At 34.3% G+C, this 57,671-nt stretch carries 55 protein-coding genes (1 of these 55 running past the window's edge); 5 read left to right on the forward strand and 50 right to left on the reverse strand.

The window, feature by feature from the left end; all coding sequences use genetic code 11:
- Window positions 1-125: 125 nt before the first annotated feature.
- The 5 genes from ACFHWD_RS07010 to ACFHWD_RS07030 all read right to left on the reverse strand — a co-directional run bounded on the left by ACFHWD_RS07010 (window position 126) and on the right by ACFHWD_RS07030 (window position 5,936).
- Window positions 126-1,820: a hypothetical protein gene (locus tag ACFHWD_RS07010; RefSeq protein WP_229981245.1), complete on the reverse strand. Its 1,695-nt coding sequence runs from the start codon at window positions 1,818-1,820 to the stop codon at window positions 126-128.
- 2 nt (window positions 1,821-1,822) lie between these two features.
- A complete protein-coding gene (locus ACFHWD_RS07015) occupies window positions 1,823-2,737 on the reverse strand; it encodes an AAA family ATPase (RefSeq protein ID WP_150355519.1) in 915 nt (304 codons plus the stop codon).
- Window positions 2,738-2,801: 64 nt separating this feature from the next.
- A complete protein-coding gene (locus ACFHWD_RS07020; RefSeq protein ID WP_378061175.1) occupies window positions 2,802-3,398 on the reverse strand; it encodes a TraR/DksA C4-type zinc finger protein in 597 nt (198 codons plus the stop codon).
- 207 nt (window positions 3,399-3,605) lie between these two features.
- The gene (locus ACFHWD_RS07025; RefSeq protein ID WP_378061177.1) at window positions 3,606-4,439 is read right to left on the reverse strand and encodes a 4Fe-4S binding protein; all 834 of its coding nucleotides are present in this window, start codon (window positions 4,437-4,439) and stop codon (window positions 3,606-3,608) included.
- 42 nt (window positions 4,440-4,481) lie between these two features.
- On the reverse strand, window positions 4,482-5,936 hold the full coding sequence (locus tag ACFHWD_RS07030) for a class I SAM-dependent DNA methyltransferase (RefSeq protein ID WP_150355466.1): 1,455 nt from the start codon (window positions 5,934-5,936) through the stop codon (window positions 4,482-4,484).
- 286 nt (window positions 5,937-6,222) lie between these two features.
- Here ACFHWD_RS07030 and ACFHWD_RS07035 point away from each other — a divergent pair, with 286 nt between their 5' ends.
- The gene (locus tag ACFHWD_RS07035) at window positions 6,223-6,429 is read left to right on the forward strand and encodes a molybdopterin-binding protein (protein ID WP_150355465.1); all 207 of its coding nucleotides are present in this window, start codon (window positions 6,223-6,225) and stop codon (window positions 6,427-6,429) included.
- Window positions 6,430-6,510: 81 nt separating this feature from the next.
- Here ACFHWD_RS07035 and ACFHWD_RS07040 read toward each other — a convergent pair whose 3' ends face one another.
- From ACFHWD_RS07040 to nifH, 9 genes are all read right to left on the reverse strand, one after another.
- The gene (locus ACFHWD_RS07040) at window positions 6,511-7,260 is read right to left on the reverse strand and encodes a homocitrate synthase (protein WP_150355464.1); all 750 of its coding nucleotides are present in this window, start codon (window positions 7,258-7,260) and stop codon (window positions 6,511-6,513) included.
- 30 nt (window positions 7,261-7,290) lie between these two features.
- On the reverse strand, window positions 7,291-8,325 hold the full coding sequence (locus ACFHWD_RS07045) for a homocitrate synthase (protein ID WP_106010185.1): 1,035 nt from the start codon (window positions 8,323-8,325) through the stop codon (window positions 7,291-7,293).
- 45 nt (window positions 8,326-8,370) lie between these two features.
- A complete protein-coding gene (nifB, locus tag ACFHWD_RS07050; protein WP_378061181.1) occupies window positions 8,371-11,064 on the reverse strand; it encodes a nitrogenase cofactor biosynthesis protein NifB in 2,694 nt (897 codons plus the stop codon).
- 22 nt (window positions 11,065-11,086) lie between these two features.
- Window positions 11,087-12,445, reverse strand: a complete 1,359-nt coding sequence (gene nifE / locus ACFHWD_RS07055) for a nitrogenase iron-molybdenum cofactor biosynthesis protein NifE (RefSeq protein ID WP_378061183.1) — start codon at window positions 12,443-12,445, stop codon at window positions 11,087-11,089.
- Between the two features lie 93 nt (window positions 12,446-12,538).
- Window positions 12,539-13,900: a nitrogenase component 1 gene (locus ACFHWD_RS07060; RefSeq protein ID WP_106010183.1), complete on the reverse strand. Its 1,362-nt coding sequence runs from the start codon at window positions 13,898-13,900 to the stop codon at window positions 12,539-12,541.
- Window positions 13,900-15,528, reverse strand: a complete 1,629-nt coding sequence (gene nifD / locus ACFHWD_RS07065; RefSeq protein WP_378061185.1) for a nitrogenase molybdenum-iron protein alpha chain — start codon at window positions 15,526-15,528, stop codon at window positions 13,900-13,902. The genes ACFHWD_RS07060 and nifD overlap by 1 nt, the downstream gene beginning before the upstream one ends.
- Window positions 15,529-15,551: 23 nt before the next feature.
- The gene (locus ACFHWD_RS07070; RefSeq protein WP_106010181.1) at window positions 15,552-15,944 is read right to left on the reverse strand and encodes a P-II family nitrogen regulator; all 393 of its coding nucleotides are present in this window, start codon (window positions 15,942-15,944) and stop codon (window positions 15,552-15,554) included.
- A 12-nt stretch (window positions 15,945-15,956) separates the two neighbouring features.
- Window positions 15,957-16,283, reverse strand: coding sequence for a P-II family nitrogen regulator (locus tag ACFHWD_RS07075; RefSeq protein WP_106010180.1), 327 nt, complete (start codon window positions 16,281-16,283; stop codon window positions 15,957-15,959).
- A 154-nt stretch (window positions 16,284-16,437) separates the two neighbouring features.
- Window positions 16,438-17,256 carry a nitrogenase iron protein gene (gene nifH / locus ACFHWD_RS07080; RefSeq protein WP_106010179.1) on the reverse strand — a complete coding sequence of 273 codons (819 nt, stop codon included), beginning with the start codon at window positions 17,254-17,256 and terminating at the stop codon, window positions 16,438-16,440.
- A 297-nt stretch (window positions 17,257-17,553) separates the two neighbouring features.
- Here nifH and ACFHWD_RS07085 point away from each other — a divergent pair, with 297 nt between their 5' ends.
- A complete protein-coding gene (locus ACFHWD_RS07085) occupies window positions 17,554-17,763 on the forward strand; it encodes a winged helix-turn-helix transcriptional regulator (protein WP_378061264.1) in 210 nt (69 codons plus the stop codon).
- A gap of 168 nt (window positions 17,764-17,931) precedes the next feature.
- On the opposite strand, the gene ACFHWD_RS07090 is transcribed toward ACFHWD_RS07085, so the two are convergent.
- The 13 genes from ACFHWD_RS07090 to ACFHWD_RS07150 all read right to left on the reverse strand — a co-directional run bounded on the left by ACFHWD_RS07090 (window position 17,932) and on the right by ACFHWD_RS07150 (window position 28,754).
- On the reverse strand, window positions 17,932-18,126 hold the full coding sequence (locus ACFHWD_RS07090) for a hypothetical protein (protein ID WP_150355457.1): 195 nt from the start codon (window positions 18,124-18,126) through the stop codon (window positions 17,932-17,934).
- 347 nt (window positions 18,127-18,473) lie between these two features.
- A complete protein-coding gene (locus tag ACFHWD_RS07095) occupies window positions 18,474-19,280 on the reverse strand; it encodes an MBL fold metallo-hydrolase (RefSeq protein WP_150355456.1) in 807 nt (268 codons plus the stop codon).
- A 23-nt stretch (window positions 19,281-19,303) separates the two neighbouring features.
- Complete coding sequence (locus ACFHWD_RS07100) at window positions 19,304-20,407, reverse strand: helix-turn-helix domain-containing protein (RefSeq protein WP_179977252.1); 1,104 nt, start codon at window positions 20,405-20,407, stop codon at window positions 19,304-19,306.
- A gap of 240 nt (window positions 20,408-20,647) precedes the next feature.
- Complete coding sequence (locus ACFHWD_RS07105; RefSeq protein WP_378061189.1) at window positions 20,648-21,604, reverse strand: bile acid:sodium symporter family protein; 957 nt, start codon at window positions 21,602-21,604, stop codon at window positions 20,648-20,650.
- Between the two features lie 66 nt (window positions 21,605-21,670).
- On the reverse strand, window positions 21,671-22,525 hold the full coding sequence (gene panC / locus ACFHWD_RS07110; RefSeq protein WP_378061191.1) for a pantoate--beta-alanine ligase: 855 nt from the start codon (window positions 22,523-22,525) through the stop codon (window positions 21,671-21,673).
- Between the two features lie 76 nt (window positions 22,526-22,601).
- The gene (locus tag ACFHWD_RS07115) at window positions 22,602-22,985 is read right to left on the reverse strand and encodes a hypothetical protein (RefSeq protein WP_273335397.1); all 384 of its coding nucleotides are present in this window, start codon (window positions 22,983-22,985) and stop codon (window positions 22,602-22,604) included.
- Window positions 22,986-23,226: 241 nt separating this feature from the next.
- Window positions 23,227-23,796, reverse strand: coding sequence for a CDP-alcohol phosphatidyltransferase family protein (locus tag ACFHWD_RS07120; protein WP_378061194.1), 570 nt, complete (start codon window positions 23,794-23,796; stop codon window positions 23,227-23,229).
- Window positions 23,797-23,883: 87 nt separating this feature from the next.
- Entirely contained in the window at window positions 23,884-25,140 is a 1,257-nt protein-coding gene (locus ACFHWD_RS07125; RefSeq protein ID WP_378061196.1) for a DUF4434 domain-containing protein, read from the reverse strand.
- A 76-nt stretch (window positions 25,141-25,216) separates the two neighbouring features.
- Window positions 25,217-25,930: an SGNH/GDSL hydrolase family protein gene (locus tag ACFHWD_RS07130; protein ID WP_150355450.1), complete on the reverse strand. Its 714-nt coding sequence runs from the start codon at window positions 25,928-25,930 to the stop codon at window positions 25,217-25,219.
- A gap of 33 nt (window positions 25,931-25,963) precedes the next feature.
- Window positions 25,964-26,242, reverse strand: coding sequence for an Imm53 family immunity protein (locus tag ACFHWD_RS07135; protein ID WP_150355449.1), 279 nt, complete (start codon window positions 26,240-26,242; stop codon window positions 25,964-25,966).
- A 247-nt stretch (window positions 26,243-26,489) separates the two neighbouring features.
- Window positions 26,490-27,017, reverse strand: coding sequence for a peptide deformylase (locus tag ACFHWD_RS07140; protein WP_150355448.1), 528 nt, complete (start codon window positions 27,015-27,017; stop codon window positions 26,490-26,492).
- 44 nt (window positions 27,018-27,061) lie between these two features.
- Window positions 27,062-27,931, reverse strand: coding sequence for a pirin family protein (locus ACFHWD_RS07145; RefSeq protein ID WP_150355447.1), 870 nt, complete (start codon window positions 27,929-27,931; stop codon window positions 27,062-27,064).
- Between the two features lie 100 nt (window positions 27,932-28,031).
- Entirely contained in the window at window positions 28,032-28,754 is a 723-nt protein-coding gene (locus tag ACFHWD_RS07150) for an EcsC family protein (RefSeq protein ID WP_150355446.1), read from the reverse strand.
- Window positions 28,755-28,969: 215 nt separating this feature from the next.
- Here ACFHWD_RS07150 and ACFHWD_RS07155 point away from each other — a divergent pair, with 215 nt between their 5' ends.
- The gene (locus ACFHWD_RS07155; protein WP_378061199.1) at window positions 28,970-29,851 is read left to right on the forward strand and encodes a VIT1/CCC1 transporter family protein; all 882 of its coding nucleotides are present in this window, start codon (window positions 28,970-28,972) and stop codon (window positions 29,849-29,851) included.
- A 68-nt stretch (window positions 29,852-29,919) separates the two neighbouring features.
- On the opposite strand, the gene gap is transcribed toward ACFHWD_RS07155, so the two are convergent.
- Entirely contained in the window at window positions 29,920-30,975 is a 1,056-nt protein-coding gene (gene gap, locus ACFHWD_RS07160) for a type I glyceraldehyde-3-phosphate dehydrogenase (protein ID WP_378061201.1), read from the reverse strand.
- Between the two features lie 375 nt (window positions 30,976-31,350).
- On the opposite strand from gap, the gene gltX reads away from it, so the two are divergent.
- Window positions 31,351-32,805 (forward strand): glutamate--tRNA ligase, encoded by a 1,455-nt coding sequence (gene gltX / locus ACFHWD_RS07165; protein ID WP_378061203.1) that lies wholly within the window; start codon window positions 31,351-31,353, stop codon window positions 32,803-32,805.
- Window positions 32,806-32,865: 60 nt separating this feature from the next.
- On the opposite strand, the gene ACFHWD_RS07170 is transcribed toward gltX, so the two are convergent.
- From ACFHWD_RS07170 to purB, 3 genes are all read right to left on the reverse strand, one after another.
- The gene (locus ACFHWD_RS07170) at window positions 32,866-33,789 is read right to left on the reverse strand and encodes a hypothetical protein (protein ID WP_378061204.1); all 924 of its coding nucleotides are present in this window, start codon (window positions 33,787-33,789) and stop codon (window positions 32,866-32,868) included.
- Window positions 33,790-33,926: 137 nt separating this feature from the next.
- Window positions 33,927-35,369 carry an NAD(P)/FAD-dependent oxidoreductase gene (locus ACFHWD_RS07175; RefSeq protein ID WP_150355442.1) on the reverse strand — a complete coding sequence of 481 codons (1,443 nt, stop codon included), beginning with the start codon at window positions 35,367-35,369 and terminating at the stop codon, window positions 33,927-33,929.
- A gap of 23 nt (window positions 35,370-35,392) precedes the next feature.
- Window positions 35,393-36,823, reverse strand: a complete 1,431-nt coding sequence (gene purB, locus ACFHWD_RS07180) for an adenylosuccinate lyase (RefSeq protein WP_150355441.1) — start codon at window positions 36,821-36,823, stop codon at window positions 35,393-35,395.
- A gap of 202 nt (window positions 36,824-37,025) precedes the next feature.
- Here purB and ACFHWD_RS07185 point away from each other — a divergent pair, with 202 nt between their 5' ends.
- Window positions 37,026-37,271: a DUF378 domain-containing protein gene (locus tag ACFHWD_RS07185; RefSeq protein WP_378061205.1), complete on the forward strand. Its 246-nt coding sequence runs from the start codon at window positions 37,026-37,028 to the stop codon at window positions 37,269-37,271.
- Window positions 37,272-37,413: 142 nt separating this feature from the next.
- Here ACFHWD_RS07185 and ACFHWD_RS07190 read toward each other — a convergent pair whose 3' ends face one another.
- The 19 genes from ACFHWD_RS07190 to truB all read right to left on the reverse strand — a co-directional run.
- Window positions 37,414-37,677 carry an HPr family phosphocarrier protein gene (locus tag ACFHWD_RS07190; protein WP_150359086.1) on the reverse strand — a complete coding sequence of 88 codons (264 nt, stop codon included), beginning with the start codon at window positions 37,675-37,677 and terminating at the stop codon, window positions 37,414-37,416.
- A 123-nt stretch (window positions 37,678-37,800) separates the two neighbouring features.
- Complete coding sequence (locus ACFHWD_RS07195; protein ID WP_150356422.1) at window positions 37,801-38,994, reverse strand: pyridoxal phosphate-dependent aminotransferase; 1,194 nt, start codon at window positions 38,992-38,994, stop codon at window positions 37,801-37,803.
- Window positions 38,995-39,050: 56 nt separating this feature from the next.
- Window positions 39,051-39,407 (reverse strand): SMR family transporter, encoded by a 357-nt coding sequence (locus ACFHWD_RS07200; RefSeq protein WP_150356423.1) that lies wholly within the window; start codon window positions 39,405-39,407, stop codon window positions 39,051-39,053.
- The gene (locus ACFHWD_RS07205) at window positions 39,404-40,690 is read right to left on the reverse strand and encodes a hypothetical protein (RefSeq protein WP_378061266.1); all 1,287 of its coding nucleotides are present in this window, start codon (window positions 40,688-40,690) and stop codon (window positions 39,404-39,406) included. The genes ACFHWD_RS07200 and ACFHWD_RS07205 overlap by 4 nt, the downstream gene beginning before the upstream one ends.
- Before the next feature lie 23 nt (window positions 40,691-40,713).
- A complete protein-coding gene (locus ACFHWD_RS07210) occupies window positions 40,714-41,574 on the reverse strand; it encodes a decaprenyl-phosphate phosphoribosyltransferase (RefSeq protein ID WP_150356424.1) in 861 nt (286 codons plus the stop codon).
- Between the two features lie 164 nt (window positions 41,575-41,738).
- Complete coding sequence (locus ACFHWD_RS07215) at window positions 41,739-41,999, reverse strand: stage V sporulation protein S (protein ID WP_150356425.1); 261 nt, start codon at window positions 41,997-41,999, stop codon at window positions 41,739-41,741.
- 154 nt (window positions 42,000-42,153) lie between these two features.
- Window positions 42,154-43,698, reverse strand: coding sequence for a ribonuclease Y (rny, locus tag ACFHWD_RS07220; protein WP_179977242.1), 1,545 nt, complete (start codon window positions 43,696-43,698; stop codon window positions 42,154-42,156).
- Window positions 43,699-43,967: 269 nt separating this feature from the next.
- Complete coding sequence (gene recA / locus ACFHWD_RS07225) at window positions 43,968-45,008, reverse strand: recombinase RecA (RefSeq protein WP_378061268.1); 1,041 nt, start codon at window positions 45,006-45,008, stop codon at window positions 43,968-43,970.
- Between the two features lie 230 nt (window positions 45,009-45,238).
- Window positions 45,239-45,826 carry a CDP-diacylglycerol--glycerol-3-phosphate 3-phosphatidyltransferase gene (gene pgsA, locus ACFHWD_RS07230; protein WP_150356428.1) on the reverse strand — a complete coding sequence of 196 codons (588 nt, stop codon included), beginning with the start codon at window positions 45,824-45,826 and terminating at the stop codon, window positions 45,239-45,241.
- Window positions 45,810-47,150: a 30S ribosomal protein S12 methylthiotransferase RimO gene (gene rimO / locus ACFHWD_RS07235; RefSeq protein ID WP_378061209.1), complete on the reverse strand. Its 1,341-nt coding sequence runs from the start codon at window positions 47,148-47,150 to the stop codon at window positions 45,810-45,812. The genes pgsA and rimO overlap by 17 nt, the downstream gene beginning before the upstream one ends.
- A 223-nt stretch (window positions 47,151-47,373) precedes the next feature.
- On the reverse strand, window positions 47,374-49,635 hold the full coding sequence (locus ACFHWD_RS07240; protein ID WP_150356430.1) for a DNA translocase FtsK: 2,262 nt from the start codon (window positions 49,633-49,635) through the stop codon (window positions 47,374-47,376).
- Window positions 49,636-49,816: 181 nt separating this feature from the next.
- The gene (locus tag ACFHWD_RS07245) at window positions 49,817-50,497 is read right to left on the reverse strand and encodes a ClpP family protease (RefSeq protein ID WP_150356431.1); all 681 of its coding nucleotides are present in this window, start codon (window positions 50,495-50,497) and stop codon (window positions 49,817-49,819) included.
- Window positions 50,498-50,555: 58 nt separating this feature from the next.
- Entirely contained in the window at window positions 50,556-51,761 is a 1,206-nt protein-coding gene (gene dapG / locus ACFHWD_RS07250; RefSeq protein WP_150356432.1) for an aspartate kinase, read from the reverse strand.
- 80 nt (window positions 51,762-51,841) lie between these two features.
- Complete coding sequence (locus tag ACFHWD_RS07255) at window positions 51,842-52,114, reverse strand: YlmC/YmxH family sporulation protein (protein WP_150356433.1); 273 nt, start codon at window positions 52,112-52,114, stop codon at window positions 51,842-51,844.
- A 124-nt stretch (window positions 52,115-52,238) separates the two neighbouring features.
- Window positions 52,239-53,537 (reverse strand): pitrilysin family protein, encoded by a 1,299-nt coding sequence (locus ACFHWD_RS07260; protein ID WP_150356434.1) that lies wholly within the window; start codon window positions 53,535-53,537, stop codon window positions 52,239-52,241.
- A 110-nt stretch (window positions 53,538-53,647) separates the two neighbouring features.
- On the reverse strand, window positions 53,648-55,777 hold the full coding sequence (locus ACFHWD_RS07265) for a polyribonucleotide nucleotidyltransferase (RefSeq protein ID WP_378061213.1): 2,130 nt from the start codon (window positions 55,775-55,777) through the stop codon (window positions 53,648-53,650).
- A gap of 72 nt (window positions 55,778-55,849) precedes the next feature.
- Window positions 55,850-56,113, reverse strand: a complete 264-nt coding sequence (gene rpsO / locus ACFHWD_RS07270; protein ID WP_150356436.1) for a 30S ribosomal protein S15 — start codon at window positions 56,111-56,113, stop codon at window positions 55,850-55,852.
- A 128-nt stretch (window positions 56,114-56,241) separates the two neighbouring features.
- Window positions 56,242-57,165 carry a bifunctional riboflavin kinase/FAD synthetase gene (locus ACFHWD_RS07275; RefSeq protein ID WP_150356437.1) on the reverse strand — a complete coding sequence of 308 codons (924 nt, stop codon included), beginning with the start codon at window positions 57,163-57,165 and terminating at the stop codon, window positions 56,242-56,244.
- 2 nt (window positions 57,166-57,167) lie between these two features.
- Window positions 57,168-57,671, reverse strand: partial view of a tRNA pseudouridine(55) synthase TruB gene (truB, locus tag ACFHWD_RS07280; protein WP_150356438.1) — the 3' portion only. Its footprint extends 375 nt past the window's final position; the window shows 504 of its 879 coding nt (coding positions 376-879); its start codon lies off the right edge, out of view; the stop codon is at window positions 57,168-57,170.

The raw sequence follows: 57,671 nt of genomic DNA on the forward strand, positions 1-57,671 counted from the left end.
TGCGCTTTTACTATGTTTCCAATTCATACTTTAATTTTCAACCTTGAATTCCTCCAAAGTCCACTTATTATAAATTTTATATGTTTTCAAATTGTACATAATATCTTTGATCATTTACCTAATTTTTACTCATACATGTTATTCAATTTATTTTGCAGCACGATCCCAACTATATCAGCAAATCTTTTTGGAGATTTTATATACACTAAATTGCGGCCGTATATCTTCTTGGCAGCAGGAAGATCTTCATTACGTCCTGTGAAAACACCAAGGACGTAAACTCCATTCTGCTGCAAACCTTTCCTCACTTCCAAAGCAGTGTCATTTACACCCATATCATCTGAATAACTGTATTCAACAGGATTGGTTCCACTTGCAGGGATACACTGCATATCATTGGGTTTCCCATCAGATAGGACTATGAGCATTTTATGTCTGCAGTTTAATTTTTTCATCATATGAAGTGCAGTACGTATAGCCAAACCGTCTCTATTACATCCTGAAGCCGTATAATTGAAAATCCTATTGTTCTTGTCAACTTCATCATAATCACGAAAAAGATTGATAATTGTATAATCGTGAAAACTGCAAAAAGAGTAGACTTTTACAGGAATTTGACAGCGTGTAAGGCTTTCAGCTATGATATATCCTTCCGTTGCAATAATTTCCTGACGATTTTTTTGTGATAATGATGCATCCAGCATTATATCCACCGTTAGATCTCTGATATCATTTTTAAGATTTTTTATAAAAATTTTATTGTCATAAAGATAAAGACTTCTCCAAATCTTTCCTACTATAAGTTTTCCCCTTTCCGCTCTGCAGGAAGATTCACGGTTAATGAGCATTACATTTTTAATTTTATTCGTCAACTTTAAGATGTTATTATTATTTCTTGCAAAATTTTCATTATAATGTATATTATTTTTTTCTCTTTGTTTTAAAACATCACCTCGATGTTTAACTGTACTAATATTACTTTTAATATGAACATCAAAATCCCCTCTTGTAAAATAAACATGACAATTTTTATGGTTTCCAACACACAAAATTTTTTCTAAAGCCTTTATCCGCGGTTCTTGCAAAATGGAAACTCCATAATACCCCTGCATAAATTTTCTATCGTATTTATTGATTTGATCTACAGATTTAAGCCAACTAAAAGCTCTGCGTAATTCATTTTTAGGACGTTTAAAAAATGAATTATGCCTAGAATTCGCTCCCTTCACCTTTACTTGAAAAATACTTCTGTCCTTATGTGATGTTGGAAGTATATTTTTTGATAAAAAGCGGGGTCCATATTGAAAATAAACTTTTATAATCTCCTTCATACGAGATATAATCTGCTTTGTATTCATATGTTCATCAAACTCTAAATCATTTAAAATGGTAAGTGCTAGATTTGTTGTATTAGGTTTTTCACCCAACGCTCTTTCAAAATGAGCTATCTTGATCTGATCTATAATGTCAAAAGACAAATCTGGATTACACCCGTCAAGAAATTTTTTTGAATAATCACGCCGCAGATTTTCAAGAACTAGTCGTTCATTTTTTGCTTTTTTATAAGTACAATTTTCTAAAGCTATCCATGTCAACTCTTTCAATAATTCACAGTTAGTGTCTTTTTTTAAATAGTTAAAAAATCCCTCTAAAAGTGAATAGTCATAGTATTTATGAACAGCTCCTATAATATAATTCAAGTAAAGATCAGCTTTTCCATTTTTATCATATGCCTTTATTTTTGAATTGAAGGAGTAATCAGACGAAGCATTCCATATAATATTATTGGCTCTTTTTATCTCATCATTTTGTTCCTGCATAGTTAATCTGTAAAAATTTCACTCCTTTCCGCCCTTTCTGGTATTCTCAGGCGAATAACGTCTTCTATAATCTCTCTTTCAAAGCCATCAAAAGATTTATTTGTAATGCCCATTTTCAAAGCCTCAGATGCTTTCAAGCCCTTGTCTATAAGATGAATAGAAGAAATAAGCCCCCTTAGATCTACGGATTTCGTAGAGATCTCCGAGCTTTCACTTTTCTTTTGAAGATCCTTAAACAGACCTATAAATTGTTCAAGATATTTATCTTTCATATTAGGAAATTCTCGCTTAAGCAGCTTCATAAGATTCTTGGAAGAAATTGTTGGCATTTCAATAACCATAAAACGCGAAACCAGAGCTTCATTAAGTTCTCTAGTACCTGCATATCCATAATTCATCGTAGCAATGAATCTGGCAGCATCTTCCAGAGGGATTCTGTCATAACCTGGTATGTCAATAATTCTTCGAAAATCCAGGATAGCATGAAGAAGTGCAATGGATTCATTCCTCGCCATATTGATCTCATCAAGAACTCCGAAGCCTCCCAATGTGGCACATTCATAAATTGGACCTTTTCTAAAAATGACTTGTCCATTTTTAAATGTATCAGCTCCCACAAGAGATGAAAAATCCGTATTGACATGAAAAGAAATATCCCAGATGGGCCTCCCAAAAGCAGCTGCCAGGTTTTCTGCAAAAACATTTTTTCCACTTGCCTTAGGACCAACTAAAAGAAGATTCTCTCCACAGAGAACAGCTGTAATTGCCTCCTCCCAAATTTCTTTCCCGTAATAATTGTATTTAGGTTTGGGTATTCTGTATTTTATATCAGGATTCACCTTATAAAAATTTCGGTAACACTCTATTTCAGAAATTAATTTTTCATCAATTCCCTCTCCTCTCAAAAAATTTAATATAATTAACACCTCCAACTATTCAATATCAATATTTTAAGCATAACTTCAAGTCATTCAATATACATTAAGGAAGTTGATTTTTATATTGGTCATTGCTTATTGACTCCACTGGTTCCACATATTCCTCATCTTCATCCCTGTATTCCTCTGCTATATTTTTCCTTTTATTAAATTTTCCAACTGCCTGATAGCTGTCCTCCGCATCAAATTCAGTATGCCTATCATATCCGTCCTCCATGACATCTTCAAGTACATCTTCTTCCGGAGGTCTATTTTTTGTTTCTACAGGCTTTAAATTGTCCATATTTTTTTGACAGTGAACACAGTATTCTGCATAGGGAACATATTCCAAACGTTCCTTTTCTATCTCTTTGCCGCATTTTTTACACATTCCATAGGTACCGTCTTCCATATTCTTCAACGCACTGTCTATCTTCCCTATAATAATTTCCTCATTTTTTTGAAAAGCCAATCCTCTCTCTTTATCGTACAGGCTGCTGGCACTATCTGCAGGGTGATTGTCATAAGCAGACAATTCAGAAGAAAATTCTTCATTGGACTTTATAGTGTCATTCCTTTCCATCTGTATCAATAGATCCTCTGCTTCCCTTCTTTGTGATTTCAATTTATTCTTGAACTTTTCCAGTAAATTATTATCCATAGTTATAAAACTTCCCTTCATAATTATTTCAACATACATATATTTTAGCTAAAATGATGAAGGTTTATTCTATAAGCCAAAATTTTTCTTTAATTTTTTCAACATATTTTTATACCTAGTATTTTTCTTCAGAGCTTCGAATGAGGTTCAGATGAAAAAAAGCATTTCTCACTAGCAGACTGCATCTGAACCTAGAAATCACTTGACCTAGTAACTTCCCCTAGGTATTTTAAATTCACAGGGTACTTCAACCTGGCATTTTCCACATCCATACCTGGGCTTATATTTTTCAGATGTTTCATCTAAAAATCTGGCACAGACAATATGATCTTTTCCTCTTTCTACGGATATGGTCCTGGAGGGGCAATTCTCAGCACATTTACCGCACATTATGCAGTATTCATATATGTCCTTGTATTTTCTCTCATCAGGAGATAAATATAATTCTGTAACAATGCTTCCAATTCTTCCGGCTATGCCCTTTTGCGTTATAAGCCCCCTTGAAAGTCCAAATGATCCAAGACCGCATACAAAACCTACATGCCTCTCAGACCAGTTGCTTGTAAAGGACAATTCAGGATGTAGTGGACTACCTTCAAATTTCACTGACCAAAACCTTTCATCCAAGGAAGGTACTACACTATCATATCCTTCTTCCATTAATTTTGATTTCAAATGATTGCAAAGTTTATTTAAAAAATTTTGGCCTTCAATACGCCCATGAAGCCACTCTCTAGAAGGCCACAACATGTCCCTTTTATTTCCCTTCCTGACTGTTTCACTAAAAGGCAGAAAAAAGGATATAACAGTCTTAGAGTTTGGAAGCCATTCTTTCGGTGCCATAAAATGTTTTCCAACTGCATACGGTTTCTTCAACAGTAAAAAATACTCGTCACTGGCAGATCCAAATACCAAGATCGGTTTCTCGAAAATTTTCATCCCTATGACATCTTCTGAAATAGCTTCTTTCTTACCTATATAATTGTACTTTGAGTTCTCAACAAAATCCTCTGCGGCTTTTATTAAATCCTGTCTATTCACTATTATCCCCCCATATCACCACAATTTAAGATTATAATATAATCAATCAATCATTTTACTCAATTCATCTATACCATCTGATATCTCTTTTTCAAGTCTCTTTACTCTGTCAAGAATAACTTTAGGCTCATCGTAATGAACTTCCTTATATTCTACTTCCCTATACCTGTTTATAGAAAGATCATAATCATTTTCTCTTATTTCATATACAGGCACAAAAAAACTCTGGTCAGTTCTCTTTCTATCCGTTTCACCTTCTAAGTTGTTGAATCTTGCTATTATATCAGGTATATCGTTGTTTGCCACAGGTCTTCTCTTGTCATCCAGCGAAAATCCATCTGACTTCATATCATAAAACCATACCTTGTCTGTTCCACCGCTGCCCGTTTTTATAAATATAAGAACCGCTGTGGATACTCCTGCATAAGGTTTGAAAACTCCACTTGGCATACTTATAACAGCTTTCAGCTTGTTGTTATCTATTATTTCTTTTCTTACCTCCTTGTGACCTTTGGTAGATCCAAACAGCACCCCTTCTGGCACAATAGAAGCACACCTTCCCCCAATCTTTAATATTCTCAAAAAAAGTGCCAGAAACAAAAGCTCCGTCTTCTTAGTTTTAGTAATTTTTAAAAGATCTCCAGAAACCGCCTGATAATCGAGGCTTCCCTTGAAAGGAGGATTTGTCATAACAAGCGTATATTTTCCGATGTCTCTGTTTTTTTTAGAAAGAGAGTCCCTATATTCAATATTTGGAATGTCAACTCCATGAAGCATCATATTCATGGCACCAATTCTAAGCATAGTTCTATCAATGTCAAATCCATTGAACATCTTGTTGTCAAAGTGATCTTTTAGCCTGGATATTGAAAATAAATCACTGTAATTATTCCTCAAATATTCCTCTGCTCCAACTAGAAAACCTGCAGTACCCATTGCAGGGTCAACTATAATGTCTTCTGGCGTAGGTTTCATCAACTCAGTTATCATCTTTATTATATGCCTTGGGGTTCTGAACTGACCATTGGTACCTGAAGTGGAAACTTTAGAAAGCAGATACTCATAGAGATCTCCCTCTACATCTCCAACGCCTAAATCAAGTTTGTCTATGGCATCAACTATCTTAGACAACATAAGATCTGTAGGTATCTTGAAAATGGCATCTGACATGTACTTTGAATATGCAGAGCTTCTATTTCCATAAACGTTTTTTATAAAAGGAAAAACCCCTTCAGACACTATTTTGTACAGCTGCCCTGCTTCTTCATTCTTAAATCTACTCCACCTCAAATATTGTTTACTTTCCGGAAATGTTTTTTTTAATTTGGCTGCAGTAAGCTCAGTATTGCTCTCATTTAAAGTTTCATTATCATCTAGATCTTTTATAAACAGAAGATATGTAAACTGCTCTATTACCTCCAGCGGATTTGTAATACCTCCGGTCCAGAATATCTCCCATATTCTATCTATTTTATTCTTCAATTCACCCGTGATCATCTGCTATCTCCTATATTATATAGATGAATTTTTTCAACTCTCCTGATTTAAGTATACTATAAAGTACTGAAAATAAAAGTTTTTTACTAAATTTAGTTTATGCACATATTTCAAGCATATAATATCTTAGGCTGTATTTACAATCGAAATCCGTCAAAATACTAGCTTATTAATGGTTTCTTTGATAAAATATCTGTTATGAAATTTTTCTAAATTATAGTATAATTAGACTCTAATAAGAAAAACTTATATATAAAATAAACACAAAGGAGGAACAGATATAATCATGAAAATTAGTGCGAGAAATCAACTAAAGGGAAAAATAATTGAAATCAAGGAGGGAGCTGTAAATGGTGAGGTAATACTAGATATAGGAAATGGGAACAAGATATGCTCCATCATAACTATGGATGCAATAAAAAACTTGGGACTTAAAGTAGGATCTGAAGCCACGGCAGTGATCAAAGCATCAAATGTAATGATTATGATCTAGTATGGCTTACTTGTATAAAATTTTTTATAATGTATGATGACTGCCTTTATGAATAAAAAATATCCATAAAAAGAACGCCTTTTATAGAGGCGCTCTTGACATACCAACAATTACATTCAACACCTGCATAAATTTCAGAAAATCACAGTTCCCAGCTCTTTCACCTATTCCGGATATAGTACAGTCCACAAATTTAGCCCCCGCCTCAGCTGCTCCGAGAGAATTTGAAAGAGCCATCCCAAAATCATCATGGGCGTGTATTTCAATTTCCACAGGTACTTCCTGCATCAATTTTTTTACACTGTAGAATACCCTCCTGGGATAAGATATTCCAACTGTGTCTGAATATCTCACCCTTTTAATTCCCATTTCAGAAACAGCACTACAGAATTCAATTAAAAAATTTATATCCGATCTGCTGGCATCCTCCATCCCTATGGTGACTTCAAAGCCTCTGTCAAGGGCATAGGCAGCACACCTTTTTACTCTGTCCAAAACCCATTTCTTATCTTTTCCCAGTTTTGAACTAATCTGCAGATCAGATGTCGGAATAGATATATGAATTATATCAACATTGCAATCTATGGATGCATCTATATCCTTGATATTTGCCCTGTTCCATGAAGATATCCTGCTTTTTAATCCCAAACCTGCAATTCTTTTAATGCTTTCCTTCTCATATCCACCCATAGCCGGACAGCCCGCTTCTATTTGATAAATTCCCATGTCATCGATAAGTTTTGCAATTCTCACTTTTTCATTTACTCCAAAAGCTATACCAGCTTTTTGCTCGCCGTCTCTTAAAGTAGTATCAACTATCTTTACATCCACAATCACACCTTCTTTCAGATAAGCTCTACTTCAAGCTGATTTTTTAAAGTCGTTGAACATTTTGAGCAATTCATCATCCAAAATATTTCTCTTGAGTTCAGTACTCACTTTTCTTATTTTATCCAAAAATTTTTCAATATTCACACCCTCATAGTCCACATTGAGTTCTTTCAATTTGACCATGACAGCCTTTTTACCCGAATGTTTGCCTATATACATGGTTCTCGTTCCACCTATATCACAGGGATTGTAAGGTTCGTAATTTCGAGGATTTTTTTCTATTCCATCCACATGAATTCCCGATTCGTATTTAAAAATATCTTTTCCTATTACAGCTTTCATGGGGGATACTTTTTTATCTGTAAGTTTTTCATAAACTCCCACCGCTTTTGCCAGTAATTTTAAATTACCGTGAAGCTCTCCATTTTTTATGATTTTAAGGGCTAAAACAACTTCCTCCAGGGGTGCCATATTGTAAATTTGTCCATTAAAAGCTGTAGATACAGAGTCCGCTCCGTCGACACAGGCTTCCAGACTGACAGAAGTGGCCATATAATATTTATTGCTTGCACAAAAATCAACATAGACAGAAAATCTGTCCTTTATACCTTCTATAAATCTACTCCAGCCTGATAAATTGTATTTTACCACATCTTTTACTCTAATACACACCACATCCATGCTGTTGAATATCTTATCAGATTCCTCCATAGCAATTTTATCTAAATCCCTGATACTGACTTCAAGCATTATTTTCTTGTCTTTTAATTTTTCCAGAGAATTTTCATCCAAATATCTCAGCTTTTTATAATTTAAAATGACATATTTAAATTTTTGTGCGTCAAATGCATTTTCAAATCTGCATATATATTTGAGTCCTTCTGGCAGTTCCGTGATTTTTTCAACCACTTCCTGGTTTATTTCTATAAAATCCACTCCCAGATCTTTAATAAGCGCAAGAAATTCGGCTGTCAGTTTTAGATCAATGTTTCTATTTGCTTTCACAATTTCAGGCAATGTTCTGTCTATAATGATCTTTCTATGTTTGTCTATTACAATGGACATTTTATACACCCCCTCATTCAATTCACAATTCACAGTTGAAAATTATCAGTTATCAATCTCAGTAATAGACAAAATTTCAGGTTCGGCAGCTTTTTCAAGTTCCTTTGCAGCTTTTACCACCGCCCTGTTTATGGAATCATACATCTCCATAACCTTTATATTCTTCGCCTCCAGCTTTTCTCTGGGATCATCTCCAATTCTCAGCACGATTACTCCATCACAGTCACCTATAGTCCTCATTATTTTAGACATTTTATCTTCCTGATCCAAACAATCATAAATTCCCATACAATACTTATCTACATTTCTTTTTTCCAGAAGTCTTATGCTGCCCTGGTCATAGGAATATATATAAAATTCGTTAGCATGCCCAAAATGCTGATCTATGTTAATGCCCGATTTAGAAGAAATTGCAAACTTATATTTTCCACCCTCAGGGGCAGTTTCTTCAGTCTCATTTTTTTCTACTTTACCGGAGCACCTGCTTATGCAGCCTTCGCAGCCTATATTCCTAAAATCTATAGAGTGATCCTCCGACAGAGTTCCTATGGCATCTGCCCTGCACTGCCTGCAGTGATACATCTGCTTTATATCAACTTCACATTTTTTTCTCATTTCATTCAATTCCACATTTGAAACCAGCGGCAGATCTTCAAATCTGCTTCCCTGTACAGGTATCATTTGCATTATATTTGTCATATATGCCCCGCACTCTTTTGCCTTTTTTATAACTTCCACTATGTGATTGTCATTTATACCCTTGAGCATAACTGTATTTACTTTGCATACTATGCCTTTCGAGCAGAGATACTTGAGCCCTGCGAGCTGGTTGTTTAAAAGTATTTCAGCTCCCTCTTCCCCTGTATATTTATGTCCTAAATAATTGACTTCCCTGTATATTTTTGCCCCTATTTTCTTGTCTACAGCATTTATCGTAACTGTAACATGCGACACTCCAAGCTCTATCAGCTGATTTGCATAGAAAGGAAGCATAAGCCCGTTGGTTGAAAGACAGAAAGTTGTTTCAGTGGAATACTGTCTTATGAGTTCAAGAGATTTTTTCACTTCATCAAAGTTTGCCAGAGCATCTCCAGGTCCTGCTATTCCCACCACAGTCAGGTTTTTCATCTTGCTTTTCACCGCCTTGAATTTTTGAAGGACTTCCTCAGGACTAAGCACCCCGCTTGTAACCCCCGGTCTGCTTTCGTTTACACAGTCATATTTTCTGCTGCAGTAATTACAGCTTATATTGCATTTAGGTGCAACAGGTATGTGCATTCTGGCAAATTTATGTGCGTTGTCTCCAAAACATGGATGAGTGCAGGTTTTATCACCAGCTGATTTTTCTTCTTTCTCCATTTTTGCCATAGGTGCATAAAAATCATTATATGCCTTTTCCCTATAAGTATTTTGAGTATGCTCCAGAACTGCATTTGCCACAGAATCTATTAAAAACGAAGAACCCGTGTATCCGGTTATAACCTGTCTCTGACCGCCAACCCTGTCATGTATGGGAAATCCTATCCTTATCAATTTCAGCTTCAGTTTTCCTGCCATCCTCCTTCCATCGGAATTTCCAAGCATCAAATTGATTTTCAGCTTTTCTGCATAACTTTCCATGGTGCCAAAATCCGTATCATCCAAAACTATGGAATCTTCCTTTTGAACTTTAAGTTCCTCCTTGAGTCTGCGGCGAAGTTCAGGATTTTTAGATCCCATTGCAGCCATCTTTATAAGTATCCCATTTTCAAGACAGAGTCTGGCAACTGCATATACAAGCTCCGGCTCGCCATACAGCATCACCAGGGCTTCCCCTGTATACTTATGGTTGTCAATCATGGCATCCAGATATCTTCCTCTCTGAACTACATATTCCTCCGGAATATGAACTCCAGTCAACTTCGCTACCAGATCAATAAACTGGTTCGTATTTCTAAAGCCAATGGGAATAGGGCATTTATAAAGAGGTACATCGTACTTATTCTGCAAATACATTCCTGGAGACTTTTCATCGGATACGGTAATTCCCATTTCAATGGTGGCTGCTGCTCCAGGCATTTTTTTAATATCCTCTATTTTTGTGCCGCCCTTGGGTATCCTCCTGTATTTGTCATTATGTGCGGAATCAAGGGTATTCGATACATCTGGTAAAATGGTATATCCTATCTTGAAATCATCAAGTATTCTCTTTATATTTCTCACATCTCCCGGATTCAGGTTGGCGCATATTATATTCAATTTACCTGTACTTTCAGATTTCTCACAGACCTGTTCCACAATACTTCTCAGCGCCCTATAGTATCCCTCGGCCTGGGTTGCTCCATACCCCGGAGTTGAAGCAGTTATTATCTTTATATGCTTTATCTTTTCATTATCCTTTTCTTCCTCGTAAAATTCTTCTACAATTCTTTTGGTATCTTCTCCTATAGTCTCCGCAAGACAGGTTGTCATTACACCAATAGTAGTGGGCTCGTACATCTTAATCATATTTCTAAGACCTTTTTTAAGGTTTTTTGTACCTCCGTACACAGTGCCTTGTTCGGTAAGAGCAGATGATGCTATATCAACAGGTTCATTATAATGAGTTGCCATATGTCTTCTTATATAAGTACTACAGCCTTGAGAGCCATGTAAAATAACCATGTTGTTTTCTATTCCCTTGAAGGCCATTACTCCTCCCATGGGCATGCACATTTTACACGGATTTACATCCACATTGACCAGTTTTTTATTACCCATTCCAATCATCTCCTCAAATTTTTTATACATAGTCCCAAACAGGGCTGTTTACAGTTAAATCTATCTCTTTTGCAAAATTTACAGCACCCTGAAATCCCCCAAGTATGTGCTTTCTCTCATGATTATGATCGCAAAATGCAACTCCCAGCTTATATGCAAGAGGCCTTTCCTTGACGCCGCCCACAAGTACATCTGCTCCTTTTTCCACCATGAATTTCTCAAGTTCATAGGGATTTGCATCATCAAGTATTACTGTTCCATCTTTTGTAATCTGCCTTATTATTTCATAGTCCTCAGGTTTTCCAGTCTGTGTTCCCACCATTACAGTTTCCATTCCCAGATCCCTGAACTGCTTTATAAGAGATATGGCCTTATAACCTCCGCCTACATATATAGCTGCTTTCTTACCCTTAAGTCTGCCCCTGTAATAATCAAGCTCCGGCTGTATTTTTTCACTTTCAGCCTTTATAAGTTCCCGAGTTCTTTCTACAGTTTCCTCATCTCCCACAATATTTGCAACCTGAAGCAGTGAATTTTCAGTATCTTGAATTCCCACGAAGCTTGTTTTTATAAATGGAATACCATATAATTCCTCCATCTGCTTGGCCAGATATCCCATGGAACCGGCACATTGAACTATATTGAGCTTTGCCTCGGGTGCCCTGACTATTTCGTCAACTTTTCCATCACCTGTAAGTTTTGAAACAATATCAATGCCTATTCTCTTTAAATAATTTTCCACTACCCAGACTTCTCCTGCCAGATTGAAATCCCCAAGATAGTTTATTCCACTCACTTTCTTATCACTTTTTTTATCTCCTATGAGCTTCAATATGGCATTACAGGCAGCTCTGTAACCTGTGGATTTATTTCCTGAAAATCCTGGTGACTTTACAGGTATTACCCTTATTCCATATTTTTCTTCAGCACTTCTACAGACTGCATCTATATCATCACCTATAACTCCCACTATGCAGGTGGCATATATGAAAATAACCTTGGGATGAAATTTTTTAACAATCTCATCAACAGCTTCCCTCAGCTTTTTTTCTCCTCCAAATATAACATCCGTCTCACTTAAATCCGTTGAAAAACTGTTTCTGAACAATTCCGAACCGCTAGACAGGCTGCCCCTCAAATCCCAGGTATAAGCTGCGCACCCTATTGGTCCATGTATTAAATGGAAGGCATCTGTTATAGGATTTAGTACTACTCTTGCGCCACAGTACACACAGGCTCTCTGGCTAACTGCACCGGAAACACTGTTTTCTTCGCATCTGATCTTTGAATTCTTATTTTTGGAGTTGTAACATACAAATTCTCTTCTATCTTCTATAATTTCAGCTTTCTCGGCTTCCAATCTCAACTGAATATTTTCCATAAAGATCCCCTCCATTAAATAAAAAGTACTTATAATATCAAGTTTGGATTCAAGGTGATGCCTGAATCCAAACCAGTCTTTAATTCATATGATTTATCGTACTACTTCAAAATCCTCCTCTTTACACTCTCTGTCATCCTTGTCGAGCATTGCATCACACATTCTCCTTACCAAATCTATGGCACCGGAGTAGCCCACTTTAGGAGTGTACTGATGTCCATACCTGTCCATTACAGGAAATCCAAATCTGACAAACGGAATGTCTTCTGCTCTGGCAATAAATTTTCCATAGGTATTGGATATCAAAAGATCCACGCCTTCATTTTTTATAAGCTGATGCATCTCAAAGAAATCACTATTAGCTTTTACAATTCCCTCTATACCGGCTTCATCCATAATGGCTTTGATCTTTTTCTCAAATAATGCTCCAGGAGTACCTGTTATTACATATTTGGGGGTCATTCCCAGGGTTATTAAAAATTGAACTAGTGGAATTACAACATCTGGATCTCCAACTACAGCTGCCTTTTTACCGTTGAAGTATTGAGCACAGTCAAGGATTAAATCAAGAAGCTGACCTCTTTCTTCCTCAATTTCTTCAGACACAGGCTTTCCCGTAATTTTAGCTAATGTCATAATCAAATCATCCATTGCATCAATTCCAATGGGAACCTCTAATGTTTTGAAGGGAACTTTGCATTTAGTCTCCAATTTCTTGGCTGCATCTTCTGAAGAATAGCTCCCAAAAGCTATAGTCATATCCGAATTTCCAGCATCTATTATATCTTTAACCCTGGTACCGCCTTCAGGAAATACTTTATAGTCGCCTGTATTTGGTGCATCAAGCACTCCATTGGTATCAGGAAATATTATATATGGGATATCCATAAGTCTGAATATTCTTTTCATCTCTTTCATGTCAGCAGGTCCTACAAAGCCAGGAATTATATTAAATTTCCCATTTTTCTTTCCACTGTTTACCGAAAGATACTGCACCATACTTCTTACCATGTTTGAAAATCCGGTGACATGTGATCCCACGTAACTTGGCGTATTTGTATGAATAACCAGCTTTCCTTCCGGTATTTCCATGTCCCTTATATAAGTAGGAAGATCATCTCCTATGGTTTCAGAAAGACATGTGGTGTGGATGGCTATTATATCTGGATTGTACATTGCAAATATATTCTTAACAGCTGTCTTTACATTTGAACCACCGCCAAACACACAGGCACCTTCAGTAAATGAACTCGAGGAAGCCAATGCCGGCTCTTTGAAATGTCTTGAAAGCACCGTCCTGTGATAAGAACAGCATCCCTGGGAACCGTGGCTGTGCGGCAGGCAATTGTGAATTCCAAGGGCTGCATACATTGCTCCCACTGGCTGGCAGGTTTTGGCTGGATTTATTCTCAAAGCTTTTCTTTTTACTAATTGTTTTGGTGTTGCATCTAACATTATTTTTCACCTCCTGAAACTGCTGCTTCATCCGACAATTTTCCCTCTATTAAAGGTTGTTTTTTCCAGGGCGGAGTCAAATACTTCCATGCCGGAGTATAAACTCCCCTTGCCAGTTCTCTGGCAAATACAACTGCACCTTTAAATCCTGCATAAGGTCCTGTATAGTCATAGGAGTGAAGCTGCCTTGACAACACTCCCATTTTTTCAATTACATACTTCTCCTTTATTCCTGTCAGAAACATATCAGGATGGAGTTCTCTTATGAATTTTTCCATTTCGTGGGCATTTAAATCGTCTATTATCACCGTATCATTATCCATTTCCTTTTCCAATCCGCCGTAATAGGATACCGGCACACCTTCTTTTCTAAGAGCTTCTGCTCTTTCCTTTGGTACTATAACACGATATTTTTCTTTATCCGGCTCTACAGTTATTTCAGGAATATTCTTGCTGTCCGCATCAACTTTTATAGTTGGAATAACTTCACTTCCTTCATAATCGTCACGATGTCCGAACTCATGGCCTGCAAGAATGGTTTTTACACCAAGATCCTTTAGCAGTACCTGATACGTCTGGGCTCTTGAGCCACCTACATATAAACAAGCCAACTTGCCTTTTAATCTCTCTTTATAGTAATCTATGTCTGTTTCAATTTCAGCAAGTTCTTCTGCAATGACCTCTTCTGTTTTTTTATACAGATATGGATCATCAAAGACTTTTGCCAGCTCCCTCAGGGTATCAATTGTTCCCTTTATGCCTATAAAATTGCATTTGATCCATGGTATACCATACTTGGTCTGCATCATACCTGCTATATAGTTGATTGATCTATAACACTGCACCAGATTCACATCTGCAAGATTGGCATTTTGAATGTGCTCATAACTTGCATCTCCTGTAAGAGCTGTAATCACATTATAGCCTATTTTCTCAAGAATTCTTTCAATTTCCCAGGAATCCCCGCCTATATTGTATTCTCCCAGTATATTTACTGAATACTTTTTATGCTGGCCGTTTCCTTTTCCTATTATTTCACTCATAACCGTATTGTTTGCTATATGGTGACCTGCAGATTGTGTTACACCTTTATAACCTTCACAGTTAAAGGCAAGAACATCAATTCCATAGAGTTTCGAGGCTTCCCGTGCTACTGCATTTATATCATCACCTATAAGTCCAACAGGACATGTTGCATATACACCTATGGCCTTGGGATGAAAAATTTCAACTGCTTCCTTTATTGCATTTTTTAATTTGTCAACTCCGCCAAAGACTATATTTTTTTCCTCCATATCGGTAGAAAAAACATATTCATTAAAATTTTGTCCACCTTCTTCAGCTTTTGACTTGAATCTTCTTCCGCCCCAGGTATAAAAACAGCACCCTATAGGTCCATGGGTTATGTGTACCATATCCTTTATAGGTCCCATGACAACACCCTTACAGCCGGCATAGCAGCATCCTCTGGCTGTAATCACCCCTGGTATAGTCCTTACATTAGCTGTAATGACCGGATTTGGGGATTCTTCTGTCTTTATGACAATATGCTCTTTTCTCTTTTTGTAGGTTTTAGCCGGATATGGTTCCAAAACCTCATTTACCACTTTATCTAATTTTTTTCTCATAAAATCCCATCCTTTCACAAAAATTAAATAGCCGCATCTCCTGCTTCTTCTGTCCTTATTCTAACTATGTCTGTCACTTTTGTTACAAATATTTTTCCATCTCCGGGATTTCCCGTTCTATTAACCTCTATTATAGTATCCACAACTTTTTTTACATCTTCGTCTTTTGCCAATATAATTACCAATCTTTTAGAAATAAGCCTGTGGGTTTCAGATATCTGTTCTGCAATCTTCCTGCCCGATGCTTCCAGTATATCTTTTTCACTGATAAAATCCTGGATCATAGAAAAATCAACTTTTTTCCTTCCCCTGCCAAGCACCTTTTTGCATGTAATAGAAGGAAAACCAATTTTGGCAAGAGCATCTTTTGTCCTGCCTACCATATCCATTCTGATAATCGCCATAATCTCTTTCATGCTGCTTTCCCCCTATAATTCCTTTGTATTTGAACTTATTGTATAGGCCTCTTCTACAGGAGTTACAAATATCTTTCCATCTCCAAAGGCTCCTTTGGTTCCAGTTTTCGCATTTTTAGTGATTATGCTTATAATATCATCCTTGTCCTCATCTTTTATCACTATCAGCAGCATCTGTTTAGGTATTTCATCGTAAAATATTTCTCCGACTTTTACTCCTCTCTGTTTACCCCTGCCTGCCACATCAAACTTGGTCACTGCCGGGAAACCAGCATCACATAATTCCGAAAGTACAATTGAAGCTTTTTCCGGCCTTATAATAGCTTTTACCATTAACATTATTGAACACTCCCCTTTTTTGTGTTAAACTTACATTGTATTAGAATTTAGTCGATTCTGGTACTTTTTTGGGTGTATCCCTCAAATCACCTCAAAATTTAGGGATACACTTTATTATTTTATTCTCTATAAACTGTACTTTCATATTATGACCTCAATCCATAAGACCGTGTTCCATCATTATGGCTTCCAGCTCATCCTGAGCCATCGGTTTTGGTATTACAAACATGTCATTTCCATCTATAGCCTGGGCAAGCGCTCTGTATTCATCCGCCTGCTTGGCTTTTGGATCATACTGTATAACAGTCTGCTTGTTTATCTCTGCTTTTGTAACCTCCGGACTTCTCGGTACGAAATATATCAACTGGCTTCCTAATTTTTTAGCAAATGAATCAAGAAGTTCTCTCTCATTGGCAACCTTTCTGCTGTTGCATATTATACCTCCCAGTCTGACTCCACCTGCGTTTGCAAATTTGCTTATACCTTTTGATATGTTGTTTGCCGCATACATGGCCATCATTTCACCGCTGGCCACTATATATATTTCCTGAGCCTTTCCTTCACGTATAGGCATTGCAAATCCACCACAGACAACATCACCCAGTACATCATAGAAAACATAGTCCAAATCATCCGTATAAGCTCCCAGCTGCTCCAACATATTAATTGAAGTTATAATACCTCTTCCGGCACAGCCGACTCCAGGTTCCGGTCCACCGGATTCAACGCATTTTATGTTTCCAAATCCATTTTTCAATATTGAATCCAGATCTACATCCTCGCCTTCTTCTCTCAGAGTATCCAAAACCGTCTTCTGAGCCAGTCCACCTAAAAGCAATCTAGTTGAATCCGCTTTAGGATCACAACCTACTACCATTATGTGCTTTCCCATTTCTGCTAACCCTGAAGTAAGATTTTGCGTTGTAGTGGATTTTCCAATTCCACCTTTTCCATAAATAGCTACCTGTCTCATTTTACATATCTCCTCGCTTATAAATTTTGGTATAACCAATAGTGCTTTTTAATTTTATAAAAAAATAACACAACTTTTTAAAAAAGGCAATAGGAAAATTTATTAATTTATCAAAATATATATATTGTAAATGATAACATATCAATAATATAGTGCTTTAAAATATTGTTTAATAATTATCCACTTATACTCGTTGTATAATATGTTCACTATTAAACACAAAAAATATGGGTACTTATAATAGGATTTACAATGACCGTCATTGGGAGCAAATGGAGAGCAATAATATTATGACATATATTAAAAGAACAACCAATCAAATACGGTCAACTGAAAAAATCTATTCCGAACATATGTAATAAAATATTATCACAGGAATTAAAAAAATTGGAGATGGATAACCTTATTGAAAGAATTCCCTATACAACAATTCCGCCTAAAGTTGAATATCTACCCACTAACAGAGGAAAATCCTTGGAAAACATATTATATGAGCTATGCCTTTGAGGTAAAAAATACATGCCCTAAATATAATCTACATAAAAATAAATACATAACCATGTTGAATTTTCCAACACAGCTATGTACTTATAAATTTTAATAACAGAGGTTAACTCAATTTAAATTTCACTATTTTTTAGCACTGTTCATCATAAATAAATTTAAACTTTCTATTTATTTCTTTAAATTTATCTGTCCAATTTCTTCGTACATTTCATCATAATTACCTATACATATAACTGAATTAAAGCCTTTTTTTATATCCTTATTTAATCTGAAAATATCAACCTTATCCTGTATTTTCTGTTTTACTAATGGAATTCTAAAATTCCAGTTTCCTTTTAAATTATCATCTCTGGCAAAATTCATGTTGAAATCAAATTTATCGGGAACTATATCTCCGCCGGTTACAGGAAAAACCTCTGTAACTACAGTCTTTGTATTATCAGATCTTTATAAGTCTGCCAAAAGCTTCCTTGTCACCTTTCTTAGCCCTCTTAGCCAATTTTGTTAAGTCTATATATCCCATCTTAGCCTCCATCTTAAAATATGATCATATTTTATATTTACATATTAGATAAGTTAAGTTCACTTTTGGTTCTTCATTTAAGCAAAAATAATTGGAATAGCTTTTCACTATTCCATACAGCCTTAAACTTTATATAGAGTTTTAAATTATTTTTACTTTTTTTATGAAATAATCAATTCAAATAGTTTTACCAATTCACTTCCAACCCTACTCCAACTTCTTTCACAGGTAAAAATTTATTTATCTCCGCTTTAACGACAAAGGATGTACAGTGACATGGATATAACTCTTTTATGTTGTTTCGTCTTAAATAATTAACAGTCTTATTAACCTGCTCATCTATTTCAAATAAGTGAAACCCACCTATAACTCCCAATACTCTATTATCTTTACATATTTTCTTTGCATATTCTATTATATTGCATATTCCACTATGAGAACATCCAGTAATAATATAAATACCATTTTTACTTTTATATGCAAGTGCTGTATCATCCATCAGATAATCCTCAACCAAAATTCCATCAACATTTTGTTTTCCAATAGGTCTTCTTCTTTCAAAATTATTTGTCTGCGGTATTTCCCCTAAAAAAGTTATGTGTTCACTGACTTTTTTAGGTTTTCTTGAAAGTATTAAATTGCACTTTTTTTCTAGTTCCCCCTGTAAAATGGGAGAACAGATTTTCAAATTTCCTTCAAATTTTTCTGTAAAGGCATCTGGATGTGCGATAATGTTTATATTGTTTTTATACTGATGCTCAAAATAATATTTTAACCCTCCAGTGTGGTCATTATGGCCATGTGAAATAATAATAACACTTACTTTTTCTAAATCTACACCTAATGAAGCGGAATTTCTGAGAAATATATCAGAATAACCTACATCAAATAACAATATAGTATCCTCGTCTTCAATATAATATGAAACAGCAGGTTCACCATAATAATATTGGTCAATATATGTATTATTATCCACTAAAACTTTTAATTTCACTTCTGCATCTCCCCTTCTTAAAATCACCTATGTTTTTTCATATTATTCACTCTATCTGAAATCTGTACGAATCTGTCGTCTTCCCTTACAGGATCAAATATATCATCCTCAAGAAGCTTGCTCATATTTTCATACATATCCAGTGTAAACCCTGGCTTGTTTCCCGAAAGCTCATCAAAACACCATACAGAAGAAATTTTCTCTTTTTCGTTCAGGTTGTTTACCTCAATATACTCTATCCATTTTTCAAGCATGCCCAAGGCCTTTTCCTTTTCTCCCATTTTTAAATACACATTTGCAAAATTCATATATTCTATATGAAGTCCAAGTACAGCCTCGGCTTCAGGTGAAAACGCCCTTTTAATGTCAACTGCCGTATTGAGGTATTTTTCCACTAATTTAAGATTATTCTTGTCTTCACAGTAGGATTTTGCAAGGCACATTAAAACAGAGCTCATATAAAAAATATACTTCCAGAGCTGTCCCTGAAGAATTTTGCGCCCTCTATTTACAGTACCCTCCTTTTTCAAATATATATTTGCCAGCATAAAGTCAACCTGGTATTCACTTTTATTTATTTTGTTGAGCACCTCCACTGCCCTGTCATCTTCACCTCTTGATGAATATATAGTGCTCAGCACATAAAGCGCCAGTTCAGTTGTATTTCTGTCACTGCAGTTTTTCCCTATATCTTCAAACAGTCCTTTTGCATAATCTTCCATTTTATCTGACGCTGCCCTGTTTTTACATCTCCAGGAATACATATGGAACAAAAATCCTATTCTGAATTTAAGAAAATAACTTGAACTATACTTTTCTATATATTTTTTCCCAAGTTCAATGCCTTTTTCCATCTCCTTTCCAGCCATAAGTTCTTCACACTTTTTAAATATATCCATCACTTCTTCCTCAGACAACTGTATCCTGTAATTTAAAAGCTTATCTATGGAAACACCAAAAAAAGAAGCAAGTACCGGAAGAAGTTCAATATCAGGATAAGAATTTCCCATTTCCCATTTTGAAACAGCTGCTGTAGAAACACCTATATATTTTCCAAGCTGCTCCTGGGTAATCTGTCTTTCTTTTCTAAGCCTTGATATTATTTCATCTATCTGCAATTTCCCCATAATCCACTCACTCCAGTATTTTTATATTATAGAGCTCTATAAATACATTATAGCTTAATCCTTTAAATTCACCTATGGATTTCTAGTTTAACATATTATAAAAATTCAACCAGCAGTTGAATATCTGTAATTGACTATGAATAAATCAACCTTGGTCTTTTATATTATAATAACGTAAATAATAAGCCAATGCTTAGTTTTATCAAGCATTGGCTTTAGCTTTATACAGGGGAGAAAACCCTATATTATTACACCCTGTGATTTTTTATCATCAATCTCTTTGTTGGACCAGAAAGCTGCAAGAGCAGAACCGGATATATTGTGCCATACACTAAATATTGCTGCCGGTATTGCAGCTGCCGGTGAGAAAAAGCTCATGGCCAATGTCACTCCTAATCCTGAATTCTGCATACCCACTTCAAATGATACAGCTCTTCTTTTAGTTTCATTCATACCAAGCACTTTTCCTGCTAAATATCCAAACAGGAAACCAAATAAATTGTGGAGAATTACAGCACCAATTGCAATTGCAGCAGTTGTCAATAATTTTTTTGAATTAGCACTTATTACTCCTCCAACCAGCAAAGCTATGCATATAGTTGATACAATTGGAAGTGCTTTTACAGCTTTTTGCGTTTTTTCTCCAAATATACAATTTACTATAACACCTAAAAGTATAGGTACTATGACTATCTTAACAATTTCCATAAACAATCCCATTATCGGTATTGAAATCCATTTACCTGCCAAAAGTAATATTAAAATAGGCATTAAAAACGGAGCAAGTATTGTAGAAACTGCACCTATGCAAATAGAAAGTGCAAGATCTCCTCTGCCTATATAGCACATTACATTTGATGCGGTACCGCTTGGACAGCACCCTACAAGAATGACTCCTACTGCCAGCTCTTTAGGCAGTTTTAAAATCAAACACAGTATATATGCTACACAGGGCATTATACAATAATGGGCTGCTACACCTATAAATACATCTTTAGGTCTAGTAAACACTTCTTTGAAATCTTCCTTTTTTAAAGTAATACCCATTCCAAACATTATAACTCCTAAAAACACTGAGATATCAGGTACAATCCATAAAAAGGTCTTCGGCTGCAGAAGTCCTATGACCGCAACAGCTATGATTAACACTGAAAAATATCTGTTTAACACTTTCCCCAGTTTTTCCATAAAGTCCATGATAAATCTCTCCCAAACTTTTAGTTTGATTCATAATCGGATATTTTTTGTCTTGTCATCCGCATTTTATTTTTCTCCCGTTCTAAATGTAAAATTATCTATCAGCCTGGTTTTTCCTATGAATACTGCTATAGCTATCAATAAAGATTCATCTGCTTTTTTAACCGGTCTCAATGATTCACTATCTGCAATTTCAATATAATCTATCCTGGCTAAAGGCTGCTTGTTTATTTCCTGTTCAATTACACGTTTAACCAACAATGCATCTTTTTCACCATCTTCCAATAGTTTTTTGGCTTTTTTTAAACTTTTGTTCAACACTAAGGACGCCTGCCTTTCTTCCTTTGAAAGATAAGTGTTTCTTGAACTTTTTGCCAACCCATCCTCTTCTCTTATTATTGGACAGCCTACAACCTGTACATCAAAATTTAAGTCCCTCACCATTCTTTTAACTACAGCTAATTGTTGTGCGTCTTTTTCTCCGAAGTAGGCTCTGTCTGGTGTTACTATATTGAATAGTTTGGAAACTACAGTACACACTCCCCTGAAATGACCTGGACGTTTGGCTCCGCATAATCCTTCCGTTAACCCCTCTACTTCTACGTTGGTAGATCTATTTTCAAAATACATCTCTGAGGGCTCCGGATTAAATATTATACTTGCTCCTGAACTTTCACAGAGTTTTTTATCATGTTCCATATCTCTTGGATAAGTTTTAAAATCCTCGTTAGGTCCAAATTGTATAGGATTGACAAAAACACTGACTACTACTCTATCATTTTCTTTCACGGCTGTGTCTATGAGACTTTTATGTCCTTCATGAAGGCATCCCATTGTAGGAACAAGCCCTATTGATAATCCTTCTCTTTTCCATTCCCTGACTTGTTGTCTGACTTCTTTTATTGTTTTTACTGTTTTCATTATTTTCCTCCAAAAAGCATAATTTTAATACAACTTCACTTATTTAAAGAAGCTTTCAATAAAAAATACATATTATTTAATTTTTTAAATTTTTTATAGGTGAAATATTTATTAGAAAATTAAAACATGGAATGAATTGATATCTGAAAACACCAAAATTGTTTATATTTAGAAAAGATTTTTGAAGATAAAAGCTATTGACGTGACATATAACCTTATCTTTCGAATTAAATCTTTGTATATTCTGCCAAATACTTGAGATTATGTCATCAAGAATTTTAATAAATGTTGTATCACTATTTTTTAATATTAGTCCCTCTAATTTCACATTAGTATCTTCAGCTTCTAATGCATACTTGTAGTTTCTGCTATCATAGCCCTTAATACCCACGTTACCCGGGACAAAATATTCACTTAAAAAGCCTGATTTTTCTACTCCAACAAATCTATTATCAACCAATCACTCCTTTCTTCCTGTAAATTTAAGAAGTGATACAAAACTCCTAAGTTTAATTCAAAACCAGGGAGACCTTTATTGACTGTCTTATTCAAATGATATAAGCAGATATATGTATATAAATAATATTGGTACAGCTTTTAATAAATACCGCCCACTTTTACATTTTATTACATGATCAGCTTTCAGTCAACAGTAGTATTTCAAGTAAACATTCTTTATATATCACTTTGTAAACTGGCTGTCAAGACAATAATTTAAAACATTTTCTTATCCTCAAATATGAAGACAATAGTCCTAATATCAACATAATATACAATAAGAAATTTACCATATATGCAGAGTTATCATATGTAAAAATATTAAATATACAGGCTATACCCGGTACAATAAAAATCATAACTGCTGCAATTCTTCCCAGTCTGTCAAAAATGAATGGATGCATTGATAATTTATCATATCTCTTTATAAAATTTGAAGTACATAAAAACTCTACAAATTTGAGACACATAAATATTAGGAACCATAAAGGCAATATTCTCAAAATCACTAAAATTACATAAGATGAAATTATGAAAAACAAATCTGCAAAGATGTCAAGTTTGGCACCTGCTGTTGAAGTGCAGTTGAATTTTCTTGCAATGTACCCATCAATAAAATCTGATACACATATACAAAAAAATAAGGCTATAAGGCTGAAAATTTTCTGCTGTCCATGCTTAAACTGCTCCAAAATATTTGATACAAATAAAATGGACATAATTATCCTTAGCACTGTAATTCCGTTGGGTATAAACCTGACTATTTTCTTCACTTTAAGCTAATCCTTTCATTTTTAGGTTTTTCTAAGGTTCTTGAAAAAGATTTTTCTCAATATAGGCAAAATTTTTTTACAATATTTCTATACTGTAATTTTTTTTGATACGTTCCCCCAAAAATCCACGGCTTCTATTTGATATTTAGATTCCGCTGAAATATTTTTACATACAAATTTTCCCCATGTCTGATCTTTATTCCCGCCATATTTTCTCTGCACAACAGGAGAATATATATTCTTTCCATTGCAGTATACTCTATACCCCGCTATATTTCCAGATACTTCCCACTGAAGTGAAATTTTATTCTCCATTTTGTGAATTTTAACCCATTTAGGCGGATCCGGTCTTTTGTTATAGACTTCATGCTGATACAAATACCTTTTATAGGCCCTGTGAAAACCACTGTTTATATTGACCGGGCTGTAATAGTGGCTGTAGGAAAAAGTTATGATATCATCTATAAATGGATTTTCAAGCCTCATCTGCTTTATAAACCTCTTCATAAATGCACTTGACCAGTTGGTATGATCAAAGGTCTCTACATTGGCCCAAAATAAAATTCCCTTTTTTGATTTTACAGCTCCCTCAAGAGCCTGAAACCAATCTTTCACCTGGCTTATATCAAGTCCTCCGCCTCCCACTGAATCCTGTGGACAGAATATATCCCCTTCTTTTAAATCAACTATTTTGAAAAAATACTTCCAATTATCTGCATAGAGCTGCGGAGTAGAATATTTTGAGTTCATGAAAGGCGATATCATAAATGGCAGTCTCAAATCATTTTTATCCATATATTCCAAATTTATATTTACAGCATTGGCCAATACTTTAAAATCTCTTAAATTTTTAAAATTAAGATTATCCACTTCATAGACCCAATACCATCCGTAAAAAGCATTTTTATATTTGCCATGGTATTTTTCATACAATTCCTGCACTATCAGATTTCCTTTTTTCATCTGTTCATACAGCCATCTTGGTTTTCTAGGCCCTATCCTCCACCACAAGACATTGTAATCAATTCCCAGGAATACCTTAAAGCCAAATTTTTCACAATTTCTCAGGCAGGTGTCAACTACATCCACCCTTCCAGCCCTATTTTCATTTTCTATTGAAGTCTCATATACTCTCTTGATACTTTGGTTTTGAACCACAAAAGTGTTCATCACAATATATTTCATTTTAACTTCTTTCAAATAGGAGAGTTCTTTCTGCCATTCCAAGTCATTCCATTTTATCACCATATCCGGTTGAATAAATGTACCCGATGCCTGTGGAAAATTATTTTGCATTTTTTTATTGTAATAATTGAACATTTTACGAAAGGGACTATCTATCATCAATGCAACCACCATACCCTGCAATATATTTCATTTCTCTATAAAATTAGTATGTGCAGTGTACTCATATTATTCTTCAAAGCAGTAAAAAACTGTAATTATCTTTGAGAAAATTGAGTATTATATGGGCAATCAGGGAATGTCCCTCCAAATTAGGATGAATACCGTCTATGCACAAAAATTTATTGTAGTCATTTTGTTTGAGAATTTCCGATCTCACATCAATCAAGGTAGTTTTTGTCCTATGGGCCACCTTTGTAATCATTTCACTGTATGTCCTGTGCCAATTGTAAATTTTCACTTCCGAACCCAACCACTTTAAAACATTTTTTTCGGCTGTTTTATCTCCCTTTGTAATCCAGTTAAAGTATCTTTTATAATCCAGAGGAGGCAGTGTCATAAGCATCGGTATTATACCGGATTCTTTAAAGGTGCATATCATATTGGACAGCATATCATTAAAAGTTGAGATATCCGTCTTTGGCCTGTGCTTGGAATCGGGGTCTTTTGCTATATCCCCCCAGTCAAAATCACAGTCATTTCCCCCAAACTCTATTAATACAATATCTGGAGTTTTTATTATGACATCAGTATACATCTTGCTTATTCCTCTCTTGATCGTACTTCCAAACCTCCCGGCATTGCATACAGTTCCCTTAAAACTTCTTCCAACTATACTGGCAAAACAGTCCTTTAACCTTGAATATCTTGCCCTCCTGCTGTCATATATAACGCCCTTTGTTATAGAATCACCAAAAGCAACTAAATTATAACTTTCTTTTGTTTTCATAGTATCCCCCCTCAAAACATAGGAACTTAAAAATCACTTAATCCAGCAGTAAAAAACATTTAAAATATCTTCCAGGTTTTCAATTCCACCATAACCCTTAAATAAACCATTCTTTTTAATACACTTAAACCAATTATCATCACCCTTTCGTATATATACGGTTTTGAAACTCTCAGTTTCATAAACTGTATCAAATAGGTCAATGCATACACACCACCCACAATTGTTTACAGTTTCTATCTGTATGCCCGTGCAAATGCTGCTCTTGGATATATTTTTATACCATTTTTGAAGAACTTCTATAATTGGCATAGTATCTCCTTTTTTGTTTAAATCTATTTTTACATTAATATAATACTATATATGTAACTATATTTCAATACATAGTTTTTATAACTATATATTGAAATAATATAGCAAACTATACTATATACAACAAAAAGAAAATGCCATTACCACATTTTGAATGACATTTCCTATCTCATTATTATGTTTGTATGAAAATTTGACCGTTATCAAGTGAAAAAATTATATTACTCTATTCCACACTCTAACAACATCACTTCATTCCACTTAAACCTTCATCAAGGTATCCCATTTTATCCTTATTCATTCTAAAGGATTTTTTGTCGATTGCTCTTTGAAAAGCTAATATACCATCAAGGTGATCGTATTCATGTTGTATTAATTCCGATAAATCACCCTCAGGTTCCATAGTACAATCATTCCATTCTAAATCTTTATAATGAACTTTACATCTTTTATGTCTATATAATCTTACTTCTATTCCCGGAAAACTCATACAATCATCCCACACTTCAAATTTTTCATCATCCACAAATTCAACCTTGGGATTTATTAAAGCTATCGAATTATAATTAAAATCTACATATATTATCCTAAACAATTCATTTATTTGAGGTGCTGCTATCGCTCTGCCAAATCCATACTTTTTCCTAAAATTCATCATTGTATCATGTAGTTCCTTAACTATTTGTTCAGCTCGATCAAGCTCATCTTTTGAAACCTCTTTACAGATTTTATACAAATTTTCATTTCCCAATAATAATATTTTTTTTATATCCATAATTTCCCCACCTCAACTTATTATACTCATAATAAAATTATACACTATTTTAAGTTATGGTTTGCATATTTACCGTTTTTTATAAAGGTTCCATTGTCAATTTCCTCAAAAGCTTTTTTAAGCTCCTCTCTTGTATTCATGACAATAGGACCTCCCCAGGCTACAGGCTCTTTAAGGGGATTGCCTATAAATATTGTAAAGCGCATTCCATCTTCACCGGAACGAATTCTAACTTCTTCTCCCCCATTGAATAGAACTGCACTTTTTTCCTTGATACACTGTTTCTCGTTTTTATCAAAATAACCATATCCCCTAAAAATATACACAAATACAGTAGACTTAACATCTGTTTTAATAGACCATTCAGCTTGTTTTTCCATATTTATATCCAAAATGTCAGCTTTCACATATTCTCCCCTAAAAGCTCCAGGAATGTCCTTGTAGTGTCCTGATATTATTCTCACAGTAAAACCTTTCTTTTTCACTTCAGGTATACTTTCCTTACTTATATCATGGTACTTTGGGATACACATCTTGTCTTTCTTCGGAATATTTATCCAAAGCTGAAACCCAAACATTTTCTTTGAAGGCTGCGGCATCTCTTGATGAATTATCCCGCTTCCAGCAGTCATCCATTGACAGCATCCGTCTTCAATTATACCCTTATTGCCAAGACTGTCCCCATGTTCGATTTTCCCGCTCATAAGATAAGTAACAGTTTCAATTCCCCTGTGTGGATGCCACGGAAACCCCTTAATATAATCTTCAGAATTTTCCGAATCAAAAATATCCAACATCAGAAAAGGATCAAATTCTGTAACTGTATCCAGCGCCAGTACACGCAAAAGTTTCACTCCTGCACCGTCTTGTTGTACGTTTCCCCCCACTATTTTTCTTACAGTTCTAGCTGGCATATGACATTCCTCCTCAAATAATATTATAATTTTTATACTGTCCTTATTATAACATTATTACAGAATACAGCTTATGAAAATTATCTAAAATATTCATAATTTACAATTTAAAAACCCTAAGTCTATAGGCATTCATAGCTGTATTCCCCAGCTGCTTTATCAATTTATAATTGGCATATGCCCCCACTGCTGCCCCAATTCCAGGGACAAGCTGCAGCATCTTTGCAATGTCAATATAATCTCTGTATTCCTGTTGAAATGTTCTCCAGTCAAAATGACTCTTATCTTCAGGAAGTGATGCCCTGCAATAATTATCCCAATCCGACATTATATCATAGACTTCCCTTCTTCTTCCCTGGCTTGAAAAAGCTATTTGAAATATATAGAGTATATACAATCGCTCCCTGTAATTCTTTACATTGAAACTGTAGATACCAGCAGTATCAAACAAAAATTTCATTTTCAACCCAAGTAATATGGGAAAATCAGCCAAGCCCACAATAATTCCAGCTCCACCTGTACCTGCACCGCTTACTGCAGCTGCATTCCTGTAAAATTTCATCTTTTCCCTTACTAAATTTTCTCTTGATTCCAAATTCATGTCATGAACGGGAGCGGTAGAGATATATTTATATCCATATATAACTGTCTTCACCATACCTTCTATGGATTTTGTAATTATGTGCTGGCACTTTTCAGGAATAAACTCATTTAATTTTGACTGCATTTTTTTTGTAAAATCATTTGTAAAGCTGGGCCTGCTTGTCATTTCTTTTTTCCACTGGAGCAACTCTTCCAAGGCTTTATCTTCATACAAACTCATATAAATTTCTCCTATATCATTCATTTTATTAAAATTAGTTTAATTAATATAGATTATAATAATATAATCACTAATTCAAGTGAATGCTTAATATATCCATACGCTTGATTTTATTACAGTAAACTTTTGGCTTGTAAGTACATGACCACAGTATTATAATATATGTTACATACTTTCCCCAGAGAAAAATAATATACAAAAAGGTTGTAGGTAAAATGAAAATAGATGAGAATTTAAAAAAAATTCTATTTCAGATGCAATTGAGAGAAATAACTGAAAGACAGATATATATAAATGTGTCCAAAATCACAAAAGATGAAAAAAACAAAAAAATACTGTTAAAAATAGCAGGAGACGAAGAAGGACATTATAAATTTATAAAAACATATACTAATATGGAAGTTTCACCTGATAAAAAAAAGATATGGTTCTACTCTACCATAGCAAAGATCTTTGGTTTCACCTTTGCCGTAAAACAAATGGAAGGAAGAGAAACTGAGGCTGTCAGAGGTTACAGCTATAGTAAACTGTCAAATGCCTTCCCTGAATTTTCCAAAATAGCAGAGGATGAAGAAAAACACGAGTTCTTGCTGCTCGACATGCTGGATGAAGAAAAACTCAAATATATAGGTTCTATAGTTCTTGGACTAAATGATGCACTTGTGGAGATAACAGGCAGTGTTGCCGGTTTTACACTTTCCATGGCAAACACAAAAGTAATTGCACTAGCTGGAATGATCACAGGAATATCAGCTACCCTTTCCATGGCTGCCAGTGAATACATTGCCGAAAAAGCAGAAAATACAAAAGACGCCTTAAAATCCAGTGTTTATACTGGCGTTTCCTATTTAATAACTGTTATTTTACTCATACTTCCCTTTCTCTTTATGCCAGGAAACATGTACATACAGGCACTGGTAGTAACTCTTGTCATTGCTGTAATTATAATATCTATCTTTAATTACTATATATCAGTAGCTAAAGGATTCAATTTCAAGCAGCGATTTATACAAATGGCCGGTGTAAGCTTAGGAGTTGCTCTTTTTTCCTTTATTGTAGGCCTTGTAGTAAAAAATGTATTTGGAATAAATTTATAAATAGTGGACAGCTTACAAGAAGCTGCCCACCGTTATTATTATAGGAAAATTTATGATTTGGCTAAAATTTATATTCTGTTTGTCATCATTTCTCTAGTAGTAGTTTCAGAATCCTTTTCCATTTCTTCTGCAACATAATTTACAAGATCCACAGTCCTGCAGGAGTAAGCCCACTCATTATCATACCAAGATACCACCTTCACCATATTTCCTGATGCCATAGTTGAAAGTCCATCTATTATAGAGGATCTGTCATCGCCTTTATAATCTACTGAAACCAATGGTTCATCAGAATATCCCAATATTCCTTCCATAAGTCCCTCAGAGGCCCTTTTAAAAGTTTTATTTATTTCCTCTACAGTAACAGATTTTGAAAGCTGACATACTAAATCAGTAACGGAAACTGTAGCTGTAGGAACTCTAAAGGCAATCCCATTCAATTTTCCCTTTAAATTCGGAAGTACTTTTGCAACTGCCTTGGCCGCCCCTGTTGTAGTTGGAATTATAGATTGACCAGCTGCTCTTGCTCTTCTCAAATCCTTATGGGTTTTATCAAGTAATCTCTGATCATTTGTATAGGAATGAACTGTAGTCATAAAGCCATTTATAATACCGAAGTTTTCATCCAGAACCTTTGCAAAAGGAGCTAGACAATTGGTTGTACAAGATGCATTCGAAATAATATTGTGGGATTTTACGTCAAATTTTTCTTCATTTACTCCCATAACTATAGTTATATCTTCACCTTTAGCAGGCGCCGTAATTATAACCTTTTTTGCTCCGGCCTTTATATGCTTATATAAACTTTCTCTAGTTTTAAATTTTCCTGTGGATTCCACAACTATGTCCACATTTAACTTGTCCCAGGGTAAATTTTCAGGATCATCTTCTCTAAAGATCTTTATTTCAGAACCATTTACAAATATGGAGTCCTTTCCCGCTTTTGCATTTCCCCTAAACCTGCCATAACAAGAATCGTATTTAAAAAGGTGCACAAGGGTTTCATTATCTGCTCTGGCATTGATTGCCACAATATCAACAGTTCCCTTTAATCTCTCCTGGGCAATCCTTAAAACCAATCTTCCTATTCTTCCAAAACCATTAATTGCAACTTTTATAGACATTACTTTTTTCCTCCCATAAAATACTTACCTATCATATAAAGTTTATTTTTTATATATGCTACTCATATTAATAATTATATACCTTATATGTTGTATGTGCAACATATATGCTATATTATTTATATCAATAATACTCATATATGTCAAATTTACTTTTATGGAGGAATACTATATTGAAGCGGCTTTTTCGCCATATACGTTGCATATTTCAGGTATTTAATCTAATTTGCTCACTTTTACAAGAACATGAATTTAAAAACTACCTTGACACAAATTCTCTATTATTATATTATTTAAAGAGTAATAGCAAGCTCATAACCTTTCGTCTAAAACGGATGAGAGGTTTTTACTTTAAAATAAATAGGAGTGAAAAAAATGACCAAGGTAAGAACGAGATTTGCACCGAGCCCCACAGGATATATGCATGTGGGTAATTTAAGGACTGCCCTCTATACATACTTAATTGCAAAACATGCTGGCGGAGACTTCATACTCAGAATTGAAGATACGGATCAGGGAAGATTCGTTGAAGGTGCCTTAGATATAATCTACAACACTTTAAAAACTACAGGACTAAAACACGACGAAGGTCCGGATATAGGCGGACCAGTAGGGCCTTATATCCAGAGCCAGAGAACCGATATATATTTAAAATATGCAAAAAAACTTATAGATATGGGAAAAGCTTATTACTGCTTTTGTACAAAGGAGAGAATTGATACACTGAGGGCTAACTCTCAAATATCAGGAGACTACAAATATGATAAACATTGTCTCCATCTTTCAAAAGAAGAAATAAAGGAAAAACTTAATTCCGGAATACCTTATGTAATAAGGCAGAATAATCCCAAAACCGGCGTTACAACTTTCCATGATGAGATCTATGGCGATATATGCGTGGACAATTCGGAATTAGATGATATGATACTCATAAAATCCGATAGCTATCCTACCTACAACTTTGCAAACGTAATAGATGACCATCTTATGGGAATTACGCATGTAGTAAGGGGAAGTGAGTACCTGTCTTCGGCTCCAAAATACAACAGGTTATATGAAGCTTTCGGCTGGCAGATCCCAATATATATTCACTGTCCTCCAATAATGAAAGATCTACACCATAAGTTGAGTAAAAGAAATGGTGACGCGTCTTTTGAAGATCTTATAAAAAAAGGATACCTCAAAGAAGCTGTTTTAAACTACATAGCCCTTTTAGGCTGGAATCCCGGAGATGAAAGGGAAATTTTTAATCTTCAGGAGCTGGTAGAAAGATTTGACTATAGAAATATAAATAAATCTCCTGCCATATTCGATACTGTAAAATTGAAATGGATGAATGGACAGTATATTAAAAATATGCCTTTGGAAGATTTTAATTCTCTTGCTCTTCCCTACTATAAAAAAGTCATTTCAAAGGATCTGGATTTTTTGAAAATAAGCAAGCTGCTTAAGACCAGAGTTGAAGTACTCAGTGAAATACCAGATTTTTTGGACTTTTTTCAGGAACTTCCGGATTACTCTGCAGACATGTATATCCATAAAAGAATGAAGACAAATTTACAGAATTCACTGATCACTCTTGAAAAATTTCTTCCAAGAGTAGAATCACTGGATCCCTGGACTTTCGAAAACATAGAAAAGTGCTGTATGGATCTGGTATCAGATATGCAGGTTAAAAATGGAGTAGTACTCTGGCCTGTAAGGACGGCACTTTCAGGTAAAAAATCCACTCCCGGCGGTGCTTTTGAAATAGCAGATATTATAGGAAAAGAAGAATCCATAAAGAGAGTAAAAATTGGAATTGAAAAACTTAAGAAGGCAAATCAATAAAATGAATACCTGGATTTTCATGTTCAATGTATTTTATACATAAACATCCAGGTATTTTCTCTATGAATTTTTATATTCATCCAGCTTCGATTCTCTTATAAATATTATTTTGGAAAATAATATGACAATGTTGTTTTCAATTATAACAAATCCTTTTCCTGTACCTGTGATGAGCTTTCTTGAGAGATATTTGAACTTTCCCTGGCCCCGTGTCTGTATGCACACCCTTTTGCCAATTATTGCGCCAAAATAATGACACAGCGATTTTTCCAGAGGGTAGTATGTCATATCATCTTTTTTAGAATGTTCTTCCATGTATACCGGTTCAGGCAAATTCATTCCAACTATATTTCTTACAGGTATTACTATGATTTCACCTTCCCCATTTTTAAATTTGGCCAGCTCTTCATCTGCACATATCAAATTTATCTGTTCAAACACACAGTTTTCATCGCCGTCAGTGCATATGTCAAATTTTTTATTCACATATCTGTTCAATAAATTTTTTATCTCCTCATTGCATGCTGAAAAACATACATCTTTTGTCGGCATCTCCCTTGTCTCTTTTGAGTCCAACTGTTTTATGCTTTTGGCAGCTCTGCCGTCCTGTCTCACATTTCTATCATCCGACAATTTCTTATCGGGTCCCTGGCCTGATTTTTTAATCTGTTCCTGTGCTTTTTTTAGTATTTCTTCATGAATCGGATTTTTACCTGTATTTTGGGGTTTTCCTCCATCAATTTTCTTCCCAATTTTTTTGTCTCCCATACCCTCCTTACCTTTGTCCCTGATAATATTTTTTTCTATGAACCCAATTAAATCCTTCAAATCCGCATATTCATCGTGCTCATAATGATGATCTTCACCGTGATGCAAATCTTCAAAATGCCTTCTATCGTATTTTTGTATTCTCTTCATATATTTGGGAAACATATATAGAGCAAGCTGCATCAAATCATCCATGTCATTCCTGGATCTTCTCAATATTATTACCTCCACAATTAAATAGCTATATTATCAGGATATGAAACCCCATGTAATATTGCAATCAAGTTATATTCAGGTTCAAAGAATTGGAGCTGCCGCAAATTGATTATACGGCAGCCTTCATAATTTAAAATCTATTTCTGTATTTTCATCACATTTATCCGATTTACCCTTTTAGGAAGTATGGAGGATCCTGGACCTCTCTGTTTAACTTGTTCTTCAGGTATATCCATTTCTCTTGCTATGAGTTTTCTGACCCTAGAACCGCAAAATGCCCCCTGGCACATGCCCATGCCAGCCCTTGTACGGCGTTTGACTCCATCAATGGATATTGTCCTTACCGGTCTATTTAATGCATCTACAATTTCCGCTTCCGTTACCCTTTCGCATCTGCATATAATATGTTTTTCAGGCTCTTTTGCATTTATGTCTCCATCAAAATTTTTATCCTTTTTTACTATAATAGGTTTTCTATAGGGATTAAAATCATCTTTTTCCTCCAGCTTTACTTTCTTGCTCAATATATTTACTACTTCCTCTGCTATGGCTGGAGCAGAAGTAAGTCCCGGTGAATCTATGCCCGCTACATTTATGAATCCCTCTACTTTTGTCTCTTCTATTATGAAATCTCTGGTACTGCTGGTAGGCCTCACTCCTGCAAAAGAGGTTATAGCTTTTTTCATGTCAAAACCCTCTACAGATTTCCTGGCGGTTTCAACAATGTAATTCAGCATTTCCTCATTCGTATTCACATCTTCCTTGTTTGAAACCTCCTGGGCGTTTGGGCCTATCATCAGATTGCCATGATAGGTAGTAGTCACTAAAATTCCCTTGCCCTTTTCCGTAGGTACCTGAAATATTACACTATTCACCAGGTAGGACTGATCCCTGTTGAAAAGGACATATTCACCTTTCCTTGGAATTATATGAAAATGGTCCAGGCCAACCATATTGGATATTTTATCACTGTAGACCCCCGCTGCATTTATTACATATCTAGCCTCTATCCTCTCCTGGCTGGTAACTATTTCAAAATAATTTTCCTTTCTATTTATGCCTATAACTTCACTTTCCAGTTTCAAATCCACTCCATTTTCCACTGCATTTTCTGCCAGTGCTATGGTGAATTCATAGGGAGAACAAACTCCTGAGTCTTTACAGTAGAGAGCCCATTTAACCTCATTGTTCACATAAGGCTCCATCTGTCTTACCTTTTCGCCGTCTATTATCTCCATTCCCCCTACACCATTTTTTATACCATTATGATACAACTTCTCAAGATGTTTTTTCTCTTCATCTGAAAAAGCTATTACAAGGGAGCCTGTTTCTCTATAACCAAAATTCAACTCCCTGTTTAACCTGTCATACATCCTGTTTCCCTTTACGCATAATTTAGCCTTTAAAGTACCCGGCGTGTCGTCATATCCTCCATGCACTATACCGCTGTTGGCTTTAGACGCCCCACAGGATACATCATCCTGTTTTTCTATCAGACAAATTTTTAATTTATATCTGGAAAACCTTCTTGCAATGGCTGAACCTTCCACTCCTGCTCCTATAATGGCAATATCGTACATATACAATCCTCCCATATATTAGACTAGACATTTATCTGGGCCTCTTTCCCCAGATACTGTTTATTATTTTCAAGCATTGGGCTTATTTGGCTCTCTATAAAATCCACCACTTGGCCTGGTGCCCTTCCAACAAATTTTTCGGGACTCACCAGAGACAGTATCTCTTCTTTTTTCATTTTAAAAAATGGGTCTTTTATAATTCTTTCCAGAAGATCATTTTCCTTTCCCTCTGATTTCACCCTCTTAGCTGCTTCCATAGAATGAATCCTGATTCTCTCATGAAGTTCCTGTCTATCCCCTCCTCTTTTAACAGCTTCCATTATTATATTCTCCGTAGCCATAAATGGAAGTTCCTTAAGTACATGGGATGCAATTGTCTTTGGATAAACCACCATATTTTCAGATACATTCATATATAAATTTAAGACCCCGTCCAGTGCCAAAAATGCCTCAGGAAGGACTATCCTCCTGTTTGCAGAATCATCCAGGGTTCTTTCAAACCATTGAGTCGAAGCAGTTATAGCCGGGTTCAAGGCATTCACAATTATATATCTGCACAGAGAACCCATTCTCTCACATCTCATAGGATTCCTTTTATATGCCATGGCTGAAGAGCCTATCTGATTTTTTTCAAAAGGTTCCTCCATTTCCTTCATATTTTGAAGTATCCTGAGATCATTGCTGAACTTATAAGCACTTTGTGCTATCTCTGAAAGAGTATTTAATATTATGGAATCGAGCTTTCTGGTATAGGTCTGTCCTGTAACCATAAATTCCTGATTGAATCCCATCTTCTCCGTCACCATTTTATCCAGCATCTTTACCTTTTCTTCATTGCCGTTAAACAGATCCATGAAACTGGCCTGAGTTCCCGTAGTTCCTTTTACTCCTCTGAATCTGATTTTATCAATGACAAAATCAATATTTTCCATATCCAGATATAGATCCTGTATCCAGAGAGATGCTCTCTTGCCAACTGTAGTGAGCTGGGCAGGCTGAAGATGTGTAAATCCGAGAGTGGGAAGATCTTTGTATTCAAGTGCAAAATCCTTGAGATAATTTATCACATTCAGTATTTTTCCCCTCACTATGTAAAGTGCCTTTTTCATAATTATAAGATCTGTATTATCCCCTACATAACAGCTGGTTGCCCCCAGATGTATTATTCCCTTGGCCTTAGGGCACTGAAGTCCATAGGCATATACGTGGCTCATCACATCATGACGTACTTCCTTTTCTCTTTTTTCTGCATCCTCATAATTTATATTTTCCACATTGGCTTTCAATTCATCTATTTGTTCAGAAGTTATATTGAGCCCAAGCTCTTTCTCACACTCAGCCAGAGCTACCCAGAGTTTTCTCCAAGTTTTAAATTTCATCTCATCGGAAAATAGATAACTCATTTCCCGTGAGGCATACCTTCTATTTAATGGGTTATTGTATGTATCTCTCATGATAAAATACCTCCGTACATATACTATAATTTAATTGTTTTCATTCATATTATAACATATATTTCTATTATATTATATTATTATATTCGTATAATCTTATAAAAGTGTACAAACTGTTCTATTTTACAAAGTTACTAATATACTTTAATTAGAAAAAGTATATTGTATGGAGGTGAATTTTTATTGAGGTTCGAATCTAAGAATGACTTATACAGCCTCAGTAAATGAAAGTATGTATAAATTCAGTATAATAGACAAAATTTCTTTAATATTGACAATCATAGGTGCAATAATTTGGGGACTTATAGGTTTATTTAATTTTAACATAATTCAAATTATATTTGGTGAACCTTCCAATCTAATCGGAAGGATAATAGACATACTCATAGGTGTAGCAGGTATTGACATGATTATATTGCTTTTTAAAACTAAAAACAGCTGCAAATAAAATGAGAAGACCTTTCATTGGTCTTCTATTTTATTCACAGTTATTCTTTTATCAAGCATTGGTTTTTGTAAAAGGTTGAGGTGGAAAAACATTACCCATAATAGGACTCCACTTTAACCAAAAATCACTCAATTAAAATTGACTATAATGTTTCCAATGAATTTATTAATTTGATAATTTCTTCTATGGCCAATGACTCGTCATCACCAGATGCAGTTATTTTAACAGTTGAATTCTTGGTTACACCTAATGAAAGTACTCCAATTAAACTTTTTATATTCGCCTTTTTTCCATCAAATTCTATGGATAAATCAGATTTAAATGAAGAAGCTTTCTTAACCAGTAGTGTTGCAGGTCTTGCATGTAATCCTGTAGGGCTTTTAACTATAACTTCTTTAGAAACCATTTAATTCACCTCTATCTCAGTTTATTGTTGTTATAACAGATCTCAAATTCTTCTTAATTATTATACCATTTTTTATTAATATTTGAATAATAATTTTTACATTTCAGTATAAATAATCTAATATTATTTTAACTTTAGCACAAACTGTTCTATCCTATCCAGTCCTTTTTTTATATTTTCCATGGAAGTAGCATAAGACAATCTTACATATCCATCTATTCCAAATCCTAGTCCAGGCACTACCGCAACTTTTTCTTTTTCAAGCAGCAAATTTGAAAATTCAAGTGAATTCTCTATTTTTTGTCCATTAATAGTTTTTCCGAAAGTTTTTGATATATTCAGCATCACATAAAAAGCTCCTTCTGGTTTTAAACAAGAAAGTCCTTCAATCGCATCTATTTTTTTTATCATATATTCTCTTCTTTTTTTAAATTCACCTACCATGTTCTCAATCTGAGTACTTTCTCCATGTAAAGCTGCCAATGCAGCATACTGAGCTATGGAATTGGGATTTCCTGTAGTATGACTTTGAATGTTGGACATTAATTTGACTATATTTTTATCTGCAGCACAATACCCTATTCTCCATCCTGTCATGGAATATGTTTTAGAAACCCCATTTACGACAATTGTTCTTTCATAAGCATCCTGAGATATACTTGCTATACTAACATGACAGTTGTTTCCATAAATGAGTTTTTCATATATTTCATCTGACAAAATAAATATATCCTTCTCTTTGGCAAAATCAGCTATTTCTTTTAGTTCCTTCTCTGAATAAATGCTTCCTGTTGGATTATTAGGACTGTTGATTATGATCATTTTAGTTTTTTCAGTATAAGCCCTTTCTAAATCTTTTACAGTATACTTAAAATTATTCTCTTCCTTTGTATTAACAAATACCGGTACTCCATCCGAAAGCCTAACCAATTCAGGATAACTTACCCAATAGGGAACAGCTATAATAACCTCGTCTCCTGGATTTAATATGGCCTGGAATGTATTGCAGAGACATTGCTTTGCCCCTGTAGATATTATAATTTGATCTGTACTGTAGCTTAGATCATTGTCCACTTTAAATTTTTTTAAAATGGCTTCCTTAAGCTCTAAAATTCCAGAAGCAGGAGTATATTTTGTATAACCTTTTTTCATAGCAGCTACAGCAGCTTTTTGAATATTCTCTGGAGTATTAAAATCTGGTTCTCCAGCACCAAATCCTATTACATCTATTCCCTGAGACTTCATTTGCTTAGCTTTTGCAGTTATTTCCAGAGTTATAGACGATTGAATTTTTTCAGCTTTTTTTGACAATATCATTTTTATTCCTCCCTTTATTCAATTCACAATACAAAATTCACAGTTAATAAAAATTTTCAGCTTCTTGAAACCAATATCACTCCTACTATTATAAAACCCACTCCCAATATTCTCATAAGAGTTATATTTTCCTTGAATATAAAATAGGAAAATAGCATGATTATTATATATCCTAAACTCACCATAGGATATGCATAACTCAATTCTACCTTACTCAAAATTTTTATCCATAGGAGAAAACTCAGTCCATAGGATACAATTCCACACATTACAGGAATATTCTTCAATATGGATAAAATACTTGGTAATAAATATTTTAATGTAAAATCCAGCTGCAAATTTACAGCACCATATTTCACAAGTACCTGACCCATAGCTCCTAAAAATACCGATATCAATATCAATGAAGTCATAATCTTATCCCCTTAAATTTAAATGCCAAATATTTCAATGCAAAATAAAAATAACAAACAAACACAAATGTTTCAGGAAAAGCATATCTTCCCTGACCCTCTGTTACAAAATAAACTGAAGTAAACATAAAAAACAATATCAGCATATATAATTTGAACTCATCCAGTAAGTGACTTTCACCCTTGAAGATATTGAATAGTACTTTTAAAAAGTATATTAAAATATATATTATGGCAGGTAAAAAAACTAACAATCTTATAAAAATACTACTTGAAAATATCAAGCTATTGAGATTATGGCTTATTCCACTACCATAAGTACTGTACAATATATCATCTCCGAAAAAGTATGTGTTAAATAACCTCTTAAAGCCCAATTTGATAAATTCTACAGGATGTGATTTTATCCATTTTTTCGCGGCATTACTTAACATTTTATTCTGCTGAGTTCTATTGGCATTTTTATATTGGCTGGTTTTTGCAATGGAATTCTCCACTTTATTTACATCCATCCATCTTCCATTACCATTCTGGGAATTATTGTTTATATATAAGACTATACCACCATTATTAGATACATATGTAAGCTGCCCCATTAATTTTGTGTTTCTGTATATCCAAGGTGAAATGACAACCCCACACACGATAAGCACAACAAGAGAATTTCTAAGGGATAACAGAAACTTTTTATGTTTTATAAAATCAACTAAAAACACAGCAAAGAAAAATACAATAAAAAAAGGTTTTATCATCGTGTTTAATCCTGTAAGTATACCTATGAGAAGATATTTGTATTTTGCATCTCCAAAGTAAAGACAGGTTATAGCCAAAAGTAAGCTTGTAAACATCAATTCCGTACCTAAAATACTATTATATACTATATTGCTGGGAAAGAGTACAAACACAAAAAATATTATTTTTCTGTCAATTTCCCTTAATTTTACTTTAAATAAAATATATTTTAAACACATATAATTTACAAAAGTAAAAAACAAATTAAATACTTTTGCTATAAAAACACTGGCCCCAAATAATTTAAATACTCCCGCCAGCACTATGGGGTATCCCACTGAAGTATAAGTATCTCCCCACTGCCCACCTCCAGCTATACTCACTGCTAAATTATAGTAATAACTAAAATCTGAAAACGGAACTGATTTTACAAATAATATCCACAACACAGATAAGAACATTCCAAATCCCATGACTATATTGTAATATTTGCTGTTATTTTTGTCGTTTTTTATATAATCTCCACTATTCCAAAAATTCTTAATCTCCATACTCAATTGATTTCCCTTCTGCTTTACAATTTAAGATATATTATAATTATAACAATTACTATCCATAATAGTATATTTATTAAAAAAGGAATATCCCTCTCAAAGACATCTTCCGGCTTCCCTCCTATATTTTTCCTATCCATTAAATACTCATACCTAAATATACCATATAGTACAAAAGGTATGGTAAACATCATAGTCCTACTTTGTGTAGAAGAAAAAGTATAAAGGCAGTAAGCCATTAGTACAGACGGATTCACTATAGTAAGCATTTTATCAATATTTTTTACAGAATATTTTTCCAATATCTTTCTGGAAGAACTGCTCTTATCTTTTAAAGTTATAATTTCACTCTTTCTCTTATTAAGTCCTAAGAACAAGGATAAAAGCACTGTACACAGAATTAACCAGGGTGATACTTCGACTCCTGTGGCCAAACTTCCACTTGCAACCCTCAAAACAAATCCAAAAGCAATAGTCATAACATCTATTATAACTAAATTTTTAAGTACAAAAGAATACAATATATTTACTATTATATATGTTAAATACACTGACAAAATTTTTACATTTAAAAAAGTACAGGAAAAATATACTATTGAAATAAACAATATAACATCTAAAATAACCGCTGCGCTTTTAGATATACGTCCGCTTGGAAGAGGTCTTTTTCTCTTATCAGGATGGCATCTGTCTTTTTCCACATCTACAATATCGTTCAATATATAGATTATAGAAGATGTGATACAAAATAGTACAAAAGTTATTACATTGACCTTTAATAGATCCAATCTTAAAAAATTTCCCGAAAAAATAACTGCTGCAAATACAAAAAAATTCTTAATCCACTGCTTAGGCCTCATCAATTCGAGTGCTGCCATCATAATTTTTCCCCCAAACTATATACATACTACAAAATTACTATATACCTTTTTACATTTTAACACAGTATTTCATATAGTCAACACAGCTTCTTAAACTATGTATGCAATTCATATATAAATAAGGACTTGAGATAGCTCCACAAGTCCCACATAAAATTTATTTTTTATCTTGGCTGCACAATAAGCTTAATTGCAGTTCTCTCTTCACCATCTATTTCAATGTCCGTAAATGCTGGAATACATATTAAATCGATTCCACTAGGTGCTACAAATCCTCTGGCAATAGCTATGGCTTTAATGGATTGATTCAACGCTCCTGCACCTATAGCCTGTATTTCAGCGGCTCCTCTCTCTCTTAGAACCCCTGCTAATGCTCCTGCAACTGAATTGGGACTTGATTTTGCTGAAACCTTTAATACTTCCATAATAAACCTCCTATATATTATAATAATATCTTTATTTATTATTGTTATTAAATATACTATTCTACAAAAGATCAAAAATTCCTTTTAGGTTTTGTAAAGGTTACAAAACCTAAAAGGAATACTTTCTTTCTATACTATTATAAAATTTTATTTATTATTTTGCATATTCAATTGCACGAGTCTCTCTAATAACATTTACCTTAATCTGACCAGGATATTCTAGTTCCTCTTCTATCTTTTTAACTACATTCCTTGCCATTTCAAAGGCCCCTGCATCATCAATATCTTCTGGTTTAACCATAATTCTAAGTTCTCTTCCCGCTTGAATGGCATATGACTTTTCTACGCCTTCACATGTATTTGCTATTTCCTCTAATTTTTCCAAACGCTTAATATAAGCTTCTAATGTTTCTCTTCTAGCTCCAGGTCTTGCTGCAGATATTGCATCTGCTGCTTGAACAAGCACCGCTTCTAAAGATTGAAATTCTACATCCCCATGGTGAGCTGCAATGGCGTTTACAATTATTGGTGATTCTCTATACTTTTTAGCAACCTCTGCGCCTATAACAGCATGAGGTCCTTCAACTTCATGATCCACAGCTTTCCCTATATCATGAAGTAATCCAGCTCTTTTAGCTATGGCAGGATCTATGCCAATTTCTGAGGCCATAAGGCCCGCTAAATATGCAACTTCAATAGAGTGCTTTAGGACATTCTGGCCATAACTAGTCCTGTATTTTAACCTACCTAATAATTTTATTAATTCCACATGAAGACCATGCACACCTGTTTCAAAAGTGGCCTGCTCTCCCTCTTCCTTAATATCACTTTCCAGTTCTTTTTCGGCCTTTTCAACCATTTCTTCAATTCTTGCTGGGTGTATCCTTCCATCAATTATAAGCTTTTCCAGTGCTATTCTTGCAACTTCTCTTCTTATAGGATCAAATCCTGACAATATTACTGCTTCAGGTGTATCATCTATGATCAAATCCACACCTGTCAAAGTTTCAAGAGCTCTTATGTTCCTACCCTCTCGCCCTATTATCCTTCCTTTCATTTCATCATTGGGCAGAGCTACAACATGTACTGTTGTCTCAGCTACATGATCCGCAGCGCATCTTTGAATAGCGCAAGTTATAATTTCTCTAGCTTTCTTATCAGCTTCCTCTTTAGCTTTGGTTTCCATTTCCTTAATCATCATAGCAGATTCATGTTTTATTTCTTTTCTTACTTTCTCTAATAAAATATTCCTAGCCTCTTCTGAACTCAAACCTGACAATCTTTCAAGTTCATCTCTTTGTTTTTGATATAATTCATCCACCTTTATCTGTAACTTATCAACTTCCTGCTGTTTTTTATCCAGATTAATTTCTTTTTTTTCAAAAGCATCACTTTTTTTATCAAGCAATTCTTCTCTCTGTATTAATCTTCTCTCCAGCCTTTGTACTTCATTTCTCCTATCTCTAGATTCCTTTTCAACATCATTCTTTAATCTATGAATTTCTTCTTTAGCTTCTAGTATAGCTTCTTTTTTCTTGGATTCGGCTTCTCGCATAGCCTCTTCCTTCAATCTATTAGACTCCTCTTGAGCCTGTGCTTTTATAGCCTTTGCCTTATTTTTAATAATACTAAATTCAACTAGTAAGACAGCAACTATTATTATACCAGCAATAATCTCATATATTATTACGGAATTCACATGAACACCTCCTTTGCTCCTATTATAAAATCTATATCTCATTTAAATATGTAAGCATAGAAAAGGTGTCATATTATTCAATTGGCAATTCCTAAATATACGATAAACCAGAATTTGTCTTAATTTTATATTATATTTTAATTATTGTCAAGTTATATACATCTTATTCCATATATTAAATATTCCTTAAATTCGGATGGAGTTTGCCTATTTGAATCGATGATAAATATAAAATCGCAGGATAATTATCTCGCGATTTTATATTTGCATCATATATCCATATGTTTTTGCTCATTTTTTTTCGTACTTGGCTTATTATCTTTTTCGTTTTTATTACCTGTCGAAGGCTTTTTTAACTCAGGTAAACTGTACTTTTTTCTTATTTTACTTTCTATCTCAAATAAAATATCCTGATTTTCTTTTAAAAATTGCTTTGCATTTTCTCTTCCTTGTCCAAGCCTCGTTTCCTTATAGGAGAACCAGGAACCACTTTTCTGTATTAGTTCCTCTCTTACACCTACATCAAGCACATTTCCCTCTCTTGAAATACCATGATTGTACATTATATCAAATTCAGCTTGTTTAAAAGGAGGAGCTACCTTGTTCTTTGTTATTTTTACCCTCGTTCTATTACCTACTATTGTATCTCCCTGCTTTATGGCATCTATTCTTCTTACATCCATTCTAACAGAAGCATAAAATTTTAGTGCCCTTCCACCTGGAGTAACTTCAGGGTTTCCAAACATAATTCCCACTTTTTCTCTCAGCTGATTTATAAATATGGTTACACATCTTGATTTATTTATAGAAGACGTGAGTTTTCTGAGAGCCTGGGACATAAGCCTTGCTTGAAGTCCTACATGGGAATCTCCCATTTCACCTTCTATTTCAGCTTTGGGAACTAAAGCTGCCACCGAATCCACTACTAGAACGTCTATTGCATTTGATCTTACCAGTGCCTCTGCAATCTCAAGAGCCTGCTCTCCGCTGTCTGGCTGGGATACAATCAAATTCTCTATATCTACGCCTAAATTCTTTGCATAAGCAGGATCCAACGCATGTTCTGCATCTATAAAAGCCGCTGCACCACCTGATTTTTGAGCTTCAGCAATTATATGAAGGGCTACCGTAGTCTTGCCCGAAGACTCAGGTCCAAATATTTCTATTACCCTCCCCCTGGGCACTCCTCCAATACCAAGAGCTATATCCAAATCAAGACATCCTGTGGATATAGCGTCTACATTTAAAACACTATTCTCTCCCAGTTTCATTACAGCGCCCTTTCCAAATTGCTTTTCTATCTGCCCCATGGCAGATTCTATAGCCTGTAACTTTTCATTACTTAAATTTCCCAAAGGATCACTTCCTCTCTTATGCGAACGCATGTTCTAATTAAATTATATACCATACATTTTAACTAGTCAACAGGTTTAAATTAATTATTTTACATCACTATACCAAAACTACAGATTTCCATTATCCACCTAAAATATATATTTTAATTATGTACAACATAATTGCATTTTAATCAACAAATTTATTATTTATCCGGCTTTAGTACTTCCTTATTTTTTACAAAATAATCTATTCCAGAAATTAATGTCATAATTATTGCTATGGCCATGGCAATATCAGTAGCCAAATTTAAAATTCTGTGAGGATGATATAAAAAACTTCTCAGCAGTCCAAAAGATATATGGTTGTAGTCCAAATTTATAAGTGCAAGTATTATAGCCACTATTTGCGTTACAGTTTTAGCCTTACCCCATGGGCTTGCAGCTATTACAATTCCCTCTGCCGCTGCGACAGCTCTAAGTCCAGTTACTGCAAATTCCCTTGCTATTATAATCATTGCCACCCAGGTTGGTATTATATGATATTCCACCAGAGATATAAGAGCTGCCGTAACTAAAAGTTTATCTGCCAAAGGATCCATGAATTTTCCAAATCTAGTAACTTGATTTCTGCTTCTAGCTATATATCCATCTAATTTATCCGTTATTGATGCCAATATAAAAATAGCTATTGCAATAATTTTTCCATAAGGCATATCTTTTATAGCCATAAAAATCAAGAAAAATGGAATCAGTAACATTCTAAGTATCGTAAGTTTATTCGCCAAATTCATCACATACAACTCCCACCAAATCATATTGAATACTACGGATTATTTTTACATTAATCATAGTACCTACTTTTAACCCTTTTTCACATTTTATATATATAAGCCCATCTATATCCGGAGCCATTTCATAGTTTCTTCCATACCACAGCTTCCCCTTTTTGCCCTCTACAAGTACTCTATACACATTTCCAATTTTGCTTTTTCCGGAAGCCTTAACAATTTCCTGCTGCAGTATCATCAATTCGCCTTCCCTTGCGGATTTTATTTCCTCCGGAACTTGATCTTTCATTTTAAAAGCTGCAGTTCCCTCTTCTCTTGAATACTTGAAAACCCCCATATTCTCAAACTTCATGGATTTTACAAATTCCTTCAGCTCATTAAAATCCTTCTCAGTCTCTCCTGGAAACCCAACTATTATAGTAGTTCTAATGGAAATATCTTTGATATTTTTTCTAAGCTCACCTATAATTTTTATTATATCCCTTTTTCTTCCTTTTCTTCCCATATGTTTCAATATATTATCACTTATATGCTGAAGAGGTATGTCTATATAATTGCACACCTTGTCATTGGAGGCAATTTCATCTATAAGTTCCCCTGTTATCTCTTCAGGATAGCAGTAAAGAAGTCTAATCCACTCTATTCCACAAATTTTAGATATACTTCTGATGAGTTCAGGAAGCATCTTCCTGCCATATATATCAATTCCATATTTCGTAGTATCCTGTGCAATAACTATTATTTCCTTAACTCCATGAAGGGCTAGATCATTACATTCCTTTATTAAACTCTCCATGCTCCTACTTCTATATTTTCCTCTAATTTTTGGAATTATGCAATAGGTACAGCAATTATTACATCCCTCTGCTATTTTCAAATAAGCTCTGTAAAAAGGTGTAGTAAGTTTCCTCCTGCCTTCATATATATTGAAATCGCTATAATCACAATTATAAATTTTATCATCTGTATTTTCAATACATTTTTTTATACTTTTATTTAATTTATCATAATCATTTACTCCCAACATCACATCTATTTCCGGCAATAATGACATAAGTTCTCTTCCATACCTTTGAGCTAAGCATCCAGTAACTACAAGAATTTTGCAATTAAATTCTACTTTATAATTTGACATTTGAAGTATGGTATCTATGGATTCTTGCTTAGCTGCTTCTATGAAGCCGCAGGTATTTACAATTATTACATCAGCCAGTTTTAAATTTTCAACTAGAATATACTCTTTTTCAATGCTATTCAATATTATTTCAGAATCTACTCTATTTTTATCACAGCCCAAACTTATCAGTCCAATTTTCAATTTACCCACTAAATTTCCTCCTGTTAAATCATTTTAATATTCAATATTAATATAAGTTAAATTAACCTTTATATCAAGTTATTCTTAGGTTCAACGGATATTGTAAATATCAAAGTTCAGAGAATAAATAACACTTAACGAAGATTTTCGGTCAATCCAAAAATCCACCAAAATTGATATTTAAACTTTGTACTTTAATTATGAATTGTGCACTGTGAATTGTAAATTGCATTCAATCTTTCCGGTCAATAAGTATCCGCCTTGGTTTACTTCCGTCTTTTTTTGATATTATCTCCCTTTCTTCCATCTGCTCTATTATCCTAGCTGCCCTGTTGTATCCTATTCTGAGCCTTCTTTGGAGCAGTGAAGTAGAAGCTTGTCCTGCATCTAATACAACTCTAATAGCTTCATCTAAAAGCTCATCGCAGTTATCATCAGCTTTAGTTACATTCGTATCTATCTGCTCTATTATTTTATCTTCATATTGTGGTTCGCCCTGTTTATTTTTTATGTAATCCACAACTTTTTCCACCTCATTTTCAGATATAAATGCCCCCTGTATTCTCATGGGCTTCGCTTCTCCCACAGGATAAAACAGCATATCTCCTTTTCCGAGCAGTTTCTCAGCACCGCTGCTGTCAATTATAGTTCTGGAATCAATTTGACTGGATACTGCAAATGATATCCTAGAAGGGATATTGGCTTTTATCACCCCTGTAATTACATCCACAGAAGGTCTCTGGGTGGCTATAACCAAATGCATACCTGCAGCTCTCGACATTTGAGCAAGACGTCCTATATAATCCTCCACTTCATTTGGGCACACCATCATTAAGTCTGAAAGTTCATCAATTATTATTACTACAAAAGGAAGTTTGCTTTCTATTTTTCCGCTTTCAAATAATTCATTATACCCTTCTATATTTCTAACACTGTTATCCGCAAAAAGTTTATATCTTCTATTCATTTCCTGCACAGCCCAATTTAATGCTCCTGCCGCTTTTTTAGGATCTGTCACTACAGGTATGAGCAAATGTGGTATCCCATTGTATACACTGAGTTCCACCACTTTAGGATCCACCATTAAAAATTTAACGTCATCAGGTGAATATTTATAGAGCAAACTCACTATAAGAGTATTTATACAAACACTTTTACCTGAACCTGTAGCACCTGCTATGAGCATATGTGGCATTTTCGTAAGATCTGATACTATACAATTTCCACCTATATCCTTTCCCAAACAATAAGCTAATTTATTTTTCGAATTCATAAACTCTTGAGATTCCACAACTTCTCTTAAATATACCGGCGTAAGTTCTTTATTTGGGACTTCTATGCCAATTGCAGATTTTCCCGGTATAGGGGCTTCTATTCTCACTCCTGATGCAGCAAGTCCAAGTGCTATATCATCAGATAAATTGACAATTTTACTCACCTTAATTCCAGGGCTTGGTTGAATTTCAAATCTAGTTACAGAAGGTCCTCTGCTAACCTGAAGTACTTTCACATCTACTCCAAAGCTGGCTAGAGTCTCTTCTAATTTATTTGCACTGTTTATCAATTCCCTTTTATCCTGCTTATTCAGCTTGGACTGGATATTTTGTTTCAATAAACTCACTGGAGGAGATTTATATATGGTACTTAATTTTTTCTCACTTTCTGTCATTTTCTTTTCCAGTTCCTCATTTATAGAATTTGATTTCCCTCCGGCAAACCCATTTTTATCACCGTTAAAATCATCCAATTTTTCATTATACAAAGGCTTGCTCATATAATCCTCTTCTTTTGGATCTGAAGATTTCATAAAATCCAGTATCTTTATCCTATTGTTTAAATTTTTAATAAAACCAGCCTTTTCATCTCCTTCAGTATCGTGCCCATCATTTTTTAATTCTCTATTTTCCATCTTATTGTCTTCTTTAATTTTAATGTCCTCACTGTCTTTTTTTCTTGTAAATATCACTTTTAATTTATTCAATATATCATAAACAGTAATTTTACTTATAATCATAAATGAAATTATATAAAGAGCTGCAAATATGATATAGCATCCCGTATTTCCAAACAGCTTATATAATGGTACATCTATCAAAAAGCTTATTATTCCTCCATGAAATATGGTGTCTGAGTCATATAGTTTTTTTACTCCTGAAAATAAATCATATTCAGAGTAATACTTTGACATTACAAGCATCTGCATAAATAAAAGGGTATTTATAATAAAAAGAAGAATTCCATAAAATTTTTTGCTGAAATTTATTTTATTCTTTTTTATAATAAGACAGCATCCTATAAATATTATGAGTATAGGGAATATATAGCATCCTAATCCAAACACAGCTATCAAAAGTCTTTTTATAAATCTTCCAGCTATTCCAGAGGAAGATGGTGAAAATACACTTATTATCATAAGCACTCCCAGTGTAGCAAGTAATATACCTTTTACATCCCTGTTAAAGATATGCTCCTGCTTTCTTCTACTTCTAGACATATGTTACCACCTCCTTCAAGTGCAAAGAAATATTTAATAAGTCCTAAAGTGAAAAGTTCCCTAATAAATATTCTACATCACTTTCTCTTTTCCTCTAATAATTTTGCAGCATAATCTCATCATCAGATAAATATAAATTACCATAGGATTTATCCTATGGTGACTTTTAATAGGTCTTTAATTATTTGATCATGTCATTTAATTTTTTAAGAGCCTCACTTATTCCCCCCACTTCATCAATCAAACCCTGCTGCACCGCCTGCTTACCAATCAGTATAGTTCCCGTATCGTTTAGCAATTCATCTGTTTGAAGCATAAGTTCAATCAATTTTTTTTCAGTTATATTAGATGTTCTAACAATAAATTCATTTATCCTATCCTGCATTTTGCTAAAGTACTCAAAAGTCTTTGGAACTCCAATCACCATTCCAGTCATTCTTATGGGATGCACAATCATGGTAGCCGTAGGAGATATAAATGAATAATCAGACGCCGTAGCAAGAGGTACGCCAATGGAATGTCCTCCCCCTATAACGAGAGATACTGTAGGTTTACTCAAGCTCCTTATCATCTCCGATATGGCAAGACCAGCCTCTACATCCCCACCTACAGTATTTAAAACCACCAGCAATCCTTTTACACTACTGTCACTTTCAACAGCAATTAAATTTGGTATTACATGTTCATATTTAGTGCTTTTGGTTTCAGAAGGCAGTACCACATGCCCTTCTATCTGGCCTATTATTGGAAGTATTTGGATTGGGCTGTTTCTCTGCTGTGGAATATTTGTAACACCCAGCTCTTTTATGTTTTGAAGCTGGCTGTTATTCTTCTGGGTTTCATTATTTATTTTATCCGACATTTTAATCTCCTCCTTAAACGATTTTATCTTATGCATTTTAGGAGATTCATATACCTTTTTACTTTTCACCCAATAGAAATTCCCTATGAAGGGCATTTATGGCTTTACTTGCTTTACTTCTTTCAACAAGACACCATATGGTAGTATGGGAATCAGCAGTTTGAAGTACTTTTATATTCTCTCTAGACAGTACTTTCAATATCTTTGCAATAACTCCTGGCACCCCTCTCATGCCGCTTCCAATGAGGGCTATTTTAGTACATTCTTTTATAGCATTATAATTGAGACCGAGATTTTTCATCACTATCTTAAAATTATCCATATCCTCATTACCTATAGTAAACACTTCTTCATAGGGAAACACATTTATCAAATCTATACTTATAAGATTATTTGCCAGCTCATCTAATAATGTATAATAATTTTCAGAATCTTTGTTTTCACTATATTTCACCGTAATCTGAACTCTGTCATCCATGGATGTTATACCGTTTACGACTTTACCAGATGCCCCCGCCGCAGAATTGCTTATGACGGTGCCTTTTCCATCATTCAATGTGTTCTTTATAACTAAAGGTACATTTCCATTCATGGCTATTTTTACGGCTCTTGGGTGTATGACCTTGGCTCCTTGATCTGCCATTTGGAACACCTCATTATAGCTTATCTTTTCAATCAATGAGGCATCAGATACTATTCTAGGATCTGCCGTCATTATTCCATCTACATCTGTATATATTTCTACGGATTCTGCATTTAAAGCAGTACCCAAAAGTGCTGCTGTAACATCACTTCCGCCTCTTCCCAATGTAGTTACATATCCATTTTCAGATACTCCTTGAAATCCAGCAACTATCGGAATTTTTCCACTTTCCAATATACTGGTCAGTTTGCCTTTTTCCACCCTTAAAACAGCAGCATCATTATAATTATCATCAGTAATTATTCCTGCCTGTCCTCCTGTTAGGGGAACAACATCCATTTTTAATTTTGAGAGCTCATCAGCAACAACTACAGTACTTATTATCTCCCCACAACTCATAAGCAAATCAATACTTAACGGACTGCTATTTCTAAAATCTCTGCTGACCAGAGATAGAAGCGTATCTGTAGCATAGGGTTGACCTTTTCTACCCATAGCTGAAACAACTACAACTGGTGAAAATCCCTTATTCTTGGCCTTAATTATTTTATTTACTACTCTATTTCTTCTTTCATGAGTAGAAACAGAAGTCCCTCCAAATTTTTGAATTAGTATTCTCATTTTAGTCCTCCATAATTTTTGACAATTTATAATTTACAATGCACAATTGACAGTTGACAATTTAAAAATCTTCAACTGTACTATCGCACTTTTTTGAGATTTTTTTCCTCCACATCTATAATAATTGTCTTAGCTCCTATTTTCTTGACATATTCCCAGGGAACCTCTATGAACTCACTTTTACCAAAAATACCAAATTTAGTTTTATTATCACTTAAAATCAATATCTTTAGGTTCCCCTCAGAATCAACTATTATGTCATTGTTCCCCAGATAATTGTATTTATTGCCATCATTCACATTAATAATTTCATATCTTTCCATTTCACTATAATATTTTATATTTTGATCCATAGTATCCTCCCACTTATATTATATAAAATATATCATTACTACATACTATGAACAATGTACATAACTTATTCTACAAGCTTCATAATCATATAAAATCCCAAATTCATACTCATTCTAATAAATTTTATAAAAAGCTGCTCTTTGATCCCTGAAAAGGTTTTATATCTTTATCCAATAAATTTTTTACAATTTCCATATCTATATTATCACCTACGAATGCGGAATTCACTATTCCATTACAAAAAGTGTTCTTCATCACTCTGTTTAGAATATCTTCATCTATGTTGTTTATCTTTTCTATTATATCTTCAGGAGTATTTAACTTATTGGTAAATAATAGAGATTTACCGTTATTAAACATCCTGCTGCTTATGCTTTCCATACCCAATATATAGTTTCCTTTTAACTGTTCTTTTGATTTTTTCAATTTACCAGGTTTAATGCCATTTTTTGAAAATAGCTCTAACTCTTCTTTTATTCTGCATATCACATCATAAACATACTTCGCATTTAATCCAGTATACACAATAACTACACCATTATTATTAAAAGAAGTCAAATAAGAATATACAGAATAACAAAGACCTTTTTCCTCACGTATCTTCTGAAACAATATAGAAGAAGCTCCACCTCCATATATATTATTCAATAATAAAAGTGGATATATATCATCACTGCCTCCTTTAACTCCCTGTATCCCTAAGCTCAAATGAAGCTGTTCTATATTCTTTCTCTTCAAAAGATGGTTATTTAAAAGTTTTGGGAAAGAATAATTGGTGATAACCTTGTCTTTTCCACACCAGTTTTTAAAATATTTTTCTATCAATTTCTCTACATTTTTTAAATTTACCTTGCCGGCTATAGATATTACGGAATTTTCAGGTATATAACGAGAATTTATATATTCCAGCAGCTGTTTTCTATTAAAGGATTTCACAGTATCAGCATTTCCCAGTATGGGAAGAGATATAGAATCATTTCCCCACATGGCTTTATTGTGAAGATCCGACAATACATCTTCTGGTAAATCTTCACTCATATTTATCTCTTCAACTATAACGCCCTTTTCCTTTTCGATATCTTCAGGTAAAAATTTACTGTTAAACAACATATCCGCTAAAACATCTATAGCCAAATCCAAATGAGTATCCAATACTTTTACATAAAAACATGTAGCTTCCTTCCCCGTAAAAGCATTTATCTGTCCACCAACATCTTCTATTGATTCAGCTATTTCAAGTGCAGTTCTATTAGCTGTGCCTTTAAACAGCATATGTTCAATAAAATGAGAAATACCATTATTGTATTTTTCTTCATTTCTAGATCCACTTTTTATCCAGAGGCCCACACTTACAGAATTTACATAATCTATATTTTCTACGACTACTCTTAATCCATTATCTAACTTAAATAAATTATACATTAAAAGTTTCACCTCTTTCACTAGACAGTTTTAATTTATTATCAAAATTATTCCCACAAGGTGTAAAAAAATCACATTAAAAAATAAAAAGGCACCTAAGCCCTTCTATTTTACTGTTTTACCTTTGAATCTTTTCCCTTTAGATCTTTTTTCTCAGAATCTTTTATGGCATCTTTTCTGGAAAGATTTATTCTACCTTGATTATCTATATCAGTTACTTTGACCAATATCTTATCTCCTACAGATACTACGTCTTCTACCTTATTCACTCTGGTAAAATCCAATTTTGAGATATGAACCAGTCCTTCTTTACCTGGAAGTACTTCAACAAATGCTCCAAAATTAGTTGTTTTGGTAACCTTACCCAGATATATCTCTCCCACCACTACTTCTTTAGTAAGATCGTCAATTATTTTCAATGCCTTCTTTGCACTTGCAGTGTCATCTGACATAACAAATATTTTTCCATCTTCTTTTATATCTATTTTAACTCCAGTCTCTGCTATTATCTTGTTTATAACCTTTCCTCCGGAGCCTATTACATCCCTGATCTTTTCAGGATCTATGGACATGGTAAATGTCTTTGGAGCATATTTTGACAATTCTGCCCTTGGTGCAGGAATACATTCATGGATTTTTTCAAGTATAAATAACCTTGCTGTTCTTGCCCTATTGAGGGTTTCTTTTATACAGTTATTGGATAGCCCATGAATTTTTGTATCAAATTGAATGGCTGTAATGCCTTTTTCTGTTCCTCCAACTTTAAAGTCCATATCTCCGAAGAAATCCTCTAATCCCTGTATATCAGTCAATATTTCCTCCTGAGACATATCTTCGCTGGTTACAAGTCCCATAGCTATTCCCGCCGCCGGTCTTTTTATTGGGACACCTGCGTCCAAAAGAGCTAAAGTACTTCCACATATGCTGGCTTGAGAAGTAGAGCCGTTTGAACTCAACACCTCAGACACCAATCTTATGGTATAGGGAAATTCCTCTTCACTTGGTATAAGTGGTTCCAATGCTTTTTCAGCCAGAGCTCCATGACCTATTTCCCTTCTTCCTGGTCCTCTAAGAGGCTTTGTCTCACCTGTGCTGTAGGATGGAAAATTGTAGTGGTGAATATATCTCTTGGACTCTTCAGAACCCACTCCATCAAGTATCTGCACATCTCCCAGGGATCCCAACGTAGCTACAGTCATCACTTGAGTTAATCCTCTTGTAAAAAGTCCAGTACCATGAGTTCTGGGAAGAATTCCCACTTCACAGCTTATAGGTCTTATTTCGTCAAATGCCCTTCCATCTACTCTTTTATGTTCTTTTAAAAGCATATTTCTAACTACTTCTTTTTTCATTCTGTAGACTATATCAGAAATATCAGCTTCACTATCCGGGTATTCTTCAGAAAATTGCCCATTTAATTTATCGTCTATATCTTTAAGCGCTTCATTTCTATTATCTCTGTCCTCTATATGCATGGCATCTTTTATCATATCAGAGGCAAACTCTCTAACTTTTTCCTCCAGGGCTTCATCCGCCTTGTACAATACAGGTTCAATTTTTTCTTTTCCATACTTCTTTATGATTTCTTCTTGAAATGCCACTATCTTTTTGCATTCTTCAAATCCACATATTATACCGTTGTACATTACATCCTCCGGTATTTCATCTCCTCCAGCTTCTACCATCATAACCCTGTCCTTAGTAGCACAAACTGTAAGATTTAAACTACTTTTTTCCCTTTGTTTTAAATCGGGATTAATTATGAATTTGCCATCTACCAGCCCTACGGACACTGCTCCCACCGGAGTAGTAAAAGGAATACTTGACATACATAGAGCTAATGAAGCTCCATTTATGGCCAATATGTCAGGTGCATTGTCCTGATCAACTGACAGTACAGTACATACTACCTGAACATCATTTCTATATCCCTTTGGAAACAGCGGCCTAAGTGGCCTATCTATCGCTCTAGCATGAAGTATGGCCTTTTCCGTTGGTTTACCCTCCCTTTTTATAAAACCTCCGGGAATCTTACCAACAGAGTACAGCCTCTCCTCATATTCTATGCTCAAAGGAAAAAAATCTACTCCTTCTCTAGGTTCATCTGACGAATTTGCATTGATTAAAACCACTGTATCTCCATAACTTATAAACATAGCGCAGTCAGAAAGTTTACCTACTTTTCCATAGTCAACCTTTAAAACTCTTCCTGCCACAGTAGTTTGAATTATATCACTCATTAAAAATATACCTCCTACCAATGAATTACAATTCTATTAAAAGAATAGAGCGGCACAAGCCCGCTCCAAAAATTATTTTCTTAAATTTAACTCCTTAATAATAGCACGATATCTCTCAATATCCTGTCTAATTAAGTAATTAAGAAGACCTCTTCTCTTACCAACCATCATTAGAAGACCCCTTCTGGAATGATGATCTTTCTTATGGATTTTTAAATGTTCATTTAAATGATTAATTCTTTCAGTAAGCAGGGCTATCTGCACTTCAGGGGATCCTGTATCTCCCTCATGTCTTGCGTATTTTTTCATTATCGCATCTTTAACTGCCTTCTCCATTTTGTTACACCTCCAATTGTTAATCCCCTTTATTCCAAGAACAACGTTGGCAAGTCGAAATTCTTAGCATAAGGATCACGTCTGTAATTATAGCAAATAAACCTAGTATTGTAAATTAATTTTTAAAATTAATTTCCGGTTTTTTTACTCACATACACTTTATCTTTCTTTAATTGATCGGCTAATTCAGCTAAACTGTTGAATTTTACCTCATCTCTAATTCTCTCAATAAAATATATCTTTATGTTTCTATCATATATATCCCCGCTGAAGTCCAGTATATTGGTTTCAACGCTGAGTTTATTGTCATAGGTGGTGGGATTATATCCTACGTTAGTTATACCTTTAAATATTTTTCCATCTAATCCCACCATAGTATAATATACTCCGCCCTTTGGTATCACAAATTTTTTGTCATAATCCAGATTTACTGTGGGAAATCCCAGTTTTCTTCCTAACTGCTTTCCATGCATTACCTTTCCCTGTATCATAAAAGGCCTTGTCAAAAGTTTGTTTACCTTTTTCATATCCCCTTCATCAGTTACAATGGCTCTTATGATTGAACTGCTAACTATTTGTCCTTTATATTTTACAGAATCAATAACGCTTAAATGAAATTTATAAACTCTGCTCAACTTCTTTAATAAATTTACATCTCCTAAATTCTTGTATCCAAATCTATAGTTGAACCCAACCACAAATCCTTTGGCCCTATAGTTATTTAAAAGATGAATCACAAAGTCCTCAGGACCTATTTTCATAAGTTCTTCATTGAAGTTTACCATATTTATTATATCCAAACCCATATTTCTCAATACATCTATTTTAGATTGGTTATCCATCAAAATTTTAGGTGCCAAGTCAGGATTTATAGTCATAAGAGGATGATTTTTAAATGTAAATACCATACTCTTTGCCCTATTATTTCTAGCGAGTCTGATGGTCTTATTTATAAGACTCATATGTCCTAGATGAAGTCCGTCAAAGCTTCCCAATGCTATATATGTATTCTCTTTAAAATGTTCTTTAAAATTATCTTCTATAACTTTCATAATCAATTACCTCGAATAAATAACTTAACCATTTTAAATTCAAAAGTTTTATGCATGCCTAAACCCACAAACTCATTTTTACTTGTATACACTCTATACAGTCTATCCTTTGATATTTTATCTAAAAATATCTTATCCCTTATTGGAATTCCATTTAAAACATTTTTTACATACTTATCTTCAACTGTGAGTACAGGGTATTGTGACAGTGCGGTATCTACAGGAATAATGTATTGTAATATGTTTTTATCATTTAAGCTTTCTAAAGTAATTGAATTTAAAATGTCAAAGTTTCCAGTGGATATTCTCTTCAAGTCCCACATAACAGCTCCACAATTCAATCTATTTCCAATATCATTACAAAGACTTCTTATATAGGTTCCTTTAGAACACCTTACCTTAAATACTACATAGGGCAGCTTTATATCCACAATTTCTATAGAATATATCAGTATTTTCCTCTTTTTTCTTTCCACTTCTATGCCGCGTCTTGCCAGATCATAAAG

The sequence above is a fragment of the Clostridium sp. MT-14 genome (assembly GCF_042436595.1).
GTDB classification, from domain to species: Bacteria; Bacillota; Clostridia; order Clostridiales; family Clostridiaceae; genus Clostridium_B; species Clostridium_B aromativorans.

Coding starts and splice junctions, on each gene's coding strand:
- ACFHWD_RS07145 (WP_150355447.1), bottom strand. CDS start 27,931: ATGCCAGCTAGAACTGTAAGAAAAATAGTGGGGGGAAACGTACAACAA.
- rpsO (WP_150356436.1), bottom strand. CDS start 56,113: ATGGAGAAGGCAGTTAAAGATGCGATAATGAAAAAATACGCAAGACAT.
- ACFHWD_RS07060 (WP_106010183.1), bottom strand. CDS start 13,900: ATGTTAGATGCAACACCAAAACAATTAGTAAAAAGAAAAGCTTTGAGA.
- recA (WP_378061268.1), bottom strand. CDS start 45,008: ATGGGGCAGATAGAAAAGCAATTTGGAAAGGGCGCTGTAATGAAACTG.
- ACFHWD_RS07105 (WP_378061189.1), bottom strand. CDS start 21,604: ATGGACTTTATGGAAAAACTGGGGAAAGTGTTAAACAGATATTTTTCA.
- ACFHWD_RS07150 (WP_150355446.1), bottom strand. CDS start 28,754: ATGAGTTTGTATGAAGATAAAGCCTTGGAAGAGTTGCTCCAGTGGAAA.
- panC (WP_378061191.1), bottom strand. CDS start 22,525: ATGAAAACAGTAAAAACAATAAAAGAAGTCAGACAACAAGTCAGGGAA.
- nifD (WP_378061185.1), bottom strand. CDS start 15,528: ATGAGAAAAAAATTAGATAAAGTGGTAAATGAGGTTTTGGAACCATAT.
- dapG (WP_150356432.1), bottom strand. CDS start 51,761: ATGAGAATACTAATTCAAAAATTTGGAGGGACTTCTGTTTCTACTCAT.
- ACFHWD_RS07010 (WP_229981245.1), bottom strand. CDS start 1,820: ATGCAGGAACAAAATGATGAGATAAAAAGAGCCAATAATATTATATGG.
- gap (WP_378061201.1), bottom strand. CDS start 30,975: ATGTCTATAAAAGTTGCAATTAATGGTTTTGGAAGAATAGGAAGATTG.
- nifE (WP_378061183.1), bottom strand. CDS start 12,445: ATGGAAAATATTCAGTTGAGATTGGAAGCCGAGAAAGCTGAAATTATA.
- ACFHWD_RS07265 (WP_378061213.1), bottom strand. CDS start 55,777: ATGAGTGATATAATTCAAACTACTGTGGCAGGAAGAGTTTTAAAGGTT.
- ACFHWD_RS07135 (WP_150355449.1), bottom strand. CDS start 26,242: ATGCCAATTATAGAAGTTCTTCAAAAATGGTATAAAAATATATCCAAG.
- ACFHWD_RS07130 (WP_150355450.1), bottom strand. CDS start 25,930: ATGAAAACAAAAGAAAGTTATAATTTAGTTGCTTTTGGTGATTCTATA.
- nifH (WP_106010179.1), bottom strand. CDS start 17,256: ATGAGACAGGTAGCTATTTATGGAAAAGGTGGAATTGGAAAATCCACT.
- ACFHWD_RS07240 (WP_150356430.1), bottom strand. CDS start 49,635: ATGTCTAGAAGTAGAAGAAAGCAGGAGCATATCTTTAACAGGGATGTA.
- purB (WP_150355441.1), bottom strand. CDS start 36,823: ATGAGAGATACATACAATAACCCATTAAATAGAAGGTATGCCTCACGG.
- ACFHWD_RS07035 (WP_150355465.1), top strand. CDS start 6,223: ATGAAAATTAGTGCGAGAAATCAACTAAAGGGAAAAATAATTGAAATC.
- ACFHWD_RS07020 (WP_378061175.1), bottom strand. CDS start 3,398: ATGGATAATAATTTACTGGAAAAGTTCAAGAATAAATTGAAATCACAA.
- ACFHWD_RS07090 (WP_150355457.1), bottom strand. CDS start 18,126: ATGAATTTTGCCAGAGATGATAATTTAAAAGGAAACTGGAATTTTAGA.
- ACFHWD_RS07100 (WP_179977252.1), bottom strand. CDS start 20,407: ATGGGGAAATTGCAGATAGATGAAATAATATCAAGGCTTAGAAAAGAA.
- gltX (WP_378061203.1), top strand. CDS start 31,351: ATGACCAAGGTAAGAACGAGATTTGCACCGAGCCCCACAGGATATATG.
- ACFHWD_RS07215 (WP_150356425.1), bottom strand. CDS start 41,999: ATGGAAGTATTAAAGGTTTCAGCAAAATCAAGTCCCAATTCAGTTGCA.
- ACFHWD_RS07205 (WP_378061266.1), bottom strand. CDS start 40,690: ATGGAGATTAAGAATTTTTGGAATAGTGGAGATTATATAAAAAACGAC.
- ACFHWD_RS07260 (WP_150356434.1), bottom strand. CDS start 53,537: ATGTATAATTTATTTAAGTTAGATAATGGATTAAGAGTAGTCGTAGAA.
- ACFHWD_RS07210 (WP_150356424.1), bottom strand. CDS start 41,574: ATGATGGCAGCACTCGAATTGATGAGGCCTAAGCAGTGGATTAAGAAT.
- ACFHWD_RS07075 (WP_106010180.1), bottom strand. CDS start 16,283: ATGTTAATGGTAAAAGCTATTATAAGGCCGGAAAAAGCTTCAATTGTA.
- ACFHWD_RS07140 (WP_150355448.1), bottom strand. CDS start 27,017: ATGGATATAAAAAAAATATTATTATTGGGAAATGAAAATTTGTATAAA.
- ACFHWD_RS07070 (WP_106010181.1), bottom strand. CDS start 15,944: ATGAAAGAGATTATGGCGATTATCAGAATGGATATGGTAGGCAGGACA.
- ACFHWD_RS07255 (WP_150356433.1), bottom strand. CDS start 52,114: ATGGATCAAAATATAAAATATTATAGTGAAATGGAAAGATATGAAATT.
- ACFHWD_RS07200 (WP_150356423.1), bottom strand. CDS start 39,407: ATGACTTCATTGATATTGATATCGGTATTTTTAGGAGCTATGGGTCAG.
- ACFHWD_RS07245 (WP_150356431.1), bottom strand. CDS start 50,497: ATGTCGGATAAAATAAATAATGAAACCCAGAAGAATAACAGCCAGCTT.
- ACFHWD_RS07195 (WP_150356422.1), bottom strand. CDS start 38,994: ATGATATTGTCAAAAAAAGCTGAAAAAATTCAATCGTCTATAACTCTG.
- ACFHWD_RS07155 (WP_378061199.1), top strand. CDS start 28,970: ATGAAAATAGATGAGAATTTAAAAAAAATTCTATTTCAGATGCAATTG.
- ACFHWD_RS07190 (WP_150359086.1), bottom strand. CDS start 37,677: ATGGTTTCTAAAGAAGTTATAGTTAAAAGCCCTACAGGATTACATGCA.
- ACFHWD_RS07275 (WP_150356437.1), bottom strand. CDS start 57,165: ATGAAAGTTATAGAAGATAATTTTAAAGAACATTTTAAAGAGAATACA.
- ACFHWD_RS07045 (WP_106010185.1), bottom strand. CDS start 8,325: ATGTCCATTGTAATAGACAAACATAGAAAGATCATTATAGACAGAACA.
- ACFHWD_RS07125 (WP_378061196.1), bottom strand. CDS start 25,140: ATGATAGATAGTCCCTTTCGTAAAATGTTCAATTATTACAATAAAAAA.
- nifB (WP_378061181.1), bottom strand. CDS start 11,064: ATGGGTAATAAAAAACTGGTCAATGTGGATGTAAATCCGTGTAAAATG.
- pgsA (WP_150356428.1), bottom strand. CDS start 45,826: ATGAATTTGGCGAATAAACTTACGATACTTAGAATGTTACTGATTCCA.
- ACFHWD_RS07030 (WP_150355466.1), bottom strand. CDS start 5,936: ATGATCACGGGTGAATTGAAGAATAAAATAGATAGAATATGGGAGATA.
- ACFHWD_RS07185 (WP_378061205.1), top strand. CDS start 37,026: ATGACTTATACAGCCTCAGTAAATGAAAGTATGTATAAATTCAGTATA.
- ACFHWD_RS07175 (WP_150355442.1), bottom strand. CDS start 35,369: ATGTACGATATTGCCATTATAGGAGCAGGAGTGGAAGGTTCAGCCATT.